Source organism: Anaerocolumna xylanovorans DSM 12503 (genome assembly GCF_900143645.1).
Classification (GTDB): domain Bacteria; phylum Bacillota; class Clostridia; order Lachnospirales; family Lachnospiraceae; genus Anaerocolumna; species Anaerocolumna xylanovorans.
Genome location: NZ_FRFD01000015.1, coordinates 57,672 through 115,342 on the forward strand (window position 1 = coordinate 57,672; position 57,671 = coordinate 115,342).

The 57,671-nt window shown below is 39.5% G+C and carries 44 protein-coding genes and 1 pseudogene (2 of these 45 cut by a window edge); 7 read left to right on the top strand and 38 right to left on the bottom strand.

What is annotated here, in order from left to right:
• On the top strand, positions 1-346 hold the end of the coding sequence (locus BUF11_RS21545) for an undecaprenyldiphospho-muramoylpentapeptide beta-N-acetylglucosaminyltransferase (RefSeq protein WP_073590952.1). The gene continues 719 nt to the left of window position 1, outside the view; 346 of the gene's 1,065 nt are visible here — the last part of the coding sequence; its start codon lies off the left edge, out of view; it ends in the stop codon at positions 344-346.
• A gap of 83 nt (positions 347-429) precedes the next feature.
• Here BUF11_RS21545 and BUF11_RS21550 read toward each other — a convergent pair whose 3' ends face one another.
• Entirely contained in the window at positions 430-852 is a 423-nt protein-coding gene (locus tag BUF11_RS21550) for an HIT family protein (protein ID WP_330393923.1), read from the bottom strand.
• Between the two features lie 163 nt (positions 853-1,015).
• Here BUF11_RS21550 and BUF11_RS21555 point away from each other — a divergent pair, with 163 nt between their 5' ends.
• Entirely contained in the window at positions 1,016-1,756 is a 741-nt protein-coding gene (locus BUF11_RS21555; RefSeq protein ID WP_073590953.1) for a sensor histidine kinase, read from the top strand.
• Between the two features lie 122 nt (positions 1,757-1,878).
• On the opposite strand, the gene BUF11_RS21560 is transcribed toward BUF11_RS21555, so the two are convergent.
• The 15 genes from BUF11_RS21560 to BUF11_RS21630 form a co-directional block, all read right to left on the bottom strand.
• A complete protein-coding gene (locus tag BUF11_RS21560) occupies positions 1,879-2,877 on the bottom strand; it encodes an SCP2 sterol-binding domain-containing protein (RefSeq protein ID WP_073590954.1) in 999 nt (332 codons plus the stop codon).
• Positions 2,867-3,952, bottom strand: coding sequence for a rhomboid family intramembrane serine protease (locus tag BUF11_RS24870; RefSeq protein WP_242952437.1), 1,086 nt, complete (start codon positions 3,950-3,952; stop codon positions 2,867-2,869). Before BUF11_RS24870 ends, BUF11_RS21560 begins: the two co-directional genes overlap by 11 nt.
• An 86-nt stretch (positions 3,953-4,038) precedes the next feature.
• Positions 4,039-5,532: a glycerol kinase GlpK gene (glpK, locus tag BUF11_RS21570; protein WP_073590955.1), complete on the bottom strand. Its 1,494-nt coding sequence runs from the start codon at positions 5,530-5,532 to the stop codon at positions 4,039-4,041.
• Positions 5,533-5,628: 96 nt separating this feature from the next.
• Positions 5,629-7,029, bottom strand: coding sequence for a DUF6382 domain-containing protein (locus BUF11_RS21575; RefSeq protein WP_073590956.1), 1,401 nt, complete (start codon positions 7,027-7,029; stop codon positions 5,629-5,631).
• Positions 7,030-7,045: 16 nt separating this feature from the next.
• On the bottom strand, positions 7,046-7,621 hold the full coding sequence (locus BUF11_RS21580) for a TadE family protein (protein ID WP_073590957.1): 576 nt from the start codon (positions 7,619-7,621) through the stop codon (positions 7,046-7,048).
• Positions 7,618-8,043 carry a prepilin peptidase gene (locus tag BUF11_RS21585; RefSeq protein WP_175562123.1) on the bottom strand — a complete coding sequence of 142 codons (426 nt, stop codon included), beginning with the start codon at positions 8,041-8,043 and terminating at the stop codon, positions 7,618-7,620. Before BUF11_RS21585 ends, BUF11_RS21580 begins: the two co-directional genes overlap by 4 nt.
• A gap of 64 nt (positions 8,044-8,107) precedes the next feature.
• Positions 8,108-9,157, bottom strand: coding sequence for a TadE/TadG family type IV pilus assembly protein (locus tag BUF11_RS21590; RefSeq protein ID WP_073590959.1), 1,050 nt, complete (start codon positions 9,155-9,157; stop codon positions 8,108-8,110).
• A gap of 38 nt (positions 9,158-9,195) precedes the next feature.
• A complete protein-coding gene (locus BUF11_RS21595; RefSeq protein WP_073590960.1) occupies positions 9,196-11,613 on the bottom strand; it encodes a DUF5702 domain-containing protein in 2,418 nt (805 codons plus the stop codon).
• Positions 11,614-11,627: 14 nt separating this feature from the next.
• Entirely contained in the window at positions 11,628-11,798 is a 171-nt protein-coding gene (locus tag BUF11_RS21600) for a Flp1 family type IVb pilin (RefSeq protein WP_073590961.1), read from the bottom strand.
• Between the two features lie 39 nt (positions 11,799-11,837).
• Positions 11,838-13,337: a type II secretion system F family protein gene (locus BUF11_RS21605; RefSeq protein WP_073590962.1), complete on the bottom strand. Its 1,500-nt coding sequence runs from the start codon at positions 13,335-13,337 to the stop codon at positions 11,838-11,840.
• A gap of 28 nt (positions 13,338-13,365) precedes the next feature.
• Positions 13,366-13,914, bottom strand: a complete 549-nt coding sequence (locus tag BUF11_RS21610; RefSeq protein WP_175562124.1) for a type II secretion system F family protein — start codon at positions 13,912-13,914, stop codon at positions 13,366-13,368.
• 262 nt (positions 13,915-14,176) lie between these two features.
• A complete protein-coding gene (locus BUF11_RS21615; RefSeq protein WP_073590963.1) occupies positions 14,177-15,382 on the bottom strand; it encodes a CpaF family protein in 1,206 nt (401 codons plus the stop codon).
• Positions 15,379-16,326: a hypothetical protein gene (locus BUF11_RS21620; protein ID WP_073590964.1), complete on the bottom strand. Its 948-nt coding sequence runs from the start codon at positions 16,324-16,326 to the stop codon at positions 15,379-15,381. The genes BUF11_RS21615 and BUF11_RS21620 overlap by 4 nt, the downstream gene beginning before the upstream one ends.
• Before the next feature lie 104 nt (positions 16,327-16,430).
• Complete coding sequence (locus BUF11_RS21625) at positions 16,431-17,012, bottom strand: A24 family peptidase (protein WP_073590965.1); 582 nt, start codon at positions 17,010-17,012, stop codon at positions 16,431-16,433.
• A gap of 177 nt (positions 17,013-17,189) precedes the next feature.
• The gene (locus tag BUF11_RS21630; RefSeq protein WP_084558814.1) at positions 17,190-17,468 is read right to left on the bottom strand and encodes a pro-sigmaK processing inhibitor BofA family protein; all 279 of its coding nucleotides are present in this window, start codon (positions 17,466-17,468) and stop codon (positions 17,190-17,192) included.
• 122 nt (positions 17,469-17,590) lie between these two features.
• Between BUF11_RS21630 and BUF11_RS21635 the strand changes: the two genes are divergently transcribed.
• Complete coding sequence (locus tag BUF11_RS21635; protein ID WP_073590966.1) at positions 17,591-17,812, top strand: YaaL family protein; 222 nt, start codon at positions 17,591-17,593, stop codon at positions 17,810-17,812.
• Between the two features lie 496 nt (positions 17,813-18,308).
• Here the strand turns inward: BUF11_RS21635 and BUF11_RS21640 are convergent, their stop codons facing one another.
• From BUF11_RS21640 to malQ (BUF11_RS21665), 6 genes are all read right to left on the bottom strand, one after another.
• Positions 18,309-19,997, bottom strand: coding sequence for an alpha-amylase family glycosyl hydrolase (locus tag BUF11_RS21640; protein WP_073590967.1), 1,689 nt, complete (start codon positions 19,995-19,997; stop codon positions 18,309-18,311).
• A 345-nt stretch (positions 19,998-20,342) separates the two neighbouring features.
• Positions 20,343-21,197 carry a sugar ABC transporter permease gene (locus BUF11_RS21645; RefSeq protein ID WP_073590968.1) on the bottom strand — a complete coding sequence of 285 codons (855 nt, stop codon included), beginning with the start codon at positions 21,195-21,197 and terminating at the stop codon, positions 20,343-20,345.
• Positions 21,197-22,618 (bottom strand): carbohydrate ABC transporter permease, encoded by a 1,422-nt coding sequence (locus tag BUF11_RS21650; protein ID WP_084558815.1) that lies wholly within the window; start codon positions 22,616-22,618, stop codon positions 21,197-21,199. The genes BUF11_RS21645 and BUF11_RS21650 overlap by 1 nt, the downstream gene beginning before the upstream one ends.
• A 130-nt stretch (positions 22,619-22,748) precedes the next feature.
• Entirely contained in the window at positions 22,749-24,050 is a 1,302-nt protein-coding gene (locus tag BUF11_RS21655; protein ID WP_073590969.1) for an extracellular solute-binding protein, read from the bottom strand.
• Positions 24,051-24,132: 82 nt separating this feature from the next.
• A complete protein-coding gene (locus BUF11_RS21660; RefSeq protein WP_073590970.1) occupies positions 24,133-26,475 on the bottom strand; it encodes a glycogen/starch/alpha-glucan phosphorylase in 2,343 nt (780 codons plus the stop codon).
• 17 nt (positions 26,476-26,492) lie between these two features.
• The gene (gene malQ, locus BUF11_RS21665; protein ID WP_073591003.1) at positions 26,493-27,995 is read right to left on the bottom strand and encodes a 4-alpha-glucanotransferase; all 1,503 of its coding nucleotides are present in this window, start codon (positions 27,993-27,995) and stop codon (positions 26,493-26,495) included.
• A 470-nt stretch (positions 27,996-28,465) separates the two neighbouring features.
• Between malQ (BUF11_RS21665) and BUF11_RS21670 the strand changes: the two genes are divergently transcribed.
• Entirely contained in the window at positions 28,466-29,479 is a 1,014-nt protein-coding gene (locus BUF11_RS21670) for a LacI family DNA-binding transcriptional regulator (RefSeq protein WP_073591004.1), read from the top strand.
• A gap of 93 nt (positions 29,480-29,572) precedes the next feature.
• Here the strand turns inward: BUF11_RS21670 and malQ (BUF11_RS25085) are convergent, their stop codons facing one another.
• From malQ (BUF11_RS25085) to BUF11_RS21710, 8 genes are all read right to left on the bottom strand, one after another.
• Positions 29,573-33,340 carry a 4-alpha-glucanotransferase gene (malQ, locus tag BUF11_RS25085; protein WP_073590971.1) on the bottom strand — a complete coding sequence of 1,256 codons (3,768 nt, stop codon included), beginning with the start codon at positions 33,338-33,340 and terminating at the stop codon, positions 29,573-29,575.
• Between the two features lie 79 nt (positions 33,341-33,419).
• Complete coding sequence (locus BUF11_RS21680; protein ID WP_073590972.1) at positions 33,420-35,468, bottom strand: methyl-accepting chemotaxis protein; 2,049 nt, start codon at positions 35,466-35,468, stop codon at positions 33,420-33,422.
• Positions 35,469-35,482: 14 nt separating this feature from the next.
• Positions 35,483-36,808 (bottom strand): alpha-amylase family glycosyl hydrolase, encoded by a 1,326-nt coding sequence (locus BUF11_RS21685; RefSeq protein WP_073590973.1) that lies wholly within the window; start codon positions 36,806-36,808, stop codon positions 35,483-35,485.
• 101 nt (positions 36,809-36,909) lie between these two features.
• Positions 36,910-38,655, bottom strand: a complete 1,746-nt coding sequence (locus tag BUF11_RS21690) for an extracellular solute-binding protein (protein WP_073590974.1) — start codon at positions 38,653-38,655, stop codon at positions 36,910-36,912.
• A gap of 43 nt (positions 38,656-38,698) precedes the next feature.
• Positions 38,699-39,583, bottom strand: a complete 885-nt coding sequence (locus BUF11_RS21695; protein ID WP_073590975.1) for a carbohydrate ABC transporter permease — start codon at positions 39,581-39,583, stop codon at positions 38,699-38,701.
• A 21-nt stretch (positions 39,584-39,604) separates the two neighbouring features.
• On the bottom strand, positions 39,605-40,495 hold the full coding sequence (locus BUF11_RS21700) for an ABC transporter permease (RefSeq protein WP_073590976.1): 891 nt from the start codon (positions 40,493-40,495) through the stop codon (positions 39,605-39,607).
• A 123-nt stretch (positions 40,496-40,618) separates the two neighbouring features.
• Positions 40,619-41,704, bottom strand: a complete 1,086-nt coding sequence (locus tag BUF11_RS21705; RefSeq protein WP_073590977.1) for a response regulator transcription factor — start codon at positions 41,702-41,704, stop codon at positions 40,619-40,621.
• An 85-nt stretch (positions 41,705-41,789) separates the two neighbouring features.
• Positions 41,790-43,544, bottom strand: coding sequence for a sensor histidine kinase (locus BUF11_RS21710; RefSeq protein WP_073590978.1), 1,755 nt, complete (start codon positions 43,542-43,544; stop codon positions 41,790-41,792).
• Positions 43,545-44,082: 538 nt separating this feature from the next.
• Between BUF11_RS21710 and BUF11_RS21715 the strand changes: the two genes are divergently transcribed.
• The gene (locus BUF11_RS21715; protein ID WP_073590979.1) at positions 44,083-45,111 is read left to right on the top strand and encodes a LacI family DNA-binding transcriptional regulator; all 1,029 of its coding nucleotides are present in this window, start codon (positions 44,083-44,085) and stop codon (positions 45,109-45,111) included.
• Positions 45,112-45,180: 69 nt separating this feature from the next.
• Here BUF11_RS21715 and BUF11_RS21720 read toward each other — a convergent pair whose 3' ends face one another.
• From BUF11_RS21720 to BUF11_RS21735, 4 genes are all read right to left on the bottom strand, one after another.
• Positions 45,181-45,660: a flagellar export chaperone FliS gene (locus tag BUF11_RS21720; RefSeq protein ID WP_073590980.1), complete on the bottom strand. Its 480-nt coding sequence runs from the start codon at positions 45,658-45,660 to the stop codon at positions 45,181-45,183.
• A gap of 119 nt (positions 45,661-45,779) precedes the next feature.
• Positions 45,780-47,243, bottom strand: a complete 1,464-nt coding sequence (locus BUF11_RS24995; RefSeq protein ID WP_073590981.1) for a flagellin N-terminal helical domain-containing protein — start codon at positions 47,241-47,243, stop codon at positions 45,780-45,782.
• Positions 47,233-50,541, bottom strand: coding sequence for a DUF6240 domain-containing protein (locus BUF11_RS21730; protein ID WP_073590982.1), 3,309 nt, complete (start codon positions 50,539-50,541; stop codon positions 47,233-47,235). The genes BUF11_RS24995 and BUF11_RS21730 overlap by 11 nt, the downstream gene beginning before the upstream one ends.
• 382 nt (positions 50,542-50,923) lie before the next feature.
• Positions 50,924-52,219 (bottom strand): M18 family aminopeptidase, encoded by a 1,296-nt coding sequence (locus BUF11_RS21735; RefSeq protein WP_073590983.1) that lies wholly within the window; start codon positions 52,217-52,219, stop codon positions 50,924-50,926.
• A gap of 168 nt (positions 52,220-52,387) precedes the next feature.
• Here BUF11_RS21735 and BUF11_RS21740 point away from each other — a divergent pair, with 168 nt between their 5' ends.
• A complete protein-coding gene (locus BUF11_RS21740) occupies positions 52,388-53,137 on the top strand; it encodes a hypothetical protein (protein ID WP_073590984.1) in 750 nt (249 codons plus the stop codon).
• Here the strand turns inward: BUF11_RS21740 and BUF11_RS21745 are convergent.
• Together BUF11_RS21745 and BUF11_RS21750 are read right to left on the bottom strand one after the other, a co-directional pair.
• Positions 53,134-54,306, bottom strand: coding sequence for a DUF3810 domain-containing protein (locus tag BUF11_RS21745; protein ID WP_175562125.1), 1,173 nt, complete (start codon positions 54,304-54,306; stop codon positions 53,134-53,136). The genes BUF11_RS21740 and BUF11_RS21745 overlap by 4 nt on opposite strands.
• A 21-nt stretch (positions 54,307-54,327) precedes the next feature.
• Complete coding sequence (locus tag BUF11_RS21750; protein WP_073590985.1) at positions 54,328-55,173, bottom strand: sigma-70 domain-containing protein; 846 nt, start codon at positions 55,171-55,173, stop codon at positions 54,328-54,330.
• A 253-nt stretch (positions 55,174-55,426) separates the two neighbouring features.
• On the opposite strand from BUF11_RS21750, the gene BUF11_RS21755 reads away from it, so the two are divergent.
• A complete protein-coding gene (locus tag BUF11_RS21755) occupies positions 55,427-56,374 on the top strand; it encodes a S1 RNA-binding domain-containing protein (protein WP_073590986.1) in 948 nt (315 codons plus the stop codon).
• Positions 56,375-56,713: 339 nt separating this feature from the next.
• On the opposite strand, the pseudogene BUF11_RS21760 reads toward BUF11_RS21755, so the two are convergent.
• Both BUF11_RS21760 and BUF11_RS21765 read right to left on the bottom strand, forming a co-directional pair.
• Positions 56,714-57,349 (bottom strand): annotated as a pseudogene (locus BUF11_RS21760) (GTP pyrophosphokinase); the annotation flags it as partial.
• Between the two features lie 261 nt (positions 57,350-57,610).
• Positions 57,611-57,671: the end of a YhgE/Pip domain-containing protein gene (locus BUF11_RS21765; protein ID WP_073590988.1), read on the bottom strand. Its footprint extends 2,312 nt past the window's final position; 61 of the gene's 2,373 nt are visible here — the last part of the coding sequence; the start codon falls outside the window, past its right edge; it ends in the stop codon at positions 57,611-57,613.

The following is a 57,671-nucleotide window of genomic DNA, read 5'->3' on the forward strand; positions in this document are numbered from 1 at the left end:
GTATATCAGGAAGGAATTAAGTGATTTACTATCTGCTGCTGATGTTGTAATCTCCAGAGCCGGTGCCAATGCTATCTGTGAACTGCTTGCACTTAGAAAACCTCATGTACTGATTCCCCTTTCCGCCGCTTCCAGCAGAGGTGATCAGATACTAAATGCCGAATCTTTTAAAAAGCAAGGTTTCAGCTATGTAATAAAAGAAGAAGAGCTTACTACGGATGCCTTGTTAAAGGGTATAGAAGAAGTGTATACGAAACGGAACGATTATATCAAATCCATGAGCCAAAGTAAGCTCAACGATTCCATTGATACTATCGTGAAATTAATTAAAGAATTTACAAAGTAAGAAAGTATTGTCATAAAATCAAGGGGCTGTTGTATCAATCCAAAATACAGCAGCCCCTTCTTCACATATATCTGCTTATCACTTTAAAGTTCACTTACCTTTTTTGTCAGCGTTTCTGCTAATTTTTGCATCTCGCCTTCTCTGTACTCTCCGGGGGTCCAGGTAAGCTTTACCGTATCATCTTCATATCTGGGAATGACGTGGACATGAAAATGAAATACAGTCTGTCCTGCTGTCTTACCATTATTCTGAAGAATATTGATTCCATCACAGTTAAGCTCTTCCTTAAGAGCTCCCGCAATCTTCTTTGCAACCGTAAAAATATGGGCTGCTTCTTCCTCCGGCAATTCAAAGATATCCCTGCTGTGATTTTTAGGTATCAGTACCGTATGCCCTTTTGCAGAGGGCGCAATATCCAGTATGGCTATCACTTTTTCATCCTCATATATTGTGGCTGAAGGAATTTCGTGTCCAATAATACTACAAAATACACAATTATTAATCATAATTCTCTCTCCTTTTCCTTTCTTCCTACAGTTGTAGGCTCAAAATGCGTGTAATCATTGATTTTACAGGGAATTTCTATGCATTAACTGTCGTTTCCTGTAAATTAGATTTTATTGTAAAAAAAAACATATTCTGATAATATAATCTCAGGAGGTGGACAATATGTTATTTTCCAACGAAGAACAACATAAATTACAGGATTTAATGAGTTCCAATGAAGATTTTGCTTATTTTATGACCAAAAGCCTTGATGGGTGTAAAAGCATCTCCTCACAGATATGTCACGAACTGCGCAACCCCCTGACACTGATAAAAAGCACTTCCCAGCTTATTGAAACAAGCAGTCCGGAAGTAAAAAATATCAAATACTGGGAGCAGTTAAAAGATGATATCCATGAATTAGAGCTTTTATTGGAGGATTTTAGTACATATAATCACAGCAATACCGTGAATCGGCAAAATCAAAATATTCTTCTACTATTAAAGTCCATTCTAGCCAGTTTTCAGGCTGCTGCCAGTCAGAAAGGTGTGGAAATATCTCTTTCCATTGATAATGAAGATATCCCTTGCTACACCTTATATTCTTTCGACCGCATTAAAATGAAACAGGTAATTACCAATATTCTTAAAAATGCCTTGGAAGCTACTGAAAAGGGCAATTGCATCCACATTGCCTGTAAGGCAGAAGACCCATCCAATCTTCTGATTACCATAAGCAATAATGGCAACCCAATTCCAGAGGATATCCTCCCCACCATATTTACTCCTTTTGTTACATATAAAGCGAACGGTACCGGGTTAGGCCTGGCTATTTCATCCAATATAATCACTGCCCACGGCGGTACCCTGACCGTAACGTCTAAAAGGGAAGAAACCTCCTTTTTAATCAGCCTTCCCTTGTAAGAGAGTAACTCCATGTATGATAAATAAATCTCCCTTAAGATTTATTTATCATGGAGAATGAATGTACTTTATCCACTTTGTCTCAAAGGATTACCTGCCTCGGTAATCCTTTGACTCCCTTTTCAGATTTTCTTAAAGGGAAATGCCTCATCAAAAGAACGAAGCAGGCTGAAATTTCCTTTAGCCGTTAATTCTCCTGACATAAATGCCATCTGCATGGTAATATTCCCGGATAATACTCTTTCCATAACAGAAAAGGACATTTTAACTTCTACATCTGCATTGCCTGTTCCTTTGCCATAGAAGCAGTTAAGCTTTCCTTTCGAAATTTCTGCTATGATGGTTTTATCTGAATCGGTAAATCCGATTTCATATACGGCTTCCAAATCCTTTATGCTACGGTAATTTTCAATAATCTTAGGAAGAATATCTTCACCTTCTTCTTCCTTGCTGGTTAACATTCCTTTGAATATCTGCGCTAATTCTTCAATATCTTCCTTTTGTTTCTTTACATAAGTATCATCCGATACGTACATGGAAAGCTGCTCGCTCTCCTGTGGAGTAAGATCATTAATACTGCCCTTTAACAATTGCTTCTTCATATAGAAATTACTGCCCGGCAACATTTTTGCTTTTTGATTGACCGCTTTATAAAGCCGCTCGGCATATTTCTCTATCATAAGGCCGTAGGTCTGATTGGTCTCAAAATCAACGCGGTCCTCTACATATGCCCTTATTCCGTCCAGTGCAATGCCTCCCAATATCTCCCATGAGCGCACCAGATAGCTTTCTGCTTCTCTTTCTCCTCCTGCAATGGCCATAACTACCGGCAGCATATAAAGCTTTCCGATATGTTCCTTATCGGCATACAGCCAGCAGGCATCTAAGAACTGCTGCATAAATCCGCCGATTCCAAGCCATTCCACATTTACTGCAAGAATAATACCGTCCGCTTCTTTTAAAGTCTTGGGAAGCATGGCAATTCCATTCTTCTCTTCGTAGAGATTATATCTGGTTACATTAACTCTAAGTTCTTCCAATACCTCGGTTAATTTGTGGATCACATATATGGTAGGGTCTTCAATCAACCCTCTCCCTCCATAATAGATATTAATCTTCATAATTACCTCCCATCCCTATGTGGCTTTTCTTTTGTCTTCTATATATAACTGCTGCAAGGATAAACCCGCTTATCAGCCCCCCGATATGGGCAGCATTATCGACTCCCTGACTGGTCAGGCCTCCATACAAACTGAATATCACAAACAGGACAAGCTGTGCGGTACTGATGTTTTCAAGCCTTCCCCTGTTAGCGATAACGATATATGCCATTGCACCTACCACCCCAAAGATAGCTCCTGAGGCACCGATTGATATAATGTTGTTATATTCTATCATATTGTGAAGAATAGAGGCACCCCCGGCTAAAATCCCGGCACCTAAGTACACTATTAAGTATTTCCACCTTCCTATGGCCCTTTCCAGATTATCTCCGATAAACAGCAGTACTATCATGTTATTTGTCAAATGATCTGTTCCCGAATGCAAAAACATATAGGTAGCCAAGCGGTAATATTCTCCGTTCTCTAATATGTCCCGCCAGGAAAGAGCCCCTTTCGTTACCAAAATATCCTCTGTTCTTACAGGCAATAAAGTATTGATAACAAGAAACACCAAAATATTCAAAAGAACAATGCTTGTGTTAACCGGAGAAAAGTACCTCGAAAGTGTACTCTTCTTCGTAGGCCTTATAGCTTCATAAGGCATATTTTCCTCTTCATTTTCTGCATAGGGGAGGTACTCCTTTAATAAGAAATCCTCCATCGCTCTTCTTATACCGATAAAATCATATCTTTGGTTTTCGTAGATAATCAGCCGGAAGCTCCCTGTATCAATTATCCAGGATTCTGCTTCCTTCTCTGTAATCCGGCTGGCTGCGCTTGTATTTTCTGTCACCAGAATGGTATGGATATATATTCTTTTGGTACTGTTCCTTACCAGGCTCTCATAAATCTGCCTTTTGATATTCTGGTATTGCTGGGCAGTAAATTCAGACCCCATAGGACAATCAAGGACTAAAAGCGCATAGTAACCCTCCTCTCTATCCTGATAATAGAGAGAGATTCTTTCTGCATTCACAGCAATCGGTCTTAAATTTTTTTCTACAAGGAAATTTTTAATATCATCAATTATCATGTTAACCTCTTTCGTGAATATCAAATCTTTGATTTAATATCCATTAACCGGTAGTTGAAAATTTTATTTTCAACTTAAGTCCCATATTATTCTTCTTCCCAGCCAAAAGACCTTCTTACGGCCCTGTTCCAGCCATGAAGCTTACTCTTTCTGATATCTTCCTCCATATCCGGTGAAAATACTCTGGATGCTTCACCGTGCTGTTTAATCTCTTCTTTATCCTGCCAGTATCCGGCTGCCAGACCAGCAAGGTAGGCTGCTCCCATTGCCGTTGTTTCCACGCAGGAGGGCCTTGACACTTCTATGCCAAGAAGATCCGCCTGAAACTGCATCAGAAAATTATTGGAGGAAGCTCCCCCGTCTGCCTTTACGCCTTTAATCTCTACTTTAGCATCCTGCTCCATTGCCTTTAACACCTCATAGGTCTGATAAGCGATGGACTCTAAGGTAGCTCTGATTAAATGATTCTTATGAAAACCTCTCGTAATCCCCACAATAGTTCCTCTGGCATATTGATCCCAATAAGGTGCTCCAAGCCCTGAAAAAGCCGGAACTACATAAACACCGTTTGTATCTTTCACTGCCAGGGCAGCTTCTTCTGTCTCTGAAGCATTTCTGATTATCTGCAGTTCATCCCTTAGCCACTGTACGGCTGCTCCTGCAACAAATACACTTCCTTCTAAAGCGTACTGGATTTCTCCTTTTTCCGAAGCAGCAATAGTCGTAAGCAATCCATTATTAGAAACTATCGGCACATTCCCGGTATTCATTAAAAGAAAGCATCCTGTACCATAGGTATTCTTAACGTCACCTTTCTCAAAGCAGCACTGCCCAAAAAGCGCCGCCTGCTGGTCCCCTGCTACCCCGCAGATTGGAATCCTTCCGCCAAGAAGTCCTTTTTCCGTATAGCCAAACACATGGCTGGAGGGTTTTACTTCCGGAAGAATTGACTTTGGGATATCAAGTGCCGCAAGGATTTCATCATCCCATTTTAGTTTATTAATATCATATAACATGGTTCTGGAAGCATTGGTATAATCTGTAGCAAATACTTTGCCGCCTGTTAGCTTCCACATAAGCCAGGTGTCTACCGTACCAAAGAGAATATTGCCCTTTTCTGCCTCTTCTCTTACTCCTTTGACATTGTCAAGAATCCACTTAATCTTGGTAGCAGAAAAATAAGCATCCGGAATAAGCCCGGTGCGTATTCTTATCACCTGGTCTAATCCGCCTGCTTTTATTGCCTGCACCATATCCGAAGTTCTTCTGCACTGCCATACAATGGCATTATAAACCGGTTCCCCTGTGTGCTTATTCCATAGAATGGTTGTTTCTCTCTGGTTTGTTATCCCAATGGCAGCAATATCTTCTGCTTCTACTCCCAGCTTTGCCATAGCTTCCGTTGCCACGCTTATCTGGGAGGACCAGATTTCCTTAGGGTCCTGCTCCACCCAGCCCGCCACCGGGTATATCTGACCAAATTCCTTTTGTGCCTTGCTTGCGGCTTGTCCCTGCTTGTTGAAAAGAATACATCTTGAACTGGTCGTCCCCTGATCAAGAGCCATGATATAATTCTTCATACATCCTCCAAAAAAGACAACTGTATAACAGTCTTATAATGGTAGATTATACTATTAATCTGTGACTTATACAAGCTTTCTGCATTTTTGATTATTCTAAAATTCTTTTACTTTAAATAAATATACCTCTCTGGAGAAAGCCAGTTCGTCCGAATTATTAATTGAAACCGGTTGGTTCTTTTCTACTTTCTGTCCATTTACAAAGGTCCCGTTGGTGGAACCTAAGTCCGTAAGAAACACTTCTTCCTCTCTTATAATCAGCACCGCATGAAGCCTGCTTACGCTGCCTTCTTTTAAGGTCAGCTGGTTGCGGTTCTTATCCTTCCCTATATAGAAAGGGAAATCTTTAATGGGAATATCCGCAGAGTTTTCCTTATCTTTCGCTATAAGGTAATAGGAAGGCTCCGTAGGCTTAACATATATAACTTCGGTCTTATCCTCTTCTTCCAGCAGTTGCGTAGCAAATTCATCCTTTTCATATACAGTTTTCTTTTCTATTACAGCACTTTTTTTATTATCATTCTTTAATCCGCTGCCTTTATTCTCTGCATAAGCCATCTTACTTTCTGTTGGATTATTTTCTTCATATATTAATTTTGTCACCATTTTTGTACTCTTCATCTTAGGGTCAAACAATTTGGAAAATACATATCCCACCAAACATACCATCACTGCAATTCCTGCCATTGCCTTTACCGCATCGGTCTCTCCCATTTCATTAGATAATATACCGTTCTTATAAAGGATTAATAAAACACCAAACCCAACAGCTGCTGCAACTCCTGCCATTATGTAAGTCTGTATTTCATAGTAACTTACTTCCTCCTGCTTTTCATATTCACCGGGGAGATTTACTTCTGTTTCTGCCTTGTCATTTCCAGGACTTTTTGTCTCCTGCAAAAGCGAAATCTTCTTTACTTTAATTTCCTGGTGGTCATGGTCATATGCCTTTAATATGTCTTTTAATTTATGGAGAGTAGTATTCTTTTCCCTGCTCTCCTTATAGAGTGCATATATTAATAGCACCAGCGGCTCCTCCTTATAATCCGCCTTGTTCATGATAAATTCAAATAAAACCGCCAGCTGGTTTACGATATTTTCCCCATAGCCCGGAAAATAACATAGCCAAATATCTTCTAACCCTTCCTTTAAAAAGAGGTATTCCGGATAAATCAAAAAATCATCCTGCTCCAAAAAATATTCCATGCTGCTATCGATGGTTTGAAAGATTCCTCCCAAAAGTTTCTTTACCTCTGGAAAATGAAATATTTTATTCTTATATATATTTTCAACCGTTTTTAAATCCGTTACATCATAATAAAAAAGCTCTATGTTGTCAATGCTTCTGATTTCTGTCCTTAATAGTCCGGGAATCGTATACTGTGCCAGCATTTTATTCTTGTAGCTTTTTTCACAGCCCTCTCCTTTTAGAACCAGATAGTTGCTCTTCCTATCTTTTATATATTCTTTTTCCGGTCTGATACCTGCTTCTTCCATGAGTGCCTCCTTTATCCTATTGCAATATGCCAATTGATTTTTGCAGTGTTTTCAGTATACTGTCCGCTCCCGGCAGTTCTTTTGCACTATCCGTCGCAACCTGAAAGACCCGGATGAATTCCTCGTTATTGTCAAAGCTCTTTTCTTCCTCATAAATAAATTTGGTTCCGCCGCTTTTTAAAAATTCCTCAATTCCTCTTATTGGCATATCGAATCCATAATTTACGCTGGCGGTTATCTCTTCTCCCTTTATTTCAACAGTAACGCTGTATATGCGGGCAAACATTACTTTCTCTGTTATTGTATTCTGAAGTGCTGTTTTCATAGAGGCTGCTTCTTCACTGTTATCATACAACGGACGAAAGATTCCTTCCTCCAGATAGCTTTCATAGTCTATCTCCCCCGTAACCGGGTCTGCGCACTTTTTTGCTGCCTTTTCTCCATTAAGAACAGTAAGGTGAACCTTTCCTTCAATTACTGCCTTGTCATGAAGCAGAAAACAGGTATAAAGAAGTGCAGTTATTATAAATAGAATTAGCGGAAACAAAACTGCCGCTTCCAGGGTATAGCTGCCGTCTGTTTTTCTTTTCATAATAGAAACAGCCCTCCAAGATAGGATAGAAACACAAAAGGTATAAAGGGTATGGTATCCTTCTTTCCTGCTCGTTTTAAAACCAAAAGAACCAAAGATACAACAGCAGCAAGGGTAAGACTATAAAAAAGTAAGTTTAGATTATCCCGAAAGCCAAGGCACAACCCGGTTATACATAAAATGATTCCGTCCCCCAACCCTATCTGCCCTCTAATCAGCTTACTTAAAAGCAGCACCAATAACCCTATCACAAATCCTAATAGACGGCTTGGAACAGACAGTTCTCCTGTCACTGCAAAAAATACTGCAAGCACAACCCCTCCTGCGGCTAATATGGCTGCGGATATCTTCTTTTCCTTAAAATCCTGCCATCCGCATAAAAGAAGCCACAAGCCCATTAATATTTCTGATAATACCTTCATCTTTATACCCATGCTCCTTTCTTGACTTCCTTTTTTGTTTCTCATACCTGTTTCATCATTGTTTTTATTTCTTTTTCTTTTGGCACCTTTTACACAGACCTCTGCTGCCTGCCTCTGAAAGTGGGATTTTAAGTACTGTCCTTTTTAAAGCACTGCAATTGATATCCCCATGGTACCGGTCACCCGTATCGGTAATATAGACTGTTCCGGAAGTTTGTCTCATATTTTTGCATAACTCACAGGGATAATATTTACCGCCGGAAAGATTACGAAGATTCCCTATATTCGAAAAATAAGTTTCTCTTACAGAAATCTTTAAGTAGGTGCAATCCTCCCACAGATGGTACACGCTTCCGTTCTCCGTAATATATACATATCCGGTATCTTCCTCTTCGGCATTTTCCTCCTTCGTATCAGGATAATATCCGTTCCAGCCTCTCAATGTAACTCTTTGCAGGATAAAGAAATCATTTATCGCAAACAGTGTGACAGGCGGTTTGAGGTAATAGGAAAGAATAATATCTATACGATCATCCTCGCCCATAAAATCTGACAGATAAGTAGATACACCCTCCATTCCGCCTTCTATAATAGACTTATTGATATAGTCCTCCTCTACATAATCCGAGAGCTTAAGATGAAAATAAGCTGCATTAATACTCTTTGTAACAAGAAGATCCTTTAAGGTATCCGAAAGCTTGTTCTCACTGTCTTCTGGTTCCGCACCGGCAGCTTCACCGGAAAATTCTGTATTCCTTTTACCGCTGTCCTTGACAGAATCCTCTTTCCCTTCGTAATCCTTTATGTACTGATAGACATACCCATACCTGGCAATGTTAAGACCTTCCTTTGTGATTGCCTGCTGGAGCATGTCATGTAAATGGTATATCTGAAAAAAATACATGACTGCTATCATAGCATAAAGAAACAAGGGAAATACCAATGCACACTCTACCGTTAAGGAACCTTTACAGTTGCGTTTATTCTTCCTATGTACCATCTGGTATTTTCCTTCCTCATAAAGCGAACAGGGATATCCGCCTTTATAGATAGTGGATGATGCTTCCCGGAGAGAGATTGCTTCTTTATTTTGAAGACGGATATCCCTGTCCACTTTATGTTAATGCTAAACCGTTAGATAACGGAAAGCACTCAATATACATACCCTTTCTTTATATGATAGCGGTATACCCCATCTGTCAGTTCTTTGTCCCCGGTAATAAAAGGGAAATCAATAAATCTGCTTTCCATCTGAAACTCTCCCTCTGCTTCAAAGCCTGCCAGACAGTTTTTGATACAAAAGTTATCACCGTATTCCGCCCGCAGATTTTCCTGAATAAGGTCCAGAGAATGATAAGTCTTACTCTCCTTATTTTTTAAGAACAAAAATATATCCAGATAGGTTTCATAATCTGCGCAGCCAAATCCTCCATCCTCCTTTATCTTGGAGGCTTTCTCTAAAATTCTTTCTTTCGTCAGTCCGAAAATATCGGTAAGAGCTAAGGAAAAATCTTTTTTCTGCTTGATGATTGGTACACTTTTACCGGAAAATATAGCTGCCGTATCCACAAGAGCTTCACAAAATCCCCAGGTTACAATAATTACATACTTCACCGCCTCGATAATGGCAGGCATCCCGGTAAAGCCTACAAAGCCTGCTGCCATCACCTGCGCTTCTTCCCTGCTCTTTGTATCCGCAAGGAGTATTATGGTATCCGCAAGGCTTCTTAGAAGCACTATTTTATTTACCACACCTTTCAGATTATCCGAGTCTTTTTCTTCTCCGCATAATATGTATTCTTTTTCATAGCTTAGAACCTTCTTGCCGTTCTTTGGCCCTTTCATATAGTCGTCAAAATGCTCTTTGATATATTCGAGATATAAGATATTATTTAATATATCTGCCCCCTGCCCTTTCAAATCAAAAACAGACTTTAAGGAAGAAAACACAGGGGAATATATCCCCTTCTTGCTATCAAGACCAAATTCTTTGGCAGGTTTACCTTCATCTTCTTCCATCCCTGCTGTATTCATAATGCCGGAGGGAAGCTCTTTCGTATCAATCTTATTCTTTGAAACCGTATCCGTATCTTCAATTACCAGCTCCATTAGTCCGTTATCAATAATTTTATTCAGTCCCTTAAAAAAGGAACCGCTGTCCTTTGGCTTCATGCAGCCGGAATAAGAAAATTTAAGCGGACTAAAATCAAGACTGTTTACACATTCTTCATAGGTCCCTAAACTGTTCTCATAGGCCTGCCAGGAAGCTTTATCCGAGGTCAGGGATAATTTATGCTGTTTAAAAAACTCTTCTATAGCAGCCTTATTCGAAGAAATGCAAACTTCCATTCCGTCAAAGTCATACTGAAGTGCTCCGTCTGTATCAGATTCTGCTGGCTCAAGATCTCCCGGGATATTTTCAGAAGCCTCACCTCCCATTTCTTCCTTGTATTTCTTTAAGCTTTCTCCATACTTTGCAGCCTCCGCTTTCGCTTTTTCGCTAAGAGGTTCCATCTCATCCAATATCCTAAGGGCTTCCTCAATCGGCCCTGTTTCAGCCTTAAGAATACTTTCCAGATGCTCTCCGCCCATATTAAGATTCTCTATCAGCCCTTCTTCTTCCTTTTTATAATTCTCTATCTCTTCCTGTACCGCTGCAATTTCATCAGCATGCTTTTTCTTCTCCTTCTTGGTGTATTTGGAGGTATCGGCACTTTGCAGCGCCTTTAGCCTGTTACTTGCTTCTTCCCGCTTTCGGGGGCAATTATAAAGGCTTTGTAATTCGCCTCTTATTCCATCTAACTCTGTAAGCGGATTCAGATAATGGCCCCGTACCGATTGAAACAGCCAGTCATTGTCTATACCAAGGCTGTTTCTATCAACTGTTTCCGTCCATAGTTTCTTTACAAAGCTGCCTTTTATCTTAGCCATATCCCCTTCGGTTTTTATTCCATGCTTCTTCATTTCAAAGCCGTCTATGGCTTCCATAAGCTTAAGCACCTTGCCTTCAAGCTCTGCTTCTGTCTCTTGGGCATCCTGCTTCTGTTCTAAAATTTCTCCTGTTTTGCCTGTCCCTTCCATGATTTTAAGTTTCTCTAAAAGGCTTTTAACTCCATTTTCCGGAACCTTATATTTCATGTACTCGGATGCCTGCTTTGCAAACAGCTCTCCATCTTTGTCCAAAAGGGTCTGCGTTCGTGTAATATCAATTTTTTCTGTCTTAATGCCATAAGGTTGAAAGGAGAACGGAAGGCTTACGGGAAGCTCATCCATGTCCTTTCCCGGGTTAAAGGTATAGTCCATATATTCTTTCAGTTTGTCTGTTAACATATTGTAATCTGCATCCTTTGAGCCAAATCCGGTATCCAGGCCAAATACATGATATTCTTCAAACAACGGGCCATAGTACCCGGCAAATGCAGAATCCATGGAGGTATCAAAAGCCCTGTCCGCCATGACATGCCCGCTTTCAAGTCTTACGGCTTCTTCCGTCGTAAGAATGAGTGCCAGTACAGCAAGCAATATGATACTTAAGAATACGGTAATAACACCACTTTCCTTCTTTTTCACTTTGTAGTCCCCTCCTAATAAAAGGTTCCGGCATCTTTGGTTATTTTTCCCACCACTTTATTAACAACATCTGCTATAGCATCTCTGAAAATTATCACCAGGCCGATTAATACCACCAGAATCAATACCACTTCCACTACTCCTACTCCATCTTCTTCAACTAGAAATTCCTTTAATAGATTCATGTTCTTTTCCTTTCTTATTCCGTTATTTCTAATATTCTGTTATAGCTGAAAGGAGGACATCGCCGGTACCAGTATAATTACCATAACCAGGGCAAGCATTATCACCATAGGAATCAACAGCTTGGTGCCTGCTTCTTCTCCCGCCTTCTTTGCCGCTTCCTTTCTTTCCTCAAATGCCTTAAGAGTCTCCGCTTCCAGTATTCTTATAAAATCCGGAGAACCTTTTTGGATATTTTGCGCAAGGAGTGTACTAAACCGAAGGTATGGCATTAGCTTTACCCTCCTTCCAAATTCTTCGTAAGCTGTACTTTCGGATACTCCCATCTTAAGCTCTTTTACCGTATATGCCATTTCCTCAAAGGCATACTTCTTATCTCCACCCTTTTTCCAGTAATCCTCTGCAATCTTTATCCAGGCATTTGATATGGACATACCTGCGTTTACAAGAAGCAAAAATTTATTAATGATGCCAGGATAATCAAGCAGCAGTTCCTTATTCCTCTTTTCTGCCTTTATGGATACCTCTCTGTTTGTTAATGGGATACTTAAGCCAGCTGCTAAAAGCCCAAGCAGGAACAACTTCACTGCACCATTATTTTTTTCTTCCTGCCAGCTGACTGCGTAGCCGGGTATACCTTCCGGCAGGCTCAAACGTTTTTCATACCGGCTGTCTTTATCTTTTTCCTTTAAGGCATCTTTAAGCTCTTTTACTGCATTTTCTTCCTCTGTATAGGCCTTGGGCTGTACTATAAAGGCTCTGGTAAGAATTATGCTTCTATCCTGTAAGGTCAGCTTGGCAGTAACCTCTATCAGCTCCTTCTCCTTTAGTTCTTCATTATGTATACTCCCGTCATTTCCAAGAACCTTTGTGTCATTGCCTGACCAGTTCACCTTAATCTTCGTATCCGGGATACTTTTGGGGAAATATAAGGAGGAATTGATGGAATCAGCCGATTTGTTCTCTTTAAGGATATTTTTATCAAGATAGGCAATGCCCTTATCAAATTCTTTTTCTATTTCTTCTCCGGTTAAGCTTTCCGTAGAGACAGGTACCTCAAGCTCCTTATGAAGCAGCCTTCCGGCAGCATCCTTCATCAACGCTGTCAAGGTGGCGGATGTATCCTCTTCCTTCCAGGACGGCCTTTGAAGATATCTTCCTTCAATTAATTTCCCTCCTTCTTTATTGATACTGCCAAAAAAAGCCATTGCATCAAAAAGAAGGAACAGCAAAAGGGCCAGCGCAAGCATTTTGCCTCTGTGTATGCGTACTGTTTTTTCTGCATTCTCTCCAACATACAAGGCCTTTAATTTATCTTTTATCTCCTGGTTCGCAAAAGATTTCTTAGCACTCACCGGAATTATTTTATTCTTTTTAAGAAAACCGCCTGCTTTATCCTGCAGGAAAAATGCTAATGGATATAAAAACAGCAGCGGATGATCCTTTTTTGAAAGAGTGCCAACTAACTCTTTCTCATAATTTCTTACTGATAAAGCCAAAAAGGAAAACAAGATAATAATTATTCCCAGAATAATTGTCATAAAAGTAACCACACCCTTTCCAAAGCACCTATACCCGAATGTCTGTCAGCCTCTTTGTGACCCTGATAATTCCATAATAGACGGCAAGTACTGCTGTCATAATAAATACTCCCAAGAAGTTTCCATAGAGGGGGTCAAGAAATCCCGGTGATGATATTCTAAAATAACAGATAATCCCACAGGGCATAATATTCATAATTTTTGCTTCCAGGCGTTTTCCTGAAATCAGAGTCTGAATCTCCCTTTCGACCTCAATTTTCTCACTTATGGTCTTTTCCGTACTTCGCATAATACGTATACTATCTCCGCCGGTCCGTTTCGCTGTGCGAAAAACCTCTGCAAAATTCTTAATATCCTCCACATCACTCCTTTCACCCAAATCACTTAAAATATCCTCTGTATTCTGATTCATATAAATCTTGTTCACAATTGTTTCGAATTCCGGTATAATCAGGGAACCCTCCCCATACATCTGCCTTAAGTCTATGAGCGCCTGATGAAAAGCATTTTCAATGGAATAACCTGTATTTAAAGCAGCAATCAGGCTTAAAAGCGCATCTTTAAATTCTGTATTCAACTGCCATTTTCTCTTGTGGATATACTCTGCTTTTTTTCCTTTTACATAGATAAATACGAATGGGAGAAGCAAAAGAACTCCAATAAGGCTATTGTAAAAAAGAAAACCAAAGAAGGTACAGAAAATAATTCCTTGAAAGATCAACATGAATAGTTCTTTTTTGCTGTACTGGTATATATTATAATTTTCAATCACCCTGGACCCTTTCTCTTTACGGTACATCATAATAGTACCGTTATAACAATGGTGTGTATAAACTACACTATAATCCGGCAGCTTTTAACTTATCCTGGTTCTTAAGGACATTGCCGGTTGGTTTTAAATTCCCAAGCACTTTTCCCCTTCCATCCTCGCCGGTCTCTTCAAAGCTGTAAAGCTTGTTCAGCTGTATCTCCCCTCCTTTCATATTCAGCACCTCTGTAATCTCAAGAACTTTTCTGGATTTATCCCTTAGTCTTCCAAGGTGTATCATAATGTCAATTGCCGAAGACACCTGCTGCCTTACTGCCATCAATGGGATGTCTGCTCCCATTAGTACCAGGGTTTCCAGTCTGCTTAGCATATCGGCCGTTGAATTAGCATGTCCGGTAGAAAGAGAGCCGTCATGCCCGCTGTTCATAGCCTGTAAGAGGTCAAGGGCTGCCTCGTCCCTTACTTCTCCGAGGATAATTCTGTTTGGCCTCATGCGCAGGCTGGTCTTAATAAGCTGCCTTATACTTACCTCATTCCTTCCCTCTACGTTGGCATTTCGCACCTCAAGCCTTATGAGATTGGGAATATTTCTAATCTGAAGTTCTGCAGAGTCTTCAATGGTAATCACTCTTTCGTCAGAAGGAATATAGTTAGACAAAACATTTAGAAACGTAGTCTTTCCGGAGCCTGTTCCTCCGCTGATAAAAATATTGTAACCGGCCTGTACAAGTTTTTTTAGGAATTCTGCCGTTTCCCTGGTTACAGAACCAATCTGTATCAGCTGTTCCACCGTAATAGGCTTTTCGGGAAACTTACGGATGGTTATCACAGGGCCTTCCAGAGATATGGGTGGTAATACGATATTTACTCTGGACCCATCCTTAAGACGGGTATCAACGATAGGATTGGACTCGTTTACAATTCGGTTTGTCTTGGCAACAATTTGCTGAATAATATCTTCCAACCTCTTCTCTGATTCAAACCCCTTCTTCCAGGGAAATATTGCTCCTGCTTTTTCTACAAAGATGTTTTTATAACCATTTATCATGATCTCTGTAATCTGCGGATCTTCTATAAGCTCCTGAAGCACATCCAGCCTTCGAATCGAGTTAAATACCTCTTTTCTTAGCTCATTTTTCTCCTTAAGAGTAATAAACTCCTCTCTGCCCTTACGAAGGAGCAGTTCATCCACTGTCTCCAGAATTTCTTCGTCCTCTACCTCACGGGTTAAATCAATACGCCGCCTTACTTCTTCAATTAGTTCCTGTTTTTTCATACTAGCTCCTTTAAGAGGCAGTCCTCATAGCTGTTTGCCTTCTCCTTTCCCACTCTGATTATAACTATTTTTTGAAGCAGTTCTTCGTAACCTGCCCATTTTAGCTGCAGAAAAAAGTTAGCAAGCTGTTCTTCATTTAGCCTGTCCTCCTCTGATACAAGATAAACCACAGAGCTTTCCTGAAGCACCTTTATGGATGCTTGTGTAAAGATTCCAATATCAAAAAGAACCGTATCATATTCCCAACTTGAGAGAAGCACAAACCAGTTGCTTACGTCTTCTGCCGTTAACTCATAAAGATCTGTTCCAAAGGAAACGCCCTTGATGTATTCAAAGTTTTCCCTTATGTTTACATATTCTTTTCCTTTCCTTACCAGTCCGGGTGCATTCTGTTTCAGATAATAGATAAATTCCGACAGTCCTGTTTCCCCTTCCTGTATTCTTAATTCTTTCAAAAGAGGATAGGCTAAAAAAGTGATAAAAAGAGTCTTTTTTTCTTCGCATTTTTCATTCCACAGGGACAAGGAAAATCCCTGGCTTAGTTTGCCTGGATTCAAGGAAATAACACTGATAATTTCTTTTTCCAGAGTATGTGCCCCTGTATTTCTTAGGGCACCCTCCGGCAGCAGCTCTCTTAATTCCTTCAAAATAGCCTCTCCCGGCTGGTACTTATAAATTGTATGTAGGGAAGATTTTTTCTCCGGTATGGGAACCGGTGTAAGCAGCACCAGATGACTGCAGTATGCCGCCATACTCTCCGCTTCCGGTGTTTCTTCTGCCAATAGAAGGATATCTGCCGTTTCAGCCTTTAGAAATTCCTTCAAGGTCTCTTCCTTTGTAAAAAGCTTGATTTGGAATAGTCCGGGGGCTTTACTTTTCAGATAATCTGCCAGATGCCTTAAATATTCCATATCCTTATCATAGATAGCAAGCGTCTTGTACAATTTATCTCCTTTCTGTATGAAAACTCCTAATGCATATCGCAAGCTTACTTGCCTTACCGCCCAAATAAGAAGCTTTAGAAATGCATCGCATTTTTAAACTATATCTATAGGAAAAGAAAGAGGAAAGAAAATCCGGGACAATAAACGGTAAGCAGTTTTGCAGCTACAAACCCTATGAGAATCGAAGCTGAAAAATGGATAGCCCCTTCTCTCTTATCAGTATTGCTATCGTAATAATGATACCAGTGCGGCTTCTTTTCTTTCATCGCCTTTGCCACGTACAGCTTATGCATATAAAGTTTTAAGGTAAGGATTCTTTTTTGGAATTGTTTTTTTCGAATAATTAAGATAACAGAAAATATGGCTGCTGCCAGAAATGATAAAATGATTGTTTGGATACCAAATGCCGCTCCATAAAAGCCTCCGATAACGGAAAACAGCTTTATATCACCGGCTCCCACTGCTCTGATAAAAAATAAAGGAAACAAAAGTGCAAACGGGAAAAAAATTCCCGAAAACCAAGATAAGATACTTCCCCATCCATGCCCTGCTATATATAAAACAAGACTCGCCATAAGACCTAGGGCTATCAGATAATTCGGTATCTTATAAGACTTAAAATCCTCTCTTACTGCTGCCAGGAGAAGAAAGATAATACAAAGGAATTTGTAGTCGATAGACTTCACCTCTTTGCTTTATAAGATGACATCATCTTACACCCGTTTGTATTATTTTGTCAACGAAAGAAGCAAAAGAAATGTAAATTCATTACATTACCTAAATTTTTTCGAAATCTTTGTAACTTTTTACCTTTCTTTCTCCTGAAGCGTAAATATATCCTGCACTCATACCTTCCTAGATTGCTATGTAAAATGAAAGTATGCTGCTGTCCCATACAATAGCAAAAATCCAGGCAATCCTAAAAGGCCTACCACCAGTGCATTTAAACTATTGACCCCAACTCCTAATGTAATATGACTGCTTGCTAAAATGGTATTAAGCAGATAAATTCCAAGCAAACCAAGGCATATTCTAAGAATAAAATTTACAATAAGGTCAAAGCGGCTTTTTAAAAAGCCAATCAAAAATAAAAAGACACAGATTGCCAAAATAGCCGCCAGGAAATACCATTTCGTCCCCATACAATTCCTTTCTGAAAATTAGCATATTTTTCTATCTAATGAAGTATATTCCGGTAATTCCGTGACTATACTATAAATAACCTATTTCTTATATAAGCCATAAAGGGCGGAATGGAGCAATTATGAAATTATTTGCAAAAAGAAAGAGGCAAGATAACACGGCACTGCTAAATGAGATTCAAATGACAAAACTTGCTCTGGAATCTGCTTATTCCAATTTTGAGAATGTGGTAGATCCTGATTTAATCGACTGCTATATTTATGAAGTGAATGCTGTCCAAAAACGATATAAATTTCTTTTAAAACAAGCTAAAATGCTGGAAGATGACTGCGGCGTTATTTAACCAATGAAACAAAATACCTTATTATAGAGAAAGGATAGCCAGAGACTTTGCAATAAGATTTCCGGTTATCCTTCCTTTTTATTTATTTCAAATTTGCCAAAAATCATATATGTCCAGGAAATAAAAAGTAAAATTTGTAAAGAGAACGAATGACAAAACGCCTGTCGGAAAAGCTGTTGACAAAGCCATTGATAACGGTGCAAATGCTCTAAAAAACGGAGTGGATTTCCTGTTCGGGGGTGGTTCTAAATAAAAAGACGGCTTGAATCAATAAAAAGAATTTCTTTAGCAGTTATAATTAGTCTTATAATCGCCCTGATAATAATTATATTTTCAGCCTGTATATTCTCTTTTCTTCCTTACTGGCTGGAAATACCTTTTTGTCTGGCAGTATGTCTGCTTATTATACGAAGCAAACATAAGAAAAAATAACTAGAACAGCTTCCGTGTACGAAACCCCCAAAGGCCATAATACACGGAAGCTGTTTTTTATTTATTACTCCAGTATTCCAATAGAATAAGCCGGCAGTGTAACAACTCCATCCTTTATCTCTGTTTTCGCCGCTTCGGTATCCAGAGAGCCGGCAAGCTTACTAAACCCAAGAGCTTTTACATCTATCTGCTTTGCTTCCTTTGAAAAATTGTACAGGAGAAGAAGCTTGCTGCCGTTATAAGTCTTGGTAACAGCAGAAATATCATTATTTGTTACCGCAGGTACAACTTCCACATCACCTCTTGCCATACCGGGAATGGTGTTTCTTAAGGCAATTGCTTTCTTATAATAATTATACAGGGAATTATCATCCTTTGCCTGCTCTTCTACGCTTCCAAGGGGATAGGATGTTTCTTCCATGCCGGCAGGCCCTTTTGTCATACCGGCAGAATCATTCTTAGACCAATACATAGGAGCTCTTTTATTCTCATCTTTCCCGCTTCCCGTCATTCCGATCTCTTCTCCGTAATAAACAAAGGTATTTCCTGTCATTGTCAAATTCATACCTGCTGCCATCTTTAGCTTATCAATGTCCCCGGAGAAATATCCATAGGCTCTGGCAGTATCATGGTTTGTGAAGAAGGGAGCGTCAATGCCGCTTGGATTGTATTTCTTAATACCATCCTGTACCTGCTTTAGACCCTGGGCAAAATAAAGCCCGGGAGGAGTAGGCGCACTTCTATTGAGTGTCTTTGCAATTACTCCGGTCTCAGTAGCAAAAGCAAAGTTAAATACACTGTCTATTCCGCTCTTATAATACTGGGCATATTTGGAGAAATTCGTCCAGACCTCGGCAACCATATAATTATCTTTATTCTTATCCTTAATAAAGGTGTTTAACCAGGAAAGTACTTCATTGTTTTTGTCCGTATCTTCTGCAAAATAATGAAGAGCTGCATCCAGCCTGAAACCATGGACTCCTATGTCAAGCCAGAAGGTCATAATGTCCTCAATATCTTTTCTTAAGGCTTCATTATCCAGATTAAGGTCCGGCATGCTCTGGCTGAAATCGCCTTCATAATACCAGTCGCCTACTCCCGTACTGTAATAATTTCCTTTGGCAGGTTTGCCCTCCACGAAGTTATAATACTTCACATAGGGATTATGTTCTCGGCATAGTTCCTTATGGGTGCATTTTTCCTGTCCGCAGGGTTCTATGGCAAGACTCTTAAGTGCCGACTGAAACCAGGGATTCTTATCCGAAGTATGATTAATGACAAGGTCCAGAATAATCTTGATCCCCCTCTTATTGCACTCGGCTGTCAAACGCTTGAAATCATCCAGAGTACCATACTGTGGATCAATGTCATAGTAATCCTTTACATCATATTTATGGTAAGAGTCAGATGGCATAATCGGCATCAGCCAGATACCGTTTGCCCCTAAGTCTGTTGTGGTATCCGGGTTCCCGTCATTGATGTAATCCAGCTTATCAATCAATCCGTTGATATCCCCGATTCCATCACTGTTGCTGTCATAGTAAGAATACAAGAATACCTCATAATAGGTCCCGTAGTTATCATCTATGGGTTTAGCATTAGTTTCCGTGGTACCTGTTTTTATATTCCCTGTCCCCTTTTCGGTCGTTTCCTTCACCGGCTCCTTGGAAGTGTTTTCCTTGTTTCCGGAACAGCCGGTAAATAAAAGAGCCAGGATAAGGATAAAGCTTATTATATGTGCTCTTTTTTTCATGTTAACTCCTTTCGTGAATATTAAATCTTTGATTTGATATTCCTGAATATGTAGTTGAAAAAACAGTTTTTTGTTTTTTCAACCTAATCTCCTTTCGTGAATATCAAATTACAGATTGGATATTTGTTCATTCCCATCTGAAAATCCGGCGTATGCAACAAGAAAGAGGGAAGGGATGTCTAAAGTTCCTTTCTCTCTTTCTGTATTTGCAAATCTATTCTGCTGTCAGCGCCGCACTACTGCTTAAATAAAATTTGAAAATGCTATGCCTTCTTCAATACACCTCAAGTTTGTGCCGAGGATTTCGAAGGCATTTGTGTGAAGTATGCTTTTCAATAATTCACATTAGCCCTTTACGGCACCTGATACGCCTTCCACATAATACTTTTGCATACAGATAAACAAAAGCGCAATGGGGATGGATACCAGAACCGCCCCGGCAGCAAACCGGTTATACCAGGTATTGATGAATTCTTTCTCAAGCATTCTATAAAGACCCAATGCCACCGTATAGTTGTTATAATTATCTCCCATGATAACACTTACGAAGATATAATCACCCCACGGTGCCATAAAGGAGGTTAATATCGTATATATAATTATGGGCTTTGATAAGGGTATCGTTATTTTTGTGAATACTTTCCATTTGGAGGCTCCGTCCAGCCATGCTGCCTCATCAATTGCACGGGGTATAGTATCAAAAAATCCCTTGGCAATATAAAAGCCTAAGCCGGCACCTCCGGAATATACAAGGATCAATGCTAAAAGGGACTGAGTAAGGTTTAATCCCTTTAATATATAATAAACTGCAATCATAGACATGAATCCCGGAAACATTCCAAGAATCAGGGCTATGTTCATATATGGCTTTCTCAATTTAAAGCGTAACCTGGATATGGCATAGGATACGGATAATACATAGAAGGTCGACAGGATACAGGAGCACACCGCAACCACTAAGGTATTCATGAACCAGCGCAGGAAGTAAAACTGAGCTGTATCCGTAAACAATGTCTTAAAATTAGCGGTTGTAAACTTTCTGGGGAAAAAATTACTGGAAAAAGCCTTATCCCCGCTAAAAGAGGTCATAACAACCCAGAGGATTGGTATCAGCCATATCAGGGCCAGAATCAATAACAAGGCATGCACCAGAACATTTTTTGTTGTCTTTTTGGTTCGATTAGCACTAGGTCTGCTCATTATTGGAAATCCTCCTCTCTGTTATAAGATGCCGTCTTTCTATAAGTTGACAACGAAAGCACTGCCGATATTACAAATACTAAAATACCGATGGTTGAGGCAAAGGAGTAATCCTTCATCTGCCCGGTAGTCAGTTTATACAGCCAGGTAACAAGTAAATCTGTCTTTCCAGCCTGATAATAGGATAGTGTATCTGGTCTTCCTGCTGTCAGGAAGTATATTACATTGAAATTGTTGAAATTACCGATAAACTGGGTTATCAAATAGGGCGTTGTTACAAATAGTACATAGGGCATGGTAATCTTAAAGAACATGGTAACCGGCTTTGCACCATCTACCCTGGCAGATTCATACAGGTCGGCAGGTATATTAGCCAGGATACCGGTTGTAATAAGCATTGTATACGGTATACCTACCCATAAGTTTACAATGATTACCGTAATCCTTGCCCATGTAGGATCGGACAGGAACGGAAGGTAAGTTCCCTGGGGTATCAAGCCCAGCTGGTGCAATAAAGCATTAACAGCACCACTGTTATTTAACATTGTCCTGACAACTAAAAGGGATACAAACTGGGGTACTGCTATGGAAATAACAAAGAGAGTACGCCATAATCCTTTTCCTCTTGTTTCCTTCCGGTTAATTAAAAGAGCTAACAGGATCCCTCCCAGATAATTTAATCCGGTGGCAAAAATCGCCCAGATAATGGTCCATGCCAAAACATGCCAGAAGGTATAAGAGATAGTCTGACCGGAAAAAAGAATGGTCTTAAAGTTTTCTAATCCGACCCAGGTAAATAAATTTCCCGGCGGCTGATGATCGTGATCATAATTGGTAAACGCAATCAGAATCATAAAAAACAACGGCAATACCGTAAACAGGACAATTCCTGTTATCGGAAGCGTCATCAGGGTCTTATGAAGATCTTTATCAAAAAGATCTCTTACCTCTTCCCGAAAGCTTAATGGCTTTTTGCCTTGCTCTTTGACTTGCTGAACCGTCAAGGCAGATTTAAGACCGGTTCGATAAAGGAGAATAAATGCAATGGTAATTGACAGTGCTACTACTCCATACAGTAAGATCAGCATGGAATTATCACCTTTTTGCAATACGAAAATACCAAGCTTTTTATCCATTACCATTCCCTGTTTATGAGTACCAAGATCCCTTAGTCCTCCCAGTGAATGAACACCGTTCTCTATCATATAAAAAATATAAGCAGCCTCCAGGCCAAGGAAGAGTAATCCCTTAACAATCTGTCCCCTTATAATATTGGATAATCCCAAGATGCCAAAAGAGAGTTTGGTAAAAATATCTCCCTTTATAAAATGTTGTCCAAAAAATGCAAACCACCGGCCTACCGCCTTGAAGGCCTTTACAATGGCTTTGCTTATTTTATGAAATATATTTTCTTTTCCCATTTTTAAACCATGCCCTCCATTCGCAGCCGGCTAACTTTGTAATCAGCGAAAAAGGGAAGTTACGGGCTGTAACAGTATAGCAGGTACTATATGCAGCAGCCCAACTTCCTTTTTCTTTACATATTATTTATTAGCCAATAGATGAAAGTATGCTATTAACCATGTCGTCAAGTTTTTGTTTTGCATTATCTTTTGTTACAGTACCATTTAAGACTTCAGCTCCGAAAGCCTGTGCAGGTGTCCAGTAGTTACCCATCTGAGGAATGGATGACTGTAAGGTAGCGTAGGAAGCCTGAAGACTTAAAGCAGCTACAGCCGGGTTAGCAAGAACATCCGGATCAGATGCTAATTTAATGTTAGTAGGAGCGATGTTTCTCTTTTCAAATCTAAGCTTCTGGCACTCTTCACCAGCTAAATACTGTGCTAATTGCATAGAAGGAACAGCAAATTTTGTCTGTGAATTAACACCGATTAACTTAAAGTCTGCAAAGTTACTAAGCTGTTTGTATTCTCCGTTGATTTTAATCTTAGGAAGACTGGTTGCTGCATAGTTATCGCCTAAAGCTTCTTTGATAGTATCTGCATTCCATGTACCGGAGCAAGCTGCTGCCAAAGTACCATCCTTTAATGCTGCTAAGATATTGTTATCTGCTTCATCCAGGAACTTCGGATTCTTTGCTAAATCAATAAGGTAGTTAGCAACTTCTACGCCTTTTTCATCATTGAAAGTACAGGAGGTAGGATCTGTTCCGTCAGGTCCGAATAATGTACCGCCGTTTGCAAAGAAGAAAGCGGATATATACCAGCCATTATCAAGATCTACGGAGAAGTTCTTTACCTTATCTCCCAAATCTTTTGCCATCATGTCATCAAGAGAAAGAACGTCCTTCTCTGTATATTTGCTCTTATCATAGTACATAAACCATGAGTTGGGTGTAAAAGGATATGCATAAATCTGATCGTTTACAGTAGCTGCCTTAATGGATGCAGGTGCATTATCTGCTGTGATCTTATCAACATCTAAGGTAATAGGATAAAGAATACCTGCGTTTACAAGTACGGACGTTTGGTCGGATGCGAATGCGAAAACATCTGCGCCTGCTGCGGGGTCCTTCTGAAGCTCTGTAGAAGCATCTGCTTCAGATACTACGCCGTAATCAAAAGTAAGATTGTATTCAGGATGTGCTGTCTTAAAGTTTTCGCACATCTCTTTTAAGATTTCCTGTTCTTCCTGAGGAGCCCATACTTTAAGAGTTACATCTGTAGGTGTCGTATTAGTAGCCTCCGGAGTTGCTGTATCAGTAGCTTCCTTCTGGTTATTACCTGTTGTCTTGTCATTTGTTGTGTTGCTGTCTTTTTTGCAACCGGCTAAGCTTCCGATTACAAGAATCATGACCATAAGCAATGTAAGAATCTTTCTGCTCTTCTTCATATTAAATACCTCTTTCCCATATTTTATAGATTGTTTCTATGCATAAACGCTTTCGCGCTGGTGCCTTAAGTTTCTTCTTTGTTTACTGCAATCCCCATATTTCTTTTGCGTATTCCTTAATCGTTCTGTCGCTGGAAAACATTCCCGCATTCGCTGTATTTAAGAAACACTTCCTATGGAATTCAAAGGAGTCTTTGTAATCCTTGTTGGCCTGTAATCTGGCATCCGTATAGGATATGAAATCCAACAGAAGGTAATAGTGGTCGGGCTCATGCCAGCTTGCTCCTTTTAAAATAGCATCATAAAGCTCTTTAAACATTCCGGTACCATCATCATCAAAGGTTCCGTCAGTCAGTGTATCAAGTACTCTTTTGATTCTGGGATTGGATTTGTAAATCTTAGCAGGATTATAGGTGTCCTTTATAGCTTCAATCTCTTCCACCCTTGCACCAAAGATATAATTATTCTCTTCGCCTGCCTGCTCTACAATCTCAATATTGGCCCCATCATAGGTTCCAAGAGTAACCGCCCCGTTTAACATAAACTTCATATTGCCGGTTCCCGAAGCTTCTGTTCCTGCAGTTGATATCTGCTCCGAAATATCTGCGGCAGGTACCAGCTTTTGCGCATAGGACACATTGTAATTGGAGACAAATACCACCTGCATCAGATCCTTTACATCAGGGTCGGAATCGATAAGCTTTGCAATCTCATTGATGTACTTAATGATTCCTTTTGCCCTGAAATATCCGGGTGCTGCTTTCGCTCCAAAAAGGAACAATGTAGGAGTAAAGTCCTTTATGCTTCCTTCCTTGATACCAAAATAGATATCCATGATGGAAAATGCATTGAGCAGCTGACGCTTATATTCATGAAGCCTCTTAACCTGAATGTCAAAAATGAAACTCGGGTCAATCTCAATATTCTCCTGCTTTTTTATATATTCAGCAAGCTGTTGCTTCTTGATGCGCTTGATATCTGCATACTGCTTGATAACCTGCTTGTTATCCTTATATTCTTCCAGCTTCTTTAAGTTATCCAGATTAAGAATCCAGGAATTTCCTATCTTGTCGCTAATAAAGCCGGACAGCTCCATATTGGAAAGGGCAAGCCATCTTCTCTGGGTAATACCGTTGGTCTTATTCTGGAAGCGCTCCGGATAAATCTCATACCATTCCTTCAATACATCCTTTTTTAAGATTTCGGTATGAAGTCCTGCAACACCGTTGGTAGAATGGCTGGCGAATACAGCGAGCCTTGCCATATAAATCAGATTGCCGTCAATAATGTTGTAAATCGTCTGCGCTTCATCCGTAACCTTGCCAAAAGCTTTCAGTTCTTTTACCAGTGCCCTTTGTAACAGCAGAACATATTTATATACATTTGGAATAACCGCTCTGAATAAAGATATACTCCATTTTTCAAGTGCTTCTGCCATAACTGTGTGGTTTGTATAGGCAAAAGTTTCTCTTGCAATACGAAATGCCTTAGCAAAGGAAAGCTTTTCTTCCTCCATCAGAATCCTTAAAAATTCCGGAATCGCCACAACAGGATGGGTATCGTTTAACTGTATTGCATATTCTTCCGGAAAATGACCAAAATCATTGCCGTGCTTTTCTTTATATCTTCTTACCATGTCTCTTACGGAAGCGGCTGCAAAGAAATACTGCTGCTTTAAGCGAAGTTTCTTGCCGGCATCGGTGGAATCATTTGGGTAGAGAAGACTTGAAATAGCCTCTGCTTCATCCCTGTTCTTTACTGCCTTATCATATTTCTGCTCGTTGAACAGCTCAAAATCAAACTCTTCTATGGGTTCAGCCTGCCACAGTCTTAAATAATTCACAGTATTTCCGCCATATCCGATAATCGGCGTATCATAGGGTACTGCATATACAGACTGGTTCTTAAAATCAATTCTTATCTTTTCCTTTTCTTTTCTGACAGACCATGGATCCCCAAATCTTTGCCAGTCATCAGGCGTCTCCTTTTGGAAACCGTCTTCAAAATACTGCTTGAACAAACCGTATTTATACCGTATTCCGTATCCGTTTAAGGGAATTCCAAGAGTTGCTCCGGAATCCAGGAAACAGGCTGCCAGTCTTCCAAGACCTCCGTTACCCAAAGCCGCATCCTCAATATCCTCAAATATTCCGATATCCAGATTGTTCTCACCCATCATTTCCGCATATGTGTGATAGAGTCCGCTGTTTAAGAGGTTACTGTATACCAGTCTTCCTACCAGGAATTCAGCGGACAGATAGGATACCTTCTTACTGCCTGCATCCTTATCCCAATCCTTCTTAATCATCTGCATTACTGCTTTGGAAACAGCATGGTAAAGCTCTGTGGTATCTGCTTCCTTTATGGTCTTGCGGTAATCCAGCTCCAGTATGGTACTTACATATTGTTTGAAATTGTTTTCCATTCTTAATTACCTCATAATTATTTTACTCTTGCATAAAGGCAAGCCAGATCATAAAGTTTCTTACAGTCAATTTCCTGATATTGTTCTTTCTTAAGCCGCCATTTCCAGTTATCTCCCACAGTAGAAGGAAAATTCATTCTGGCGGAATTATCAAGCTTTAAAAAGTCCTGCATCTGTATAATAGCTGCATCCGCAACACTTGCGTAGGCTGCCCGGATAATGGCATCCGGTAACAACCGAAAATCGGTAACCTGGAAATATTCCAAAAGCTTCTCAAGCTCCTTCCAGCTCTTCTTCTGCAAAAAGCCCACCAGGGTTTCATTATCATGTGTACCTGTATAAACCGCAATGTTAGAGGTTTTAAAATTGTGAGGAAGGTATTCATTATCCGCTGGACCGTCCAGACCGAATTCCAAAACCTTAATACCGGCAAAACCGGTTTCTTTAATCAACTTCTTTACGGGCGGAGTAAGTACTCCCAAATCCTCTGCTATAATCCTGGCATCTCCAATGGATTCCATAAAAACATCCGTAAGCTTCTTTCCGGGTCCGGTTTCCCATTTTCCTTCCACTGCTGTGGAGCAGCTTACCGGTATGGAATAGTAGTTTACAACTCCAATGAAATGGTCAACACGTATTACATCATAAAGGGCTGCCAGGCTCTTCATTCTTTCCCGCCACCACTTAAAATCCTGTTTCTCCATTACATCCCATCGGTATAAGGGATTTCCCCAGCGCTGGCCTTCTGCCGAAAACATATCCGGCGGTACCCCCGCAACATGAATGGGTTTCTTTCTCTCGTCTAACTCAAACAAATCTCCGTTAACCCACACATCACTGCTATCCATAGCCACATACAACGGAATATCTCCAATAATAGAAATTCCATTATCAGCAGCGTATCTTTTTACCTTGTTCCATTGCTCTTTGAATTTATACTGAACAAATTTCCAGAAATCAATTTCTTCTGATAACTGCTTTTCATATTTTTCAATGGCTTCCTTTTTACGGAATGCAATATCTTTATCCCAAAGCTGCCACTCTTTGTTCTCAAAATGATTTTTCAAGGCCATATAAAGACTGTAATCATGGAGCCAGAATTCATTTTCCTTCAGGAATTTACTGTACTCGTTACTTTCCTTGTGCCTGCTCTTATTAAAAGCTTTCTTAAGGATTTTAAAACGGACATTATATATCTTGGCGTAATTAATCTCTTCTTCTTTCTTTCCCCAATCAGCTGATGAGACTTCTTCTTTGGTCAGCAGTTCTTCCTCTATCAGTATATCCAAATCTATAAAGTAAGGATTTCCTGCAAAAGCTGAAAAGGATTGGTAGGGGCTGTCTCCGAAGCTGGTAGGTCCGACAGGAAGGACTTGCCAGTATGTAAATCCGCTTTTTTTCAAAAACTCTATGAACTTATAGCTTTCCTCACCCAATGTACCAATACCGTAAGGTGATGGAAGTGCGCTTACCGGCATAAGCACCCCGGCTCCTCGTTTTAAACTATTATTCTCTGTCATGTCTGCTCCCATCAATGCCGTTAAGCATCCTGCAAATTAGCTTTTTCAATATTTTCGATAATTTTCGAAAACCTATATATAGATTAGCATCATAATGCGGTTTTGTCAATATCATTTTTTATTATTATGGTCAATATTTATATTTAATTTACTAATATTCCTTTTTCTTTGTTTGTTTTTATAAAATCTTGCATATTTTATGCCTCTGTTTCTCTGAAAATAGTTCAAAAATTCCTTCTTCTTTTTGCTATTCCACCTGTTTTTTCGAAAGTAAGTTCTCTTTGCTTCTGATATTTTCTAAATGGCAAAATATCATATGTACAAATCGTATAAAAATTCAGACAAAACACATCATAATGCACAAATCTTAATTGCCTATTGAAATGTACAATTTTGGAGTTTATACTTAGAGTATTGTTATTATGTGTAAAAAGGCCTTCAATATTACTAAACTGGAGAGAGATATATCAATGGCAACAATCAAAGACATCGCCAATAGACTTGGAATAGCAGTCAGTACTGTTTCAAAGGGGTTAAATGGTGCAAGTGACATCAGTGATGATATGCGTCAGCTTGTACTGGATACCGCTGTTGAAATGGGCTACACTTCTAAAAAAATGAGAACATCAACTACGCGCAAGGTATGTATATTTATTGAAAATATGGACTATGAGAACATCGACCAGTTCGGATATGATATCATCGTGGGGTTTAAATTATCTGCTGCCAGACGTCACTGGGAAGTTACTGTTGTCCCGTCAAGCCTGACTCTCCAGACAGAAGAAAAATATGACACCTATATGCTGAAAAACGGTTACAGCGGTGCCTTTTTTCTGGGGTTTTCCTTACATGATGATTGGGTTATACAGCTGAATAAGACAACTGTCCCTACAGTACTTCTGGATAACTACATTGAAAGAAATAACCATGTGGGATATGTAGGTACGGACAATGACGAGGGAATCGACCTGGCGGTTGACCATTTAAAAGAATTGGGTCATAAAAAAATTGCTTTCCTTAACGGTTCCAAGAATTCTATGGTTTCCGACCAGCGTTACAGCGCTTTTATAAACAGCATGAAAAAGCACGGTCTTACACCGGATGAGAATCTCATAGAATTTGGTTATTATGTACCGGACTGCGCAAAATACCATGTCCCGTCCTTTTTAAAGAATGGTGCTACGGCAATTATCTGCGCCAGCGATTTGATTGCTTCCGGTGTTATTACAGAGGTTGTAAAGCATGGACTAAAGGTTCCGGGTGACATCAGCGTAATAGGCTTTGATGACCTCCCCATTGCTTCACATCTGTCTCCCCCGCTTACAACCATACGGCAAGACCGTGTAGATCTTGGGAAAAGTGCTTTTCTTTTGCTGGACGGATTAATTCACAATGTCTCTATCAGTAAGCTTCTTCAAAGAGCAAAATTCATTAAGCGCCAATCTACGGCTTCCTGCAAGAGCAAAACGGAAATAAAACTATAAGGTGAATCCGGAATACGGTTAATAGACTACAAAAAAGCGGCATAGCCTGAGGCTACACCGCTTCTTTTCTATTCACTAACCCGGTAAACTTATCTACTTTCTTTTGATGTCTCCATCCAGTTTCCATATCTGCTCATTATATTCCCGTATAGTACGGTCAGAGGAGAAGTACCCGGCCTTACTGATATTAACCAGCATTTTTTCAGCCCAGCCTAAACGGTCTTTATAATCGGTATAGGCTTCTTCCCGTGCTCTTATATAATCCTTAAAGTCAAGCAGTGACATAAACCAATCCTTATTAAGGATTTCTTTGTAAAGCCTCTGAAGATTTTCTTTTTGGCCGATGGCTAACATTCTTTCACTGATTATAAAATCTAATGCCTTCTTAATATCGTCATCTTTTTGATAGTATCTTTTTGAAATATAATCTGCTTTTTGATAATGCCTGATTACCTGGTCACTGGTTTCACCAAAAAGGTAAATATTCTCCCCGCCTACCAAGTCACTGATTTCAACATTTGCACCGTCTAAGGTTCCCAAAGTCACGGCTCCATTGAGCATGAACTTCATATTACCCGTACCGCTGGCTTCCTTGGAAGCTAAGGAAATCTGCTCTGATATGTCACAGGCAGGTATCAGCACTTCTGCCTTCGTCACATTATAATCTTCTACCATGACCACCTTCAGATAAGGGCTTACCTGAGGATCGTTATTTATTAATTCCTGAAGGCAGAGAATCAGATGAATAATATCCTTTGCAATTATATAAGCCGGTGCGGCTTTTGCACCGAAAATAACTGTTATCGGTATTTCAGGCAGTTTCCCGTCCTTAATTTCCTGATATTTATATATGACATACAAAGCATTCATCTGCTGGCGCTTATACTCATGAAGACGTTTAATCTGAATATCAAAAATAGAATTTTCATCTATTGTAATTCCCTGATCCTTTTCCAACCAGGACTTTAGCTTTCGTTTATTTTGATATTTAATATTCAATAATCTGGAAAGTACTCTTTCTTCTTTTCTGAAATGAATCAGCTTGTTAAGCTCCATAGAATCCTTATGGAATCCATCTCCTATCAGGCTTTCTATAAAAAAAGCCAGCTCCCGGTTGCAATGCAGCAGCCAACGCCTAAACGTAATACCATTGGTCTTATTATTAAATTTCTCCGGATACAGCTTATAGAAGTGGTTCAATTCCGTCGTCTTTAGAATATCCGTATGCAGGGCGGCCACACCATTCACGCTGAAGCCATAATGAATGTCCATAGAGGCCATGTGTACCCTCTCCCGGCTGTCTATAATAGCTACTTCTTCCTTGCCATACTTCCGCCTCACCCTGTTGTCCAGTATTTCAATAATGGGTACTAACTGGGGAACCACTTTCTTTAAATAATCCAGAGGCCATTTTTCTAAAGCTTCTGCCAAAATGGTATGATTCGTATAAGCACAGGTTTTCGTTACGATAGAGATTGCCTCATCCAAAGCAATTCCCCGTTTTATAAGCAGTCTGATCAGTTCCGGAATTACCAGGCTTGGATGGGTGTCATTAATCTGTATTACCGCATATTCATACAGGTCATGAAGGTCGCTGCCCCGTCTTACTGACTCTTCCAGAATAAGCTGTGCTCCGCAGCTTACCATGAAATACTGCTGGTAAATACGCAGCTGCCGCCCTGCTTCATCACTGTCATCGGGATATAAAAACAAAGTGAGATTTTTTTTAATATCCTTTTTATCAAACTCAATCCCTTCTTCTACAAGGCCTTCATCCACTAATTCCGAATCAAACAAATGCAATTTATTATTCCTGTTTTGATATCCGATTACATCAATATTATAAAGTATGGATTTTACCTTAAAGCTTCCGAATTCCACTTCATAGGAATTCTTCTTCTTAGTCAGCCAGCAGGCTTTCTCCATCCATGGATTCTTCTCTTCTTTTTGCAGAAAATCTTTAAAATGCTGTTTAAATAATCCCAAATGATAATTCAGCCCAATACCGTCACCCGCCAGACCCAAAGTTGCTATAGAATCCAAAAAGCAGGCTGCCAGACGTCCAAGTCCTCCATTTCCCAACGAAGGTTCCGGTTCTGCTTCCTCTATTTCAGTCAAGTCCTGCCCGGAGGCTGCCAGCAGTTCCCTCATATCTTCATAAATACCAAGGTTGATCAGATTATTTGATAAGAGTTTGCCTATTAAAAATTCTGCGGATATATAATAGAGCTTGCGCTTCTCATCTCTTTCTGTCCTGTCAGCGGCCAGCCGTTTTACCATGCCTAAAAGCCCCAGAAGCAGTTCTTCCCTGGTACAAGCTCCAATGGTCTTTCCAAACTGCTGCTCCAGAAGCTTTGTAAGAAGTCTTGCCGAATCTTTGATTTTCTCCGTAACCTTCCTGATTTCTCCAAAACGTCCGCTCTCTGTTACTGCCGCTGCCAGAAATTCCGTCTGTGCATGCAATTCTTCCAGGCTGCTTAGCTTCCATTCCCAGTTTGGAGACCCCAGAGTACCCGGCGTATTAATACGTCCTTCATTTCCCATTTCAAGTATATCCTGTACGGGTATAATTGCTATTTCAGCCAGATTATCCAACGTATAACGGATAAATTTATGGGAAATGGAGCCTGAAACATAGCCATAAGCATAAAGCTCCAGCTCTGTCTCATTTTGCACTTGCCCGGACTGGTTTTCAAACCAGCCAAGTATTGTTTCATTATCATGGGTTCCCGTATATACCATCATATTTTCCCGGTCGGGAAATCCATTATTTCCTTCCAGCGGGTCAAAGGAAAACTGAATGATTTTCATTCCTTTCAGGCTATAATGATCCCTTAATTCATAAACCTGCGGTCTCATTTCTCCCAAATCTTCCGCCACAATATGAATATCCGGATAAGTTTTAAGAAGAAGGTCAAATAATTCATAGCCGGGAGCTTCCAGCCACTCTCCCTCTATTGCAGTATCACAGGAAGCAGGTATTTTCCAGTAAGTATCAAAGGCCCTAAAATGATCGATACGGATGATATCAAATAGTTTAGCGGTATATCCAAACCTTTCAAGCCAAAAGTGAAAATTGTTTTCTTCCATCCGCTCCCAATTATAGATTGGATTGCCCCATCTTTGCCCGGTACGGCTGAAATAATCCGGCGGTACTCCTGCAATGAAAACCGGATGTCCATCCTTATCAAGCAGGAAATCCTCCTGGTTTGTCCACACATCCAGAGAATCTATCCCCACATAAAACGGAACGTCCCCCATGATTTGAATTCCTGAATGATTGGCATAACTTTTCAGCGCCATCCATTGACGGTAAAACTCATATTGGACAAACATCTCATAACGAATATCTTTCTCATATACTGTTTCATCAAATCTTCTGTCCTGAATCCAGTTCTTATGCTCCGTTTTCCATTCATTCCAGCATTTTAATTCATTCTTCTTCTTTAAAGTTAAAAACACGCCGTATAAATAAACCCACTCCTGCTCTATGAATTCCTCATACTCTTTATCCGGCAGAAAAGCTTTAAAGGCCATTTTTAAGTATTTTTCTTTATACTTTCTTACTTCCTGGTACTTGATTTTCGTGCTTGTCTTTCGAAAAGCCGGCGGGACATCTGCCAATAGCCCCTCTTCATACAGTCTCACCAAATCAATATATATTTCATCACCTGCCATCGAGGAATAGGGCTGATAGGGAGATTCTCCGTATCCCAAAGGATTAAGGGGCAAAATCTGCCATATACTGATATTGCTTTTCTTCAAAATGTCGATAAATTCGTAGGTCTGCTTTCCGAAATCTCCCACTCCATAGTCGGCAGAAACGGAAGCTACTGGCATTAATACTCCTGCTTCTCTCATTCAGTTCTCCTAATATTTATAAAATTTGTTTATTAATAAGCCTTCCATGTAGTCTGTTGTTTTTCATAATAACATAATTCTATATTTGGAACAAACTAATTACTTCTTCTAATTCCTTGGTTTTATCTTTTAATTCTTTTGCTGCATCTTCCATAGTATTCACATGCTCTAACTGTCCGGACACGAATTCCTTAACAACAGCTGATGATGCTGCCGTTTCTTCTGCCACAGAGGATATATTTTCCATAGCTTCCAGGGATTTATCTCTTTCGGAATCCATGTGTTCAACGTGAGTCCCTACTTCTCTTAATTGAGCTAAAAGTTTTTCCATGCAATTATTTATATTATTAAATACCTCTACTGTGGAATCCACCATATTATTTTGCTGTACTACAATTTCCTCTGCCTCGCTGGCAGTATTGACAGTAACAATTGTCTGTTTTTTAATTTCACCTACTACCCTTTGTATTTCATTGGCAGCTCCTGCCGAGCCTTCTGCTAATTTGCGGATTTCGTCTGCCACTACGGCAAATCCTTTTCCGGCTTCGCCCGCCCTTGCTGCTTCAATAGAAGCATTCAGAGACAGTAGATTGGTCTGCTCGGCCATATCATTAATGACTTTTACAAGCCTCTCTATATTGACTGAGTCTTTCTCTAATTTCTTAATATCATCTGATACGTTATGAGTTGCCTCCATAACCTTGGATGATTGCCCTGTTAAATTATTTGTTGTATCTATTCCTGTAGTAATCATATCCTTTGTATAATCAGCCAAATCAGCCATAGTAACAACATTTTCTTTTACAACCACAATCTTTTTTGACAATCCGTCAATCTGCGCCAGGCAATCCTGTATATCTTCCGCCTGCTGTGTAATTCCTGCGTCAATTTCCGTACTAAGGGATAATATATTATTTGCTTGTTTTTCCATAGCCTTAGAAGAATCCGATACATTTTGTGAAGCAGCAACTACTAACCTGGTTACCTGCATAACCTTTATGATCAGATTTCTGGTATTGGTAATAGTTTCTTTTACTGCCCCTGCTAATATACCAAATTCATTTCTTTTTTTCACATCCATTTGTACCGTTAAATCACCTTTTGATACAAATGCAAGCTTCTTTGTAATCTTTTTAATGGATGTACCTATTCCTGCCGTAACGACCCCGCAAACTACCAGAGCAATCGCACAGGCAGTCATAACAAGATACAACGTTATTCTTTTTATTTCATTTGCTTTGTCTAATACAAAGGCTTTCGGAACTAATGAACATATGACCGAACCATCAAGAGAATTCTTGCTGTACATAAAGAGGTATTTTGACCCTTTATAATCAATATACTTAAAACCCTGGGAATCTTTATCTTTTACTGCCAATTTATAAAAATCCTGATTCGTAAACTGAAAACCCTCTAAGTCTGTATTTAACAATAGCTCTCTTCCATTTTTTGTAATATAAGCAGTAACACTTCCTTTTTCCAAATCTAAACTCTTAAGGATATCTTTTATTGACTTACTGCTTACATCAATAATTACACAGGCTTCGTTACTCTCAAAACTACGTACAAAAGATATTGCATAATTCTCTTTTGATACCTCTAATTTCTCATCAACTAATGGATGGGTATCCAGCCAAACTCCATTAAAGAATCCTTTAACGGAGTACTTCCCTTCCTCACCATTCACTAAATCACTATAAAACCCCGGTTCCCTTTTTGTTGTTGTAGATACTAAATCCGTCTCTTTATTTGTAATAACATGAATCCCATCAATAAATTCGTTGGATACCTGCATAGCATAAAGGGTCTCTTTTAAATTTGTATATAATTTATTATTCTCAACGGGATCATTTTTGCTGTTTCCAATAGTATAATTGACATTATTACTATCGACTGTTAATTGAAGAGAATTATTTTCTATGGATTTAAATCCAAATTCCAGATTTTTTACTGCCATATCAATAGCCTTCATAGTCGATTTCTCATAATTTTCTGCCATTCCCTTAGAAGCTTTGGAATAAGAAATTGCTCCAACCATTATTACAAAACCGATAGGAATCAAAAATCCAATCAACAACTGTGTTTTTATCCCCCAAAAATATTTTCTCTTTTGTTGTTTATCCCCCATAAACTTCCTCTTTTCTATGCAGTTTCAAAAGGTTCCGTATCATTTTCTTTTCTTAGTTTCGCCTGAAAAATAATTGGGCACTTTTCTGTTTTTATTATTCCGTTCGTTACCTGTACCTCACGATTATCGAATAAATTTTTATAAATACCATCCTCTGCCTCTATGCTGACTTCCGGACAATTGCCTTTCACACGGAATATACCCAGTAAACCGTCATTCTCCTCTTTATACCGGCCAATAATAATATCCTTCTCTTCATATGCCTTTAAGGAGTATACCCCCTGACTTCTTAACGCATTTTGTTTTATCTGGTAAAGATTCTTCATTAAATCGGATATATCCTTTTCTTCTTCCCAGATAATAATATCTTTATCAAAAATACTTGGCCTGTGCTCTGCCTGCACCTCTTCCCCTTCATATATCAGGGTTGTTCCTTTTTCAAAATATGAAAATGCAATCCAGTTGATTCTATCTGCTTCTTCCTTAACATGGGATGCCAGTCTTTCATTATCATGGTTTTCCAAAAAACGAAGTTTCACATAATTTTCAGGATAAATTCCCTCCTGCATTATCAGACTCTCAATGTAGTGACCAAGGCCGTGTTTTCCTTTCAAATATTTAACAAAGCCCGGATACACATCATAGTCATAACATAAATCAAAGGCTTGATATAAATCATTGTCTGTGGAGCATTCCATATGATGGTCTCTCATATATTTAACAAAACTATAGTGTGAAGATTCTGCCAGCCATATGCAGTCGTCTTTTATTTTTTTTACCTCTTCTCTTGCTTCTTTCCAAAAATCAATCGGAACCATAGGGGCTACATCACAACGGAAGCCATCCACAATTTCGGCCCACATCTTTAATGTATCAATCTGATACTGCCACAATTCAGGATTGCTATAGTCCAAATCTATAACATCTGTCCACTCACCAATCCGGTTTCCCATTTTACCGTCTTCTTTCCGGTAAAAATACCCGGGATTGCTTTTCGCTAACAACGAATCCGGTGACGTATGGTTATATACCACATCAATAATACATTTCATATCTCTTTTATGTATCTCATCCACCAGGAAAATAAAATCCTCCATGGTCCCATAATCAGGATTGGTCTTTCTGTAATCACTAATTGCATAGGGGCTTCCGTCTTTTCCTTTTCTTTTTGCTTCCCCTACCGGGTGGATGGGCATCAGCCATATAATATCAACTCCCAGTCTTTTTATACGGTCAAGATCTTTTGCAAAGGCCCGAAAAGTGCCTTCCTCTGTGTGATTTCGCATAAACGCGGAGTACATAACCATATTTCTTAGGCCGGTTTTTGTATCTCTTGCCATGAATTTACCTCTCTTTTTATAGAAAAGGCTGCTGCAAAAAATAGAATATATTATTTTGCAACAACCCTTCTTATTTATGCAATAACTAAATTAATTCGCCTTTACTTAGCTACTTCCGCTACTTCATTAATAATATCCTGCCCGCCTTGTGCAAGCCAATTCTTTGTAAAAGTGTCAAAGCTGTCGATAGAAGCCTGACCTAATACTATTTTTGCAAATGTTTCTTCCTGCAGCTTTTCTAAGTTAGACCACTTAGAAGCCATTGTATCCGTCTGTCCGTAATATAAACTGTAAACCCTGTCATACCCATCTTCCATTAACGGACGGGCTCCGACCATAATAGATATCAAACGTCCGATATTAGCAGGAGCTTCCTCCTTGGTCAAATCCCAATTTTTGATACTGTAATTGTCATAGGGCTCTTTCTTTAATTTCTTAATAACTTCCATATCGTTTTTCAATAACTTATGGGTACTGAAATCAACACTATCCATTGTTATGTCACCGTTCATATATTTTTTAAGATAATCATAGGATACTTCGATTTCATTGGCATTATCATAAACATTAAATAACGGATAAACATCGGAAGGATTTAATTTTGCTTTCAAGCCTGATGCAATCCAGCTCTCTTCATCTCTTAATAATAAATTGATGATTTTAGCAGCTGCTTCCGGGTTCTTGCAATTCTTAGTAACAACTATGTACTGGTTAGTCGGTGCTGACATACCGGAAACAAATTTTCCTTCACTGTTTAACGGTACTTCATATGCCTGCCAGTCAAAAGTAGGATTTTCAAGTACGGAATTCTGTACGGTATAACCACTCCACCAAGGACCAAAGAAAATTCCGGCTTTACCGGCTAAAACAGGTTCTGAACTATCACTGCGAACCAATAATTCAGGATCAATTAATCCCTTCTTATACATATCAGCTAATTTTGCCAATGCTTCCTTGGTTTCAGGAGCAATAGAGCCATAAGTTACATTGCCGCTGCCATCCTTTAACCAGTAGCGGGGGAATGAACCATAAGAAGCAAATATAGCATCAAAACCGAACTGGTTTTGGCCTACATTAGCTAAAAATCCTGTGTTAGATGCTCCTACGATACCGATTGTGTCAGCAACACCATTGCCATCAGGATCTTTGGTTACAAAGCTTTCCGCAACCTTTTCCAGATCTTCAACAGTTTTTGGAACCTCTAAGCCAAGGGCATCCAGCCAATCTTGTCTGATCCACATGGTATTTACGCTGGAAGATGTAAGTTCAGGGGCAGGAATTGCCATCATTTCACCATCCACAGAGATTAAGTCCTTCAGGGCATCTCCGCCGCTGCTTACAAAGCTTTTCAGTAAATCAGAAGCATTACTGTCAAAAGCCTTTGTAATCGGCTGTAATTGGTCATATTTTAGCATAGCACGATATTGTGTTGCATTTACATTCATAATATCAGGAAGCGTATTGCTTGCTATACACATATTTACCTTTTGCTCCAAATCGGTGGTTGAAGCAACCCAATCATAGGTAATATCAATATTAAACGTATCTTTTATCATGTCAAGGTAGTCATTCTTTTCTATGCTTTCCCCTTCAGGAAATGTTGCATTGGGATTAAGTCCAGCTCCTAAATGAATGGTAACCGGGTCTGCATATTTACCAAATGGATCAGTTAAAGCGGTGTCTGTTGCTGCCGGAGCTGCTCCATCATCCTTTGTGGAATCTTCCGTTCCAGCATTGGCTGCAGTCGTGTTTTTGCTGTCTGTGTTGTTTTCTTTTCCACAGGCGGCCAATGATATAATTATCATTGCCAAAGTTAATACAGTTGCCGTAATTTTTCTTAGTTTCATTTTTTTCCTCCTCTTTTTATAAACACTTTATATTTACATTGGGTCATTCTTTTACTGAACCCAAAGTAATACCGGTAACAAAATACTTCTGCAAAAACGGATAAATTATTAAGATGGGAATTATGGCAATAAAAACCTTGGCTGCATCCAACGATTTATTATTCAGTTTAAGCGCTTGCTGAATCTGCTCCACATTCATGGTAGAGAAATCTGTTGTTACCACCATTTGCTGGATATAGGTCTGAACCGGATAGTTCGCCTGCTTTGTACTTAAAACCAATCCTTGAAAAAATTCATTCCAATGTCCCACTATCGTAAACAGCACAATGGTAGCAATAACCGGTTTCGACAGCGGAATGAAGATAGAAAAAAATGTCTTCCATGGTCCTGCGCCATCCACATAAGCCGCTTCCTCCAAAGCACCCGGTAAGTTACGGAAAAAATTCATGACCAGAATTACACTGAAAACCGGAAGGCTTCCTGCCAGGACCAGTCCCCAAATATTATCAATCAGATGATAGTTTTTCATTGTCAGATACCAGGGCACCGTACCGCCGTTAAACAGCATGCAAAACACCAATATCCACATGAAGAGGTTTCTTTTAGGAAATTGTCTGATGGATTTGGATAATGGATAGGCAACTAATAAGATACAGCCTACGCCGACAATTCCGCCAAGGACCACCCTCTTGATTGAAATCCAGAAAGATACAAAAAACGCTTTCTCTCCCATAATCCTCTCGTAAGAGAATAAATTAAATCCAACCGGCCAGAAAGAAACTATTCCTGCATCCACTGCGGTTTTATTACTTAGTGAAATACACAGTATATACCACAGGGGAATGATACAAAGTAATGTTATAACAATTAAAACAATTAAATTTATTACATCAAAGATCTTCGAACCTAATGTCTGATGTTCTATCACAACCCGTCACTCCTTTCCGTCTTAGAATATCTTGTATCCGGCAAATTTATCTGCAAGCCAATAGCCAAGAGCAATCAGTATTAAGCTCACTCCGGATTTCAGAAGCCCTACTGCCGTAGCAAGACTGAACTGCAGATCCACAAGGCCTGCGCGGTAAACCCACGTATCTATGATATCCCCCGTAGAATATACAACCGGATTGTATAAATTGAATATCTGCTCAAATCCCGCATTTAATATATTTCCAAGTGACAAAATAGCCAGAAGTACAATAGTTGATTTAATACCCGGAAGGGTTATATGTAATAAACGTCTAAATCTTCCTGCACCATCCACCGCTGCGGCTTCGTGAAGAGTCGGGTCAATTCCAAGAAGTGCTGCAAGATAAATAACTGCATTGTATCCAAAACTTTTCCAAACATCTGTGCCGATTATCAGCGGTCTGAATAAATCAGCTCTGCCGAAAAATTTTATTGGTTTTAGCCCAAACATAGAAAGGAATTCATTAATTGGTCCGGTATACGCAAAAATATTCAATACAATGCTTCCCAAGATAACCCATGAAAGGAAATATGGAAGATATACAATTGTCTGAATCGGTCTGCCAAATCTTTTCCACCGTAATTCGCTTAGCAATAAAGCGAAAGCAAGCGGAACCACAAGATTACCAATAATTTTTCCTATGGCGATTACCAATGTATTTATAAACACCTGTTTTATATCGCTCATAATAAACATGTATCTGAAATTATCCAATCCAACAAACTTTGATTTGAAAATTCCCTGTACCGGATTAAAATCCTGGAATGCCATGACAACTCCGAACATAGGGACTATGCTAAACATAATCAGCCAGACAAACCCCGGAAGCATCATCAAATAATAATGTTTAACAAACTTTTTGTTATGCATTAATTAGTCCTCCAACCCTTTTCCTCACTTAATGTTAAAGAAATCTAATCTTCTTTACCGTTATAAATTATCATAAAAATGCCGGTAGAAATATAGCGGTATGTTTCAGGATTAAAGCACATTTTACAATTTACTTAATTGTTTTGAATTATGTTCTGAGATTTTATAACATTTTTTACGAAAACTTGTAGGCGTACATCCCTCCTCCTCGGCAAAAATACGGTTAAAATAATTTACGTCTTCATATCCCACCTCTACTGCAATTGCACCTACTTCTTTATCCGTGCCTTTTAAAAGCCCTTTGGCACATTTCATACGTTCCTTTTGTACAAAATCATGATACGTCCTTCCGGTCAGTTTTTTAAAGTTGACACTGAAATAGCTCCTGCTCATTCCAACAAGACCGCCTACCATCTCGGTATGCAGCGAAAGATTTATATTGTTTCGGATGTAGTCAATTACTTTTAGGATGCAAATTGGCATTTTATCAAGATTCTCCTGCTCACACGCCCAATTAAATAATTCTTTACGCCATTCATCCAACCAGGTAAAGGCCTCCGTTATTTCTTCAAATATTGGTATAACTGTACTTTCCTTTCCTATTTCCGTCTCAATTGTTTGTATCAGACTTATGATTAGATGTTCTAACTTACGAAGGGGAATAACCTGCACTTTTATATTTTCCAGCAATCTGCGATAGTTATCTTCATCATAGATCCAATACATCTGTTTCCATCCCCTCACCAGGGCCTTCCATTGTTCTTCCGTCAAATCCTCTTTCTCCGTTTCCAGCACCGGTTTTACTGATATCTTCTTGCTATTTTTAATTCTTCGCTCTGAAGTAACCCTAATCCGGTTTAACAGTTCTTCACAATTCTCGCTTTCCATACGGAATTTCGAGATATAATCAATTGCCCCCAGTCTTAATGCCTGTTGAACATATTGGAATTCCTCATAAAAAGTTAAGACTACAAATTGCATATCGGGATATTTTTCTTTGCAGATCTGCATTAATTCCAAACCGGTTATTTCCGGCATATCAATATCGGCAAATACCAAATCCGCCCTTTCTTTTTCCAAAAAATTCAATGCCGCCCTTCCGTTTTGAACATCACCGATTACCTGCATATTATACTGTCCTTCATGAATCAATGAGATTATCCCTTTTCTTGCTAATTTATCATCATCAACCACCAATACTTTAATCATTCTTAACTCCTTTCGTGAGTATCAAATCTTCCATTTGGTACTCCTGAATATGTAGTTGAAAAAACGGCTTTTTTGTTTTTTCAACCTAACTTCCCTCCTTATTTAATGGTAAGAGAAGAGTTATCTTCGTACCTCTTCCTTTTTCACTGTTAATGTTCATAATAGCTTTATCTCCGTAGTATGTTTCCAGCATAGAACGTACATATCTTAGCCCGATTCCGGAGTTTTCCTTGGAATCCTGGTTGTAGCGGAAAGGTTCCTGAAGCTGCATTAACTTATCTTTCGAAAGTCCTTTTCCATGATCTTCAATCATGAGTACCACATAATTTCGGACATCATGATAAAAAATACGTATTTCAATGATCCCTTGGTCCCCCAGTCCATACCTGATTGCATTTTCTACTAACGGCTGAAGCAGTAAGCGAACTGTCGGCTGATCCAAATAAGGGCCTTCCTCCACATCAATACTTGCATCAAAATCATATCTCATTTTTTGCAGATCAATATAATTTTGCAGCATATTTATCTCCGAACGGAATGTTGTATCTTTATCCAGTTTTCCGAGATTGTATGCAAGTATCGAATTCAGGTTTGTTATAAATTTACTGATTTCCGGTTGATTATGGGATTTCGCCAACCAGTGGACCGAATTAAGTGTATTCATTAAAAAGTGAGGATTTATCTGATAAATGAGCTTTTCAACTTCTAACTGGTTTTTCTCCTTTTCCGCAATCTCAACATCCGTAATAAGCTTTTTAATCTGCCGCTTCATTTTGTTGAATTGTTCAAATAATTGATTGAATTCTAAAACTCCCGAATCATAATCCGTCAGTTCAAAACTTCCTTCCCCTAATTTGTCGATTTCCTTTCCGAATATTTTCAAAGGACCGTATATGATTCGATGAATGATAAATACCATGCAATAAAGCAGCACAATAGAAACTATGAAAACAATTAAACTGCGGTCAAACCATTGATATAGTTCTCTTTTATAATCGCTCATACGAATCAGTAACAGATTTGTGTATCCCATTTTACTGGTTTTGGCAACTGCAAAATACTGTCCGTATACTCCCTTTTCCTTTCCATCCGGAAAGATACTATGTAAGGTGAAATCTTTCTTAACGGGAAATATATCTTTATCACTGCTATAACAGATATTTCCTTTCTTATCTGCCTGCAATATTATGCACTCCATTTTTTTACTATTCTTATCATTTTGTCTGGTTTGAATATAACCCAGCAAATCCAGCTTTGCTTCGATGTAAATCAGACCACTTATATTTTCCGAAAATTTGCTCTCCCTTTTTAAGGAGATAACCATATCATTTTGATATTTTCTAAAAGAAGGATGAAACCCGTTATAGGAAATATCCCCTATCCGGATCAATTCCGGCACTTGGTTAAAATCATATCCTTCTTTAAATGTAAAGCTTTCGAAGATATTTCTTTGGGTATTGTAATTATAATAAGACAAGAGATTGATATCTGAGCTCGGAAATGCCACTGTTACCATGTCGGTACAAATTTGCTTTTTAATATGGTATAGCTCATAAGAATTTTGTGTTGTAAGATATGAATTTAGTAAGATACCTAAGTTTCCCTGCTGCATCATTTGTTCCGATATCTGGCACATGCTTAAGAATAACCGGTCCATATTCTGAGTCACTTGTTCCAGATTAGAAATCATTTCCACTTCTGTCTTATTCTTTTCAACAGAAATAAGCGCTACATAGGATACTATTCCGGACAGCAATAAACAGCTGATTATTACAAGTAAAAAAGCTGATACAAGGCGTTTGTGAATGGTATCACCATAAAACAATTTTTTTCTCTTCATGCAGTACTCCCTTAATCCATTAAGTCCATGTCAATATATTTAAGAAGTTACTATAATTAAAATTTCAGATAACATTACCAGAGCAATAATTATAGAAATTATTCCATCCCTGCAATTCAATGATTTTTACTTTCACCGCCTCTCGTATTTTCGTAAATTTTCGCTTTATGTAATCAGAATAGCACTTTTGATTTTTATTGTCAATTATACTTTTCATATATATGGTTGTTTTATATATATTTCCTTTTATCCACTTCATTTTCTTATACATATATAACAATGATTGAATGCTTTGTGACTTTTATGTTTATATAAAATGCTATCTTGCACGCCATAATTATTTTTTCGAAAATTCATAAATAATAAGTGCTTTATAAAGCTCTTCCCGGAATCGTTCATGACGTAATGGATTTACTTATTGATGTTTTAAAAAGCAGAGAAAAGCAGGAGAATAAAACTATTGAAATGCACGTTTTTTCGGTTTATACTTAGGTTACTTTTAAATTATTCACCTATTAATAAATCAGGGAGTGTATTCATGGCAACCATAAAAGATATCGCAGGCAAACTTGGAATAGCAGTCAGTACAGTATCAAAAGGATTAAACGGAGCAAGTGACATCAGCGATGATATGCGCCAGCTTGTGTTGAATACTGCTGTTGAAATGGGGTACGCTTCTAAGAAGATGAGAACGGCAACTACACGTAAGGTATGCATATTTATTGAAAACATGGACTATGAGAACATCGACCAGTTCGGATACGATATCATCGTGGGTTTTAAATTATCTGCTGCCAGGCGTCACTGGGAAGTTACTGTTGTCCCGTCAAGCCTGACTCTCCAGACAGAAGAACAATATGACACTTATATGCTGAAAAACGGTTACAGCGGAGCTTTCTTTCTAGGATTTACCTTGCATGACGATTGGATTATGCAGCTGAATAAGACTACTGTTCCCACGGTCCTTCTGGATAATTATATTGAAAGAAATCATCATGTGGGATATGTAGGTACAGACAGTGAAGAGGGTATCGACTTGGCGGTCGACCATTTAAAGGAATTGGGCCATAAAAAAATTGCTTTTCTTAACGGTTCCAAGAATTCCATGGTTTCCGACCAGCGTTACAGCGCTTTTATAAACAGCATGAAAAAACACAGTCTTACACCGGATGAGAATCTCATAGAATTTGGTTATTATGTACCGGACTGTGCAAAAAACCATGTCCCTTCTTTTTTAAAGAACGGTGCTACAGCAATTATCTGCGCCAGCGATTTGATTGCTTCGGGTGTTATTGCAGAGGTCGTAAAGCATGGGCTAAAGGTTCCGGGTGACATCAGCGTAATAGGCTTTGATGACCTCCCAATTGCTTCACAGCTGTCTCCTCCGCTTACAACCATAAGACAGGACCGTGTAGATCTTGGGAAAAGCGCTTTCCTTTTGCTGGACGGATTAATTCACAATGTCTCTATCAGTAAGCTTCTTCAGAGGGCAAAATTCATTAAGCGACAATCCACTGGTCCCTGTAAGATCAAATCAGATATAAATCAAATGGATAAAAAACTATAAATACAAAAGGGATTGCTGCTTTAAATAGCTTTGCAGCAATCCCTTTACTTGATTATTTTCTGATTCTTATTAAGCCATAAATCCTCTGTTTGCCTGATTGGGATCGACATAGGTTTCATTCAGGGTACCTCTTCCATAGGTTAGCCCCGCATATATCTGTCCGGTATTGGTCATAACAGGCCCTGATTTATCCCCGGCAGCAATTTCCGAAAACCCCTTCATAAGGATTTCCAATACTTCTTTTGCCTCGTCCAGCGCCTCTGCCTCTTTTTTATAATAGGCATCCATTATGCGCTTATTGACGAAAATATAAAGGCTCATCAGGTTTAAAGATATCTCATACTGGTAATTAAGGGAACTCATAAGCTCATTTAGAAACTTCTGTCCATGCTTTATATCATGCATGGCTTTCTCGTCTTCTCCCTTATGAAAATATTCTTTCGCTGACGCAATATCTGATAAAAGGACCTCATACATAATTACCACCAGCTCTGTTTTAGAAGCCTGTGTAATTCTAGCAGCAAAGGTTCTGGCCAAATCTTTCTCCATAATCCATATCTCCTTCATTAATCAAAGCAGGATGTGAAATGCTTTTATTTCACACTAGCTCCCATGCATTTCGCAAGTTTACTTGCGAAACTGCCCAAATAGAAATTGAAAAATGCAAACTAGCTCTGCAGAAGAGTCAGTACTGTCTGAGGTCTTTGGTTTGCCTGGGAGAGCATGGAAGTTCCGGCCTGGGCAAGTACATTTAACTGGGTATAGGTTGCCATTTCCTTCGCCATATCCACGTCTTCAATACGGGAAAGGGCTTCTGTCATATTCTCTGAGGTAGTATCCAGATTAGAGATGGAATGCTCTAAACGGTTCTGGTAAGCACCAAGCTTGGCGCGGATAGCACTAACCATGTTATTGGCAGTTTCAAATGTACTGATAGCTGCTTCTGCCCCTTCCTGGGTGCAGATATTTACCATCCTGATACCGAGAGTATCAGGGTCCACCTTGGGAAGCCTTACTTCCATGGTCTGGCTTTCATTGGCACCGATTTGCAGCTTCATGGGGCCTGAGTCAAGGACAGTAGCACTTATAGAAACATTGGAGCCTGTTATATTCTGTGTATCAAATACCATCTCAAATCCATTGGAATCCGTTATGGTTACAAAATTTCCTTTTGCTGAAGCAGTTGCCGTAGATGAAAAATTAGAGCCTGCCACACTTGTTAAGGGTGTTTTCACAACTGCATCTGTTCCGCTGAATTTCGTTCCCGTAGCAACAGAAGTTAATCCCAGCGCTGTTGATAATGCCGAATTGCTGCAGTTTATTTTAATGTATTTATCAGAGCCGTATTCTTTCGTAGAAAACTCCAAATGGCTTGTAGTAGCAGGAGACGGATCATTTACCTTGGCACATTCTATGTTCGCTGAATCGCAGACATCACGAATTTTCTCATAGACAACTTCGAAAGAATCTCCGCTTTCAATCTTAACCTCATTGCCATTGATATTAACCGTTCCGGCAGGGGTCTGTGTTGAAGGGGAAGCTGAACTGTAAAAGGAAGCATCCGTTATCGCCGTTGTGGCAGGTGATGTTGTACTATTAATAGCTGCTTTGCTGGCAGGTGTGGATATTTCAATCTTATAATCCTTGCTGGGAACCGTATCGGAAACAGATACCAACTTAGCATTGGGATTACTGGTAAAGGACTGCCTGTCAATGCTTCCGTCTAATAAAGTCTTTGTATTAAATTCTGTTGTGTCGGAGATTCTCTGGATTTCCTGCCTTAACTGGTCTATTTCCGCCTGTATGGATTTTCTGTCGTCCACTGTGTTCGTGCCGTTAGCCGCCTGTACGGATAATTCCCTCATTCTCCCCAGCATGGAATTAACTTCATTTAGCGCACCTTCTGCCGTCTGAATAATGGAGATACCGTCAGAGGCATTTCTGGAAGCCTGGTCAAGTCCTGCAATCTGGGTCTTCATTTTTTGGGAAATAGCAAGTCCTGCTGCATCATCTGCAGCCTTATTGATACGAAATCCGGAAGAGAGTTTTTCCAAGCTCTTATCGAGATTTTTATTTGTCTTTACTAATTGGTTATTTGCCTTTAATGCAGAAATGTTATGATTAATTCTCATTGATTTCTCCTTTTCCCTTTGTGTTATTTTCTATCTTCTTTATCTGTAATATAAATGTCTTGGCAAGTTTAAGCAGCGTCTTTGTATCTGCTGCGGTTTCTCCCTCATTTTTTGACCTGTAATTGTTATATCGGCCGGTTTCGCTAAAAGGATTACCTATTCCATAATTAATCTGTTTCACTTTTGCATCCCCAGACGAAAAGGCCTTCCACAGTTCCCCGTCATTTTCCTTAACGGCATTAAGCCCTGCTCTGTTTTCACAGGTAATAAAGGCACTTGCTTCATTATTCTTAACTGTCAGGCTTAACTCCAGCTGTCCAAGCTCATCCGAAGGAACCCGTACTGTCAGCTTTCCGGTATCACCTGTGTTTTTTACAAGGGTTACATTGACGCTGGTTATTCCTTCTGCGGTTACAAGAGGTATCTGGTAATTCTCCCTGGAGGCCATCCGGGTCATAAATTGCATCCCGTTACTGATCTTTTTTAATTCTCCGATATCTTTTGAGGTGAGGCTGCCCTTATCGTAAAAGCTTTTTAATATCTCACGGACGTTGTTTTCCATATCGGTATAGGCTTCCCTTACCTTCTGTAAATCCTCAAGATTGTCAATCAGCTTTTCGGAAAATTCCTGCAGGATAGAATCCGTCTTCCCATTTTCTCGGTCTGCTTCATTACCTGTAATTTCTTCCTCTGCTTTTACTTTGTCACTGCCAATTACAGACTCTTCCTTAAGGCTGTCCTGCTCCAAGGCAGCTTCCGTAAAGATGTCCTTTCTCTTTAGAAGATTATTTAACCGGTGGAAGGTTGTATTTCCTTTTTGTATAAAGTCACTGGCTGATATCAGATTTGACAGGGTAACAGGAATCTCTCCCGATTTCAAAAGATTTTCTGCCTCCTTACCATTCGTAAGAGCCTCTTTTATTTCATTTATTTTTTCATTATAATAGGAACTGTCCGCAGCCTCTCTTTGTTCCGCTACCTTTTCCAAAAGCTGCTCTATCGGCATGTTTTCGATATTTTCTGTATTCCCCAGGCTCTTAAGGCCCTCCGGTGATAAGTTCTCTTTTAATTCCCTTAACAGCTCCTTCGTATAAGAAGCCTTTGTCTCTGTATTCTTTGCATAAGCGGTATTTATCTGTTCTGTAATAGATTCACCTTTGGCATTAAACTCGGTTAGAGTGCCAAAATCATCATCGATATCAGCCTTTATACCGCCGCTCTTTTTTGTTCTTACTGCTGTCAGTAAATTTTTAAGAGTGAGATCCTGGTCAGCCTTTATTACAGCACCAAGTGCCGCCCCATCTGACTTCTCAACGGTATTAATAAGCCTGTAGATACCGATAAAGGATTTCTTCTCTTCTTCGGTTATCCCTTTGTTTTTCTCCAGTTTCCAGAGGAACTTACTAAAATGCTCTTCCCCGCTTATCCCCATCTCTTCCTTGACAGCATTTATCTGGTCATTTAACACTTCTATCGGCATATCGGAGGGATTAATGCCCTTACGGATAAATTCTACCGCAACGGTTGGATGAAAATTCTTCATTACGTTGTTAACCTGGGCATCATGAAGCTTTACCAGATCAATGTTCTGGGCAGTTACCGGCATATTATTATAACCCAGGATACGAAGCGCCCTTTTATTTGCCTCGGTGGCTTCAAGTCCCAGCTCATTTAAAAGCCCGTCGGAATTCTGGAAAGCCTTTGAGATAGAGTCTCCCATATCGCTCCTTGGCTTGGTCATAAGGGTTTCATAGCTTTGGGCGGCTGTATTTCTCTTATAATCTCCGGCCGCAGTTACAAGAGTATCCGGTGTTTCCTGCTGCCAGCTATGTATGGTGTTTCCTAAAAGAGCCGCCGGAGCGCTCTTTAACTCTTCGATTTTTTGAAGACTTGACTTTACCGCCTCGACATTTTCATCGCTTTCGCTTACATTGCCCTCCTGTAAAAGGCCGCGGTAATACTTATCTTCTGTTTCCTTTAATCCCTCTACTATTTTTTGCAGGGAATCCGTCTCCAGACGAAAGCCCCTCTTTAACAGGTCTGCACCGGCTTCTGTAGTCATCTTAAGTCTGATTTCTTCAAGCCTTCTTCGTACCGTTACTGTCTTTATATCAATCCCCTTGTCTTTATCTGCCGTCTTATCCAAAATTTCAGCAGCCGCCTGACTGTTATTGCCATCCGTCAACTGCTTTTGTTCTTTATACAAATCCCTTATGGACAAAAGGTCCGCTTCCCCGTCGGTACGCTTTGAAACAGCCGCCTGTATGGCAGTATCACTGATATTATCAATGTTTCTTACTGCCCTCTCGGTCTGCCCTTTTGCTAAAAAGCTTAAAGATGGAGAAGTTGTATCTCCCGTTGCAAGAGAGGTTATTATTTTGTCTGTAACATCCCCTTTTGTCAGGCTTGATTTTATCTCATCCAGGTCCCAGCTTGCCCAAAGGTTATTTTCTGTTATCCCAAGGCTGTGACTCAAAAGCCATTTAGCACTGTTTAGCGTATCTTCATTTACCGGAAAGCCTGCCTCTTCAATAATCTTTTCTGCCTGCGGCTTAACGCTCTCCCATTGGCTTTCATTTACTGTATTCTCTTTCGTCTGGGAAGCACTGTAGCTTGCTTTGTATATGTTATCAAGAGTTGGTTCCATCCTGTTTTTTATCAGATAATATTTCGCCTGGTCAGACATTGAAAGTGCAGCTTTCGCCTTTTCCTCTCCCGAAGCTATCCTTATCAGGTTCGCCCTTGTTACAGGAATATTGGAAGCATTCAGCCTGTCAATAAGCTCCTTGTTTACGGAATAATCAACGGCCACATTCTGCTGTGCCAGTGAATCCTGTACAAGTTTTTCTTTTTGGTCAATTACTCCCTGCTCTTCCATATCCCTTTGTGCTTTTATTCGGACTAACATTCTATTAAGGCGTTCCAATTCGAATTTTTCCAGGGACATTCCTTCCTCTTCCAGAGCCTTATAATCACTTTCTGTCATCTGCTCTGTGGTTTTCGATGCATCCTTATCAGAAGCCTGTGTGTCTTTTTTATATACAGTATCCTCTTGTGATACTTCTTTGTCGGTTTCTTCACAGGTCTGGCTGCTTGTATTATCTCCCTCGGTATAGACAGCTCCCGCTGATACCGGGGCAGAACCTGCGGCTCCCCCTGCTAATCCCTTTGTTGTTTCTTTCGTCTCTTTTGCTTCTTTGATTCCTTCTGCTTTCTTATCCTGCAGCTGAACATAAGAATCTGCAGCCGTTAAAGCCGCTGTGGAAGCCTTTTGCTCTGAAACTGTATTTATATTCATTTCTTCCTCCTGTTTTACAGCATCCTGCCTGTAAAACTTTATTTATAAAGCCCGTTTTCAGTATTATGGTATTTTATTATATTTCGGACAGGAAGGGACTTTTCTTAAGAGAATCCTTAAAAGAGATATAAAACCGGATATTGTATAATTGGAGACAAACATAAAATAAGACTAAACGAACCTGTATCTTAGACTCCTGATACACGTATTCGTTTAGTCTTATTCTATTATAGCCTTTGCCCTCTCACGTTCCCCAACGCGCTTCCAACCTCTAGTACAATACCTTCTCGTATTGACTTACTTAAGTATAACTCTTTTTGTACGTTTTGTCAATATATCCTTTTTTATTTTCATTCTGTTAGTTATTTTCACAATAAAAATATTATAACCCAAAAAATGTTTCTAATAATTTATCCAGATAAACCTGATCTTTTGTACCCATTAATTCACGGGAGGAATGCATGGCAAGCAAAGGGATGCCAATGTCTACCGTCTTCATCGGAAGCCAGGAAGATATAATGGGCCCTAAGGTTCCGCCACCAGGCATGTCGGAGCGGTTGACAAACTTCTGGTATTTCACCTCTCCTGCCTCACAAAGCTGCTGCACGATAGCTATAGCCTCCGTATCAAAGGTATATCTTTGATTACTGTCTATCTTAAATACAATACCCTCGTTTAACGCCGTATAATTAGTCGGGTCATACTTCTCCGGATGATTCGGGTGTACCCCATGGGCTACATCTACGGAAAGCAGAAAACTATCTGTAAGCTGTGAATAAAGACTGTCCTCCGAAAGAGATAATCCCCTCATGATTTTTTCCAGCAAAAGGTTTAAAAGAGCTGAATCCGCACCTTGCTTTGTCTTACTTCCAATTTCTTCATTGTCATAAAGAGCAATCAGATTGATTCCCTCTTCTCTCCTTCCCTCTGCAATTCCCTTTAGCAGAGACCATACAGAGGTCAGATTATCAAGTCGCGGGCAGGATACAAAATCATCCTTAAGTCCAACAAAGCCGCCTTCTTCGCTGTTATAGATATACATGTCATAATCAAGGATTCTCTCTTTCTCAACTCCTAATTCTTCTGCAAGGAAACTGACAAAGAACTTCTCCTCTGAAACATCTTCTTCTATCATAGAAAGCAAAGGAAGGGTATCTGTTTGACGGTTTAGTTCAACTCCCTTATTAACCTCCTTATTTACATGGATGGCAAGATTCGGAATAATTAGTATGGGCTTTTTTATATCCAGAAGTCTCATTTCCGGATGAAAAGGGTCGTCACTTCTTAGTGCCACCCTGCCCGCTAAGGAGAGAGGACGGTCCATCCAGGTATTTAAGATGGGGCCTCCATATACCTCTGTATTTAATTTCCGGTAAGCACCGCTTTTTATATCAGCATTCGGTTTCACGCGAAATCCCGGGTGGTCAGTGTGGGCTGCCGCTATGCGGAAGTTCTGCCCGTTATCCCAGCTGCTTCCTATGGTAAAGGAAAACAGGGAAGTTCCATAAGGTTTTATATAATAGCCCTTTCCTTTTTCCAACTTCCAGTTATCTTTAAAGTCAAGCTCAAGAAAGCCCTCCTTTTTAAGAAACTTTATACCTTCCTCCACAACATGATAAGGGGAAGTAGCCTCCTTTATAAAGGACAAAAGCTCCTTTGCACTTTCTTTCGCATTCATAAAATGTTCCTCCGGTAAATTCTTATTTTTAGATATCATATTGCTATTATTATAGTCCACTTAAAGTTATTAAACAAGACGGATTTAATCTTGACCTATCACTCCTGCTGTTTTATGCTTAAGATAATAAAAAGGATATACTCAAATATCCGGATAGAAGAGGTCACTATGGACACCCTTTTGTTTGAACAAGCCATCAATACGGTTATTAACAGCCCCAGAACGGAAAATGGAATCGGTACTCTCGGTGAGAAGTCCATCCATGCGGTATTAAAGAACTATCTGGCGCCGGACCAGCTAAACCACGAAATCAAATTCAAGAATTACTATGCAGATATCGTAACCCCTGAAAGAATTATTGAAATACAGACGCAGAGTTTTGACCGTCTGCGAAATAAGCTTTCCGTATTCTTAAAGGAATCCCCCGTTACCATTGCCTACCCGATCGCCCATACGAAATGGCTCTGCTGGGTGGATAAGGACTCCGGGGAAGTAAGCCCCAGAAGGAAATCCCCAAAGACCGGAAAAGCTGTTCAGATTCTTCCTGAATTGTATAAGATTAAGGATTATCTCTTAGACCCCGGATTAACCATTCATTTGCTGTTTATAGACCTGGAGGAATATAAATTCCTAAACGGCTGGAGTAAGGATAAGAAAAAAGGGGCAGAAAAAGTTGACCGCATACCCATAGGCCTTACGGGGGAAATGTTTCTTAAAAGCCCTTCCGATTACTGGCTCCTGCTGCCGGAAAACCTGGATAATCCCTTTACTTCCAAGGAGTTTTCAAAAGCCTCCGGCTTAAAGAACATCTCCCTCTCCGCAGCCCTTAAGCTTCTGCTTCAGATGGGCGTTATTGAACAAACCGGGAAGAAGGGACGAGCCTTTCTTTATAGCAGAAAAGCATTTCCTCTTTCTTAATTTTGATGATTCGCTTTATACTCTGCTAACAGCAGGTCCACCATCCGCCCATAGCTCTTTACTCCATCGGACTGGCTGTTTGCTTTTAAATAACTATCATTGACAGTATTGGAAGCAGTGCTTATTACAGTGTCCTCAAATTGCACCCAGTAATAATAATCCGCCCTTAAGTCTGCTGCCATCTCCGTCGTATACGTAGCCCTGACCTTCTCATAGTATTCGGGAGACTGATTGTAGAGCTGATTGCCTGCATAGGTAAGGGCGAGCATAAGTCCGCTGTACTGAAGGACCAGGTTATCGGAATTACTGCATACAAGATAGGCAATAAAATTCGCCTCATCCTCCCTCATAAAGCCTCTTAAGTGTGCCATCTCATGGCACATGGTGGCAGGTATGCTGTAATCCACCACATCGGTATTAACATTTGCCTCCATGGTAAAGGGCCAGAATATTCCTGTGATTTCCATGGCTGACATAACTTTTGAAGATGCTACCGCTTTAACAGACTTATAATCCCCCTTTAATTCGGGATATTCCTCTCCGGTCTTGGCGTAGGCAACAACTTCTGCATTAACAAGGTCCTCCCAGTTGCTTTTATCAATACTTACACTGCCATCCTTCGTAAATTCCCCGCCCCCCTGTTCTATAAGGGTTCTGACTTTAGCCGCTCTTTCCGAGAGATCCAATGTCATATTATACAAATCCTCTGCAGAGGACTTTTCAATGTCATATCCGCTTATCTTGGCAAAGGAATATCTATGATAATTAATGCCTGCCATAGACACATAGAAAAAAAATAACACACTTGCAATACATACGATATTAATCAGGGAAAGTGTTATTATGTAACCGGCAGTCCTTCCCTTTTTCTTTCTGCTTACTATCTGGTATATGAAATACACAAGTCCCAGGATAACCAAAAACGGCAGCAGCTTAATTTCAATTTCCATCAGCGAAAAGGGGAGCTTATCTGAAAGAAAGCTCAAAGCATGGGAAACCCCTTTATATATTTTTCTTGCATATATGAGCTCTGCAAAATCCGGGTTAATCTTTGCAAGCCGTAAAAAGAAGAAGGCAACAGGTGCTAAAAGCAGCAGAAATACCCGTCTTCTTAAAAAAGCCTTATACCACTTTATATTTATTGTCGGCTGTGTACTCCTCTTAAGCAATGCGTATCCCCCCGATTCGATCTACTCGTGCTTTTTACTTAATTTTACACCATCTACGGACATATTAATAATGTCAATTAATTCCTCTTCGGATATTTTTACATGTCTTGCCAGTTCATGAATATTGCCTTCCCTTCCAAGTTCTTCCTTAAGCTCATCAGAGGCCTTTCTAATGTAACTGATCTTATCTATAACTTCTTTCTCAAAGCTGCTATTCTCACTATTCTCATAGATTATCTCTTCCATAGAATTCTTTATATAGCCCTCTATAAATTCTATCTCATTTTCCAGAACCGCCTCCGTATAAAGAGCCTCCACCGCACATAAAAGTCCAATATTTCCCTCCTGAATTAAGTCCTCCAGGGTGACTCCCCTGTTCTGATAAAGCTTTGCAATCTCAACAACTTTAGGAAGATGAACCTCAATGAAACGCTCCTTTATGCTGCCCTTTTTCTCTCTTACCGCCTGAAACAGTGTGGAAAGCTCCGCTTCATCTGCTTTTTTTACCGCCTCCAGGTCTTCTAAATACATCTTAAGATACTGTGAATCCGCCTTTTGGATATGTGCTTCCGCCTCTGTCTTTCCATGTTCTTTTTTATCTTCTGCAATCTCTTCATCCGCCTTGGATGCTTCCCGTTCTTCCTGTACAACTTCCCTATACTCATCAAAAGCCTTTGTCTTTACATATCCCCTTACCGTTATGTGATTTGCTGCCAGATAGGCAAAGATATGCTCATACTGCTCCTCCGACAGCCCCATATCCCCAAAAAACTCTTTAATTTCGTTCATTCCAAGCTCATTTGCCTGTACTCTTGCTACCTCCAGAACATCCTTTAACATTTCCTGAAATTTATTTTTATCTTCCATATTAACCTCTTTCCGTGAACATCCGATTTTTTATAGCCGCTTATTTAACCTGCCTGCCGCAAGACCTTCCATTTATTATCTTAACCATTATTTTACCATACATTAATTCTTCCCGCAAATAGCCATTCCAAATTTTGAGCTTTATTACTACAAATGCGTTTACCGTAAGATAAGTGATGGCATGTCTTGCCTAGATTCTTTTAATGCGCTATACTATTAACAATGAAGACTGTTTCAGAGAGGAGAATTAAAAATGAGTGATGAATTAGAAGTAAACTCTGTCCCTGCAGAAGACGCCCCTTCCATGAAGGAGTTCGAGGAACAGATAAACAAATCCCTTCACAAAATCGAGGAAGGTACTCTGGTGAAAGGAACTGTTATTGGCATATCCGATACAGAAGTTACTGTGGACCTGGGTTACTATGCCGAGGGCATCATTCCCTTAGAAGAGCTTAGCAATAATCCCCGGTTTTCTATTAAAGGTGACGTAACGATTGGCGAAGAGGTATCCGGTGTTATTATCAAAGAGGATGACGGGAAAGGAAATATCCTTTTATCCAAAAAGGAAGCCGACAACATCCTTTCCTGGGAAGCTCTTAAGGAATATCAGAACAATAAGACTATTTTAAAGGTAAAGGTTGCCCAGACGGTAAATGGAGGTGTAACAACCTATCTGCTTGGAATCCGCGCCTTTATACCTGCCTCCCAGTTATCCTTAAGCTACGTAGAGGATTTAGATTCCTGGGTCAATAAAGAAATAGATGTCCAGGTTATTACCGTGGAGGAAGATAAGAACAAGCTGGTTCTTTCTGCCAAAGAAGTTGAAAAAGAGCACGCTGCCGAAGAAAAGCTTACAAAAATATCCCATCTGCCCATAGGCCTTGTTACAAAAGGAATTGTGGAAAAATTAGCTCCTTACGGTGCGTTTGTAAACTTAGGCAACGGTCTATCAGGTCTTCTTCATATTTCCCAGATTGCAAACAAGCGGCTTAAAACCCCCGGGGAGGTCTTAAAGGAAGGGCAGGAAGTAACTGTTAAGATAATAAATGTCAAGGACGGTAAGATAAGTCTTAGCATCAAAGCGGTGGAAGGAAATGCGGAAGTTTCTGAAAATGTGGAAGCAGTTCCTTTTGAATACAGCTCCGGAGGTGAGGCCTCCACAGGATTAGCCGGTCTCCTTTCTAAAATCAAACTGTCTTAATATAAGAAAGACTGCTGCAAATATCGCCAAAGCAACTATTTGCAGCAGTCTTTCTTACATCTTATCCATTTCTTCATTCATAACATTGTGTTTAAAGAACCGGAAGAATTTGTTCTTTTCTTTTGCTTCTTCCACTCTTTCCAGTACATCCTCTAACGAATCCGGCTGCTCAGCTTTTGTATTCTCAAAAAGGTCCTCATACATTTCCTGCCTTGCTTCCTGACTGCTCTTTTCTTCATCCTCTTCCTGGTTAATATCCTCCTCATCAATTACCGTTCCATAAGATTCCCTGATCATGCTTTGGAAGGACTCTGACACCACTTCCCGGTAATGTTCTATCTCACTTTCAGGATTGTACAGCCTGATTTCCTCATTCAGCGAAAGCATCTTATGATCCAGAAAGGATACGATTTCCGCACATTCTTTTAATTCCTTCCTGATGCTCTCCGGTGCATTTCCTTCAAACTTATAATATATTTTATGCTCTAAACTGGCCCAAAAATCCATGGCAATAGTTCTTATCTGTATCTCGACCTTTACATTGACCATCATTTCTGAAAGATATATAGGTACAGAAATAATCATATGGTAACTGGTATATCCATTTGGCTTAGGGCAAGTAATATAATCCTTTACTTTCAGGACATTTACGTCGCTTTGTGCCGCAATTAAGTCTGCAATACGGTATATATCTGAGGTAAATGAACAGATAATACGCATGCCTGCGACGTCATTTATATATTTTACGATATTCTCCACTGTCAGTTCTTTGTTATTGTGCCGTAATTTCTTTGCAATACTTTGGGGAGTTTTAATCCGGGAAGTAATGTGCTCTATGGGATTATATTGATGGTTGAGTTTGAATTCGTTATTTAATATCTCCAGCTTTGTATTAACCTCTTTTAAGGCAGAGTCATACATCAGCATAACTTTTTTCCATTCATCTTCTTCACTATAAAAAATAGGTAAATCCATTTTCGTCCTCCTTAAACAAGGAAAAAACCATGTTTAAATTCTTATTGGAAAACTGTTATTCTTTGTTTCACCAACTATAATTAATTATAACACAGAATTATGAACAAATTTTGAAAATAGTAAAAATTAATAAAAACTTTATCTTTTTTATATGTTTTTTTAACGAACTTAACTATAAAAACAACCGGCAGGCAGGATATGCTACACTGCTTACCGGTTGTTTGATATCTGTTAGATTATGGTTTTTCTCTTCCTGTTATTTTATAAAGAAGAGTTTGCATAGGAATAATCTGTGTCCATTAATTTCTGGTTATCATCTAAC

What these genes read in the sequence shown, in the direction of transcription:
- BUF11_RS21550 (WP_330393923.1), bottom strand. Translation starts at nt 852, where the DNA reads ATGATTAATAATTGTGTATTTTGTAGTATTATTGGACACGAAATTCCT.
- BUF11_RS21555 (WP_073590953.1), top strand. Translation starts at nt 1,016, where the DNA reads ATGTTATTTTCCAACGAAGAACAACATAAATTACAGGATTTAATGAGT.
- BUF11_RS21560 (WP_073590954.1), bottom strand. Translation starts at nt 2,877, where the DNA reads ATGAAGATTAATATCTATTATGGAGGGAGAGGGTTGATTGAAGACCCT.
- BUF11_RS24870 (WP_242952437.1), bottom strand. Translation starts at nt 3,952, where the DNA reads ATGATAATTGATGATATTAAAAATTTCCTTGTAGAAAAAAATTTAAGA.
- glpK (WP_073590955.1), bottom strand. Translation starts at nt 5,532, where the DNA reads ATGAAGAATTATATCATGGCTCTTGATCAGGGGACGACCAGTTCAAGA.
- BUF11_RS21575 (WP_073590956.1), bottom strand. Translation starts at nt 7,029, where the DNA reads ATGGAAGAAGCAGGTATCAGACCGGAAAAAGAATATATAAAAGATAGG.
- BUF11_RS21580 (WP_073590957.1), bottom strand. Translation starts at nt 7,621, where the DNA reads ATGAAAAGAAAAACAGACGGCAGCTATACCCTGGAAGCGGCAGTTTTG.
- BUF11_RS21585 (WP_175562123.1), bottom strand. Translation starts at nt 8,043, where the DNA reads ATGAAGGTATTATCAGAAATATTAATGGGCTTGTGGCTTCTTTTATGC.
- BUF11_RS21600 (WP_073590961.1), bottom strand. Translation starts at nt 11,798, where the DNA reads ATGAATCTATTAAAGGAATTTCTAGTTGAAGAAGATGGAGTAGGAGTA.
- BUF11_RS21605 (WP_073590962.1), bottom strand. Translation starts at nt 13,337, where the DNA reads ATGACAATTATTCTGGGAATAATTATTATCTTGTTTTCCTTTTTGGCT.
- BUF11_RS21615 (WP_073590963.1), bottom strand. Translation starts at nt 15,382, where the DNA reads ATGAAAAAACAGGAACTAATTGAAGAAGTAAGGCGGCGTATTGATTTA.
- BUF11_RS21630 (WP_084558814.1), bottom strand. Translation starts at nt 17,468, where the DNA reads ATGGGGACGAAATGGTATTTCCTGGCGGCTATTTTGGCAATCTGTGTC.
- BUF11_RS21635 (WP_073590966.1), top strand. Translation starts at nt 17,591, where the DNA reads ATGAAATTATTTGCAAAAAGAAAGAGGCAAGATAACACGGCACTGCTA.
- BUF11_RS21640 (WP_073590967.1), bottom strand. Translation starts at nt 19,997, where the DNA reads ATGAAAAAAAGAGCACATATAATAAGCTTTATCCTTATCCTGGCTCTT.
- BUF11_RS21645 (WP_073590968.1), bottom strand. Translation starts at nt 21,197, where the DNA reads ATGAGCAGACCTAGTGCTAATCGAACCAAAAAGACAACAAAAAATGTT.
- BUF11_RS21650 (WP_084558815.1), bottom strand. Translation starts at nt 22,618, where the DNA reads ATGGGAAAAGAAAATATATTTCATAAAATAAGCAAAGCCATTGTAAAG.
- BUF11_RS21655 (WP_073590969.1), bottom strand. Translation starts at nt 24,050, where the DNA reads ATGAAGAAGAGCAGAAAGATTCTTACATTGCTTATGGTCATGATTCTT.
- BUF11_RS21660 (WP_073590970.1), bottom strand. Translation starts at nt 26,475, where the DNA reads ATGGAAAACAATTTCAAACAATATGTAAGTACCATACTGGAGCTGGAT.
- malQ (WP_073591003.1), bottom strand. Translation starts at nt 27,995, where the DNA reads ATGACAGAGAATAATAGTTTAAAACGAGGAGCCGGGGTGCTTATGCCG.
- BUF11_RS21670 (WP_073591004.1), top strand. Translation starts at nt 28,466, where the DNA reads ATGGCAACAATCAAAGACATCGCCAATAGACTTGGAATAGCAGTCAGT.
- malQ (WP_073590971.1), bottom strand. Translation starts at nt 33,340, where the DNA reads ATGAGAGAAGCAGGAGTATTAATGCCAGTAGCTTCCGTTTCTGCCGAC.
- BUF11_RS21680 (WP_073590972.1), bottom strand. Translation starts at nt 35,468, where the DNA reads ATGGGGGATAAACAACAAAAGAGAAAATATTTTTGGGGGATAAAAACA.
- BUF11_RS21685 (WP_073590973.1), bottom strand. Translation starts at nt 36,808, where the DNA reads ATGGCAAGAGATACAAAAACCGGCCTAAGAAATATGGTTATGTACTCC.
- BUF11_RS21690 (WP_073590974.1), bottom strand. Translation starts at nt 38,655, where the DNA reads ATGAAACTAAGAAAAATTACGGCAACTGTATTAACTTTGGCAATGATA.
- BUF11_RS21700 (WP_073590976.1), bottom strand. Translation starts at nt 40,495, where the DNA reads ATGCATAACAAAAAGTTTGTTAAACATTATTATTTGATGATGCTTCCG.
- BUF11_RS21705 (WP_073590977.1), bottom strand. Translation starts at nt 41,704, where the DNA reads ATGATTAAAGTATTGGTGGTTGATGATGATAAATTAGCAAGAAAAGGG.
- BUF11_RS21710 (WP_073590978.1), bottom strand. Translation starts at nt 43,544, where the DNA reads ATGAAGAGAAAAAAATTGTTTTATGGTGATACCATTCACAAACGCCTT.
- BUF11_RS21715 (WP_073590979.1), top strand. Translation starts at nt 44,083, where the DNA reads ATGGCAACCATAAAAGATATCGCAGGCAAACTTGGAATAGCAGTCAGT.
- BUF11_RS21720 (WP_073590980.1), bottom strand. Translation starts at nt 45,660, where the DNA reads ATGGAGAAAGATTTGGCCAGAACCTTTGCTGCTAGAATTACACAGGCT.
- BUF11_RS24995 (WP_073590981.1), bottom strand. Translation starts at nt 47,243, where the DNA reads ATGAGAATTAATCATAACATTTCTGCATTAAAGGCAAATAACCAATTA.
- BUF11_RS21730 (WP_073590982.1), bottom strand. Translation starts at nt 50,541, where the DNA reads ATGAATATAAATACAGTTTCAGAGCAAAAGGCTTCCACAGCGGCTTTA.
- BUF11_RS21735 (WP_073590983.1), bottom strand. Translation starts at nt 52,219, where the DNA reads ATGAATGCGAAAGAAAGTGCAAAGGAGCTTTTGTCCTTTATAAAGGAG.
- BUF11_RS21740 (WP_073590984.1), top strand. Translation starts at nt 52,388, where the DNA reads ATGGACACCCTTTTGTTTGAACAAGCCATCAATACGGTTATTAACAGC.
- BUF11_RS21750 (WP_073590985.1), bottom strand. Translation starts at nt 55,173, where the DNA reads ATGGAAGATAAAAATAAATTTCAGGAAATGTTAAAGGATGTTCTGGAG.
- BUF11_RS21755 (WP_073590986.1), top strand. Translation starts at nt 55,427, where the DNA reads ATGAGTGATGAATTAGAAGTAAACTCTGTCCCTGCAGAAGACGCCCCT.